We start from the raw sequence: 45,982 nt of genomic DNA on the forward strand, positions 1-45,982 counted from the left end.
CTGTCCTACTATGCCCTCTGCTGACTCCTGTCCGCCGGTCAGCGCACCTTACGGTGCGCTCAGTTCTGAATGCAGAACGCCGGACAGGCCTCCCGGGGTAAGCTCAGCCGCTTTCACCACACACCTGCCCAATCTACCACCCCGGCTCTTGATGGTTATGGCCTTTGCAATCAATGGCTTGCTCCGCCTGCCGGGTAGGCCTCGTATCGGATTTCTGTTCGTCAGGTCATGGTTTTGCTCCACGCTTCCTTCAGACCCCGCCTCACGACGACGCCCTTGCGCTTCACTAGTCCTTCGCCACCATCAGGCTGGACAGGGGGCTTTCCCCCAGGCTGTAGTGCATAACCTGCACGCATAAAAAAGGGAGCCATCAGGCTCCCTCAGTCTCCCCAGACTACGGCTTAGTTAGCGCGGATATAGTCATCCATTTCGGTTTTCAGGTTATCGGATTTGGTACCGAAAATTGCCTGAACGCCGGAACCAGCGACGACCACACCTGCAGCGCCCAGTTTCTTCAGGCCAGCCTGATCCACTTTCGCTACGTCAGCTACGCTGACACGCAGACGCGTGATGCACGCATCCAGGTTGGTGATGTTTTCTTTACCGCCAAACGCTGCAACCAGAGCCGGAGCCATCTCACTGCTTACTCCAGCCTTAGTGTCTTCGGTCACGTCTTCACGGCCCGGCGTTTTCAGGTCAAGCGCTTTAATCAGCACGCGGAATATGGTGTAGTAAACCACGGCATAGCAAGCACCAACGATCGGGAACAGCCACAGTTTGCTGCTGTTACCGCTCAGTACGATGAAGTCGATCAGACCGTGAGAGAACGACGTACCATCACGCATACCCAGCAGGATACAGATCGGGAATGCCAGACCTGCCAGAATAGCGTGGATAACGTACAGGATCGGCGCAACAAACATGAAGGAGAACTCGATCGGCTCGGTAATACCGGTCAGGAACGAGGTCAGCGCTGCGGAGATCATGATACCGCCCACTTTCGCGCGGTTTTCCGGTTTAGCAGAGTGCCAGATAGCGATAGCGGCAGCCGGCAGACCGTACATTTTGAACAGGAAGCCGCCAGACAGTTTGCCCGCAGTCGGGTCGCCTGCCATGTAACGCGGAATATCGCCGTGGAATACCTGGCCAGCGCCGTTGGTGAATTCACCAATCTGCATCTGGAAAGGTACGTTCCAGATGTGGTGCAGACCGAACGGTACCAGGCAGCGCTCAACGAAACCGTAGATACCGAATGCAACAACCGGGTTCTGGTAGGCAGCCCATTGAGAGAATGTCTGGATCGCGGAACCAATCGGTGGCCAAATGAAAGAGAGGATCACGCCGGTGAAAATCGCTGCAAGGCCAGAAATAATCGGTACAAAGCGTTTCCCCGCGAAGAAGCCCAGATACTCAGGCAGCTTAATACGGTAGAAGCGGTTAAACATGTATGCGGCAATCGCACCAGAGATGATCCCGCCGAGCACACCGGTATCCGCCAGATGTTTTGCAGCGATCTCTTCAGCAGGTAAATGCAGAACCAGAGGTGCAACCACAGCCATGGTTTTCACCATGATGCCGTAAGCAACAACCGAAGCCAGAGCAGAAACGCCATCATTATTGGTGAAGCCAAGCGCAACACCGATAGCGAAAATCAACGGCATGTTAGCAAAAACGGAACCGCCCGCTTCGGCCATAACATGAGAAACCACTGCTGGCAGCCAGCTGAAGTTTGCAGAACCGACACCCAGCAGGATACCTGCGATAGGCAGTACGGATACTGGCAGCATCAGCGATTTACCGACCTTCTGCAGGTTAGCAAATGCATTCTTAAACATAATTGAGAGTGCTCCTGAGTATTAGTGCTTTTTGTTGCGCTTTCACGCGTTGGCACGGGGGGAGAGCCGCGCCTTGGGAAGGGCATCTAAGCGCCCTTTATTTATTACACAGAGTAAAATAAATCATTTCGGCTTTGTTTGACGGCTATCACGTTTCAGCTAGCGGTCGTTTTAAAACTCACACAGATTTACAAAAGGCGATGACCGTAGTATGAAAAATGACCATCACCGCCTTTTTTATGGCGGTGAACTTTACTCTGATCGTTTATTAATTACGAGTACTAAAATAAGCTGACATTTCAGACAGCTTGCAATCTGGCGGGATCGATATGGAACAGGTGGGCAAAGTTTTGCGTGGTCTGCTGTGCGAGCTCCTCAACAGGGACCCCTTTCAGAACCGCCATATACTCTGCCACATCGCGTGTCATTGCAGGCTGGTTTTCTTTACCGCGATGCGGTACGGGCGCAAGATACGGAGAATCGGTCTCGACCAGCAACCGATCCAGCGGTACATAACGTGCCGCATTGCGTAGTTGTTCCGCATTACGAAAAGTAACAATGCCGGAGAAAGAGATATAAAATCCCATATCCAGCAGCTTACCTGCCGTTTCACGATCCTCAGTAAAGCAGTGTAGTACGCCGCCGCAATCCTGAACCTGCTCTTCCTGCAAAATTGCCAGCGTGTCGGCGCGGGCATCGCGTGTATGCACGATAACCGGTTTATTCAGTTCTCGCCCGATGCGGATATGGTTGCGGAACGAGATTTGCTGACGCGTTTTGGTTTCCGGTGTATAGAAATAGTCCAGCCCGGTCTCACCCATTGCCACCACGCCCTCTTCCGCAGCGAACTGACGCAGAGCCTCCACGTCATACTCTTCGTCCTGATTCAGCGGATGTACGCCGCAGGAGAACACCACATTACTGCGTTCGCCCACCAGCTCGCGCATGCTGCGATATCCGGGCAGCGTGGTGGCGACGGCCAGGCAAAATTTAACATCGCGCGCGGCGGCTTTTGCCAGTACGTCATCAACATCTTTATGCAAAGATATGTAATCCAGGCCATCAAGATGGCAGTGCGAGTCGACTAAGAACATAATGTCTCTCTTAAAGGTGGGATACAGGAAGCCTGGCGCCTGGTTGCAGGTACCGTTCCAGTGTTAACAAAAGATCGGTGAGCAGCAGCTCGCGGTTTACTCCCACGACATTCAGCAACTGTTCACGGCAAATAAATACGTCATGCAGCAGAGCATGCAATGTCTCACTGCGTAACTGACGGGCAAGGTTGTGTACCAGCACAGGCATATCAACGTTGGTCAGCAACGTCGCTCCCTGCTGTACTTTTAGAGCATCGAGGAACAGTGCACAGGCCCATTGCAAACGTTCCACCACCCGATCATGGTTAAGCACCGACAGCATGGCGAACCAGTCACCGCTATTCAGCGCGTTTTCAATTGCCTGACAGAGTACCTGGCGCTGCGCCCAGTGCTCTTCCTGCAACAGCGCTTCGGCCGCGCCTGGCGACCCTGCACACAGACGCAGCGCGCTAAGGATAGCATCTTGTGACACCGTCGCTTCCCGGCTAAGCCACGCGCCGGCATAACTTTCCGCTGGTGGTGCGAGGTGATGCAAGCGGCAGCGACTGCGTAATGTCGCCAGTAATCTCGCGGGTTCACGGCAGGCAAGGAAGAACCACGTCTGAGCCGGTGGCTCTTCCAGCGTTTTCAGTAATGCATTGGCGGCAGCATCGGTTAACAACGCCGCGTCCTGAATCCAGACCACTTTCGCCCCGCCAAGACGTGCATGCTCATAGAGTTTTTCACTTACTTCACGCACCGCATCAATGCCCAACGTCGTTTTGCCTTTTTCCGGTGCCAGCACGTAGTAATCCGGGTGGGTTCCCGCTTGCATCAACTGACAGCCGCGACAGTGGCCGCAGCTTTTGTGCCCTTCCGGTGTTTGACACAGCAGAAAACGGCTGAGCGCATAGATCAGCGCGTCCTCTCCCATACCCGGCAGCGCGTGTACAAGTAACGCGTGGTGCCCGCGTCCGCTTTGATAACTGGCGACCAGTTGTTCAAAGTCCGGTCGCAGCCACGGATACCATTTCATGCGCCCTGCTCCTGCACCCATGCGGTAACGGTCTGACGGATGTCGCGCACCACGTCCTCCAGCGGTTGCGTGGCATCTACCGTGCGAATAGAGGCATCCTGCGCAGCCAGTTCAAGATAACGCGCACGGGTGCGATTGAAGAAATCCAGCGACTCCTGCTCAATGCGGTCCAGCTCGCCGCGCGCGCGCGCGCGCTTCAGGCCAACTTCAGGAGTGACATCAAGATACAGGGTTAAATCCGGACGAAAATCACCCAGCACAGCATCGCGCAACGTCGCCAACATGCCTTGATCGATACCACGACCGCCTCCCTGATAGGCCTGAGTGGAAAGATCGTGCCGATCGCCAATAACCCAGCAACCGCGCGCCAACGCTGGTTTAATCACCGTTTCCACCAATTGAACACGCGCGGCATAAAACATCAGAACTTCGGCTTTATCAGAAATCACTTCGTCACCAACGGAGCGGATATCCAGCACCAGACTGCGCAGTTTCTCCGCCAGCAGCGTACCACCCGGTTCGCGCGTAAATATCATCTCGCTGACGCCAAGCTCTTTCAGCGTTTCTACGACGACATCACGTGCCGTAGTTTTACCGGCGCCTTCCAGCCCTTCAATAACGATGTATTTACTGCCCATTTTTTTCCTTAAGCACTTTCAAATAGTCCTGCACTGACCGGTTATGGTTGGCGAGGTTGGTATTAAATATGTGTCCGCCCTTCCCGTCGGCCACAAAATAGAGGTACGGTGTCTTCGCCGGATGTGCTGCCGCTTTCAACGAGGCTTCACCTGGCGTGGCAATCGGTCCTGGCGGCAGGCCGCTAATCACATAGGTGTTGTAATCCGTCGGAGTTTCCAGATCGGCGCGCGACAGTGTGCCATTATAACGCACGCCCATCCCGTAGATCACCGTCGGATCGGTTTGCAAGCGCATCCCGACGCGTAAGCGGTTAATAAAGACCGAGGCAACCTGATCGCGTTCGCTGGCCACAGCCGTCTCTTTTTCAATGATGGACGCCATGGTCACTAACTGGTTCTGATCCTTGTACGGCAGGCCATCCATGCGCCCTTCCCAGACCTGTTCAACGGCTCGCGCCATTTTCTGGTGCGCGCGCTTGAGCAGCGCAACATCCGTCGTGTTTGCGGTATACATCCATGTATCCGGCCAGAACCAGCCTTCCACCCAGTTTTCATGCTCCAGCTTCAGCGCCTGTGCGACAGTAGCATAATCATCATCTTTCAGCGTGTGCTTCAGGTATGGTGCATCACGTAGCTGTTTCAGATAATCGCTCAGACGCATCCCCTCCACCAGACGTAGCGGAAATTGCGCCTCTTTGCCGCTAGCCAGTAATTTCAGCATTTCGCGCACGGTCATCCCCGCCATAAAACGGTAGGTTCCCGCCTTGAAGTGTGACAAATCAGGCTCCATGCGTAATAACCACTGGAAAACACGCGGGCGATTGATGACTTTTTCCTGATATAGCAATTCCCCTAGCGCCACCCGGCCGGTTCCGGCTGGCAGGGTAAAAATGATTTCATCTTTGGTGAGGATCGTGGAATCCGCCAGTTGACGAACCTTCCAGACTCCGGCTCCTGCTGCAATCACTAATACCGCCAGCAGAAGGAGAACAACGCGTAACATTTTCTTCATGACTGATTTATCTGCTCACACAGTGGGGCTAAAAATTGGTACAACTCTCGCGCTGACCAGCGCAGTTCTCCCCATTGGCGAACGGGGACAACCGGCATCAACGCATTACAAATAACCACTTCCTCAGCCTGCGCCAGTTCTTGCTGGCGGGCATTCACTTCGACAACGCGAAAACCGGAAGATGCAAGTTGTCGCATACAATATTGCCTCATGATGCCATCCACTCCGGCATAGTCGAGACGCGGCGTGAAAACTTCCCGCCCTTGCCGCCAGAAAATATTAGCCGCACAGCATTCGGTGATCCAGCCGTCGCTGTCCAGCACCAACGCTTCATCAGCATCGGTCTGCTCCAGCCGAGCGCGGATTAACACTTGCTCCAGACGGTTAAGATGTTTGATCCCCGCGAGCATCGGATTACGCCCGAGGCATATATCGCTCAGCGTCAATGTAACGCCTTCCCGCTGCCAGCGCGCGTAGTGTGCGGGCCGGGCTGAAACAGAAAGAATACGTGTCGGTGAATCGCAGTTCGCCGCGCTGTAGCCACGACCTCCGCCACCGCGGCTGAGGATCACTTTAACTACGCCGTCAGCTTTTTCTTGCACCAGCGATGCCATCTCCTGCGCCAGCAGATCCCAGTCATGAAAAGGAATAAATAGCCGTTCACATGCCAGACGCAAACGCTGCACATGTGCGGACGCAAACTGGATTTTCCCGGCAATGATACGCGCAGTAGTAAAGCAGCCATCACCAAACTGTATAGCTCGGTCACTGGCCGCAAGCTGTCGTTGCTCTGTACCATTAATCAAGAACATAGAGGCTCCTTAAGCGTGTAGCCGGACAGTTTGGCAGGATGGAAAGCAGAGAACAAGGGGAGAAAGCTGAATAGAAAAGGCCCGACAAGCGGGCCTTTAAAACAGCGAAGACGGTCAGACTTTTTTGAAGATCAGCGAGCCGTTGGTGCCACCAAAGCCGAAGGAGTTACACAGGGTATACTCCATACCGCTGACCTGGCGCGCTTCGTGCGGTACGAAGTCCAGATCGCAACCTTCATCCGGGTTATCCAGGTTGATGGTCGGCGGTACCGCCTGATCGCGCAGTGCAAGGATGGAGTAGATGGACTCTACTGCACCAGCCGCACCTAACAGGTGGCCAGTCATGGATTTGGTTGAGCTCACCATGACGCTACGTGCGGCATCGCCAAACGCAGCTTTCACCGCCTGAACTTCAGCAATATCGCCTGCCGGCGTAGAGGTACCGTGTGCGTTGACGTAGCCAATCTGGCCCGGTTCAATGCCCGCATCACGCAGCGCGTTCACTATTGCTTTGGCCGCACCAGCGCCGTTTTCCGGCGGTGACGTCATATGATAAGCATCGCTGCTCATACCAAAGCCGACGATTTCAGCATAGATTTTCGCACCACGTTTTTTCGCGTGCTCATACTCTTCCAGCATGATGATGCCAGCGCCATCGCCGAGGACAAAACCGTCACGCTCTTTATCCCACGGACGGCTTGCAGCCTGCGGATTATCGTTGCGGTTAGACAGCGCACGCGCTGCACCAAAACCACCAACGCCCAGCGGGGTACTGCCTTTTTCTGCACCACCAGCCAGCATCGCATCGGCATCGCCATAAGCAATAATACGCGCAGCATGGCCGATGTTATGCACACCTGAAGTACAGGCCGTTGCAATTGAAATGCTTGGGCCTTGCAGGCCAAACATGATAGTCAGGTGACCAGCCACCATGTTAACAATCGTAGACGGTACGAAAAACGGACTGATTTTACGCGGACCGCCCTTAATGAGGGCACTGTGGTTCTCTTCAATCAGACCCAGACCGCCGATACCTGAACCGATCGCGGCACCAACACGGGAAGCATTTTCTTCCGTGATAACCAGGCCGGAGTCGTGCATGGCCTGAACGCCAGCCACAATTCCATATTGAATGAAGTCATCCATCTTGCGCTGTTCTTTGCGCGAAATAATGTCTTCACAGTTAAAATCCTTTACTAAGCCAGCAAATTTGGTTGCATAGGCGCTAGTATCGAAATGGTCGATCAGGCTGATGCCACTCTGACCGGCAAGGAGAGCTTTCCAGTTAGACTCTACGGTATTGCCGACAGGAGACAACATGCCAAGTCCGGTCACAACTACACGACGCTTAGACACGTTCATCCTCCAGGGAGGGATAAAAAAAGAGATTCGAGGGATAACACTAGATAAAACTCAGGCGGTCGAGTGACCGCCTGGAGATGTTCACTTACGCCTGGTGACCGTTGATGTAATCAATGGCAGCCTGAACGGTGGTGATTTTCTCAGCTTCTTCGTCCGGAATCTCAGTATCAAACTCTTCTTCCAGAGCCATTACCAGCTCAACGGTGTCAAGAGAATCAGCGCCCAGGTCCTCAACGAAGGAAGCATTATTGGTAACTTCTTCCTGCTTAACGCCCAGCTGTTCGCCGATAATTTTCTTAACGCGTTCTTCGATAGTGCTCATACTCTTAAATTTCCTATCAAAACTCGCTTTCGCGATGGTTTTCGTAGTGTATAAAATGTTGAAAAATTTGCAACTAAATCCCGGCAGTTCTTACCACGATTTTACGCTATTTTGAGGCCTTTCCCCCTCATAACGCAAATAATTTTAATCGTGGTTAGACCATATACATTCCGCCATTGACGTGCAGGGTTTCACCTGTGATGTAACCCGCCTCGTCAGAGGCTAAAAATGCAACCGCACTGGCTATTTCCTGAGCACCGCCAAGGCGACCCGCAGGAACTTGCGCCAGGATACCCGCACGCTGATCGTCAGAGAGCGCACGCGTCATGTCCGTTTCAATAAAGCCCGGAGCAACAACGTTCACCGTAATACCGCGGGACGCAACTTCACGCGCCAGCGATTTACTGAAACCGATAAGACCCGCTTTCGCCGCAGCGTAGTTGGCCTGACCAGCATTTCCCATGGTACCAACCACAGAACCGATAGTGATAATACGCCCATGACGCTTTTTCATCATAGCCCGCATTACCGCTTTTGACAGACGGAAAACAGATGAAAGGTTAGTGTCGAGAATATCGTTCCACTCATCATCTTTCATGCGCATCAGCAAGTTATCACGAGTGATCCCGGCATTATTAACCAGAATATCAACTTCGCCAAACTCAGCGCGAATGTTCTCCAGAACCGATTCAATAGATGCGGCATCGGTCACGTTCAGCAGCAGACCTTTACCCTTCGCACCTAAATAGTCACTGATAGCCTGCGCGCCATTTTCACTCGTTGCGGTACCAATAACTTTTGCGCCGCGAGCGGCTAACGTTTCAGCAATGGCACGACCAATTCCACGGCTTGCGCCGGTAACCAGCGCGACTTTTCCTTCAAAACTCATGGTCATCCTCTTTTTATTGCGCGAGTGCTTCGGACATTGCAGCTGGCTCATTGATAGCCGATGCCGTCAGTGTGTCAACAATACGTTTTGTCAGGCCGGTGAGAACTTTACCCGGGCCGACCTCATACAGGTGTTCAACGCCCTGCGATGCCATAAACTCAACGCTTTTCGTCCACTGCACCGGGCTGTACAACTGACGCACCAGTGCACTGCGAATAGCTTCCGGCGACGTTTCGCACTTCACATCCACGTTGTTAATAACCGGGATCTGCGGAGCACTAAATGTAATAGCATTCAGCTCAACGGCCAGTTTTTCAGCAGCCGGTTTCATCAGTGCGCAGTGAGACGGCACGCTGACAGGCAGCGGTAACGCGCGTTTAGCGCCAGCGGCTTTGCAAGCTGCACCAGCACGTTCAACGGCCTCTTTATGGCCTGCGATCACTACCTGACCCGGGGAATTATAGTTCACCGGAGAAACAATCTGACCTCCAGCCGCGGTTTCACACGCTTTTGCGATAGATTCATCATCAAGGCCGATGATAGCTGACATCGCGCCAGTACCTTCCGGTACGGCTTCCTGCATGAATTTGCCGCGCAGCTCAACCAGCCGTACAGCATCGGCAAATGCAATCACACCGGCGCATACCAGCGCAGAATACTCGCCAAGGCTATGGCCAGCCATCAGTACCGGCGTTTTGCCACCCTGCTGCTGCCACACGCGCCACAACGCGACAGATGCGCTCAGAAGCGCAGGCTGGGTCTGCCATGTTTTATTAAGCTCTTCTGCCGGGCCTTGTTGCACCAGCGCCCAGAGATCATAACCCAAAGCCGCAGAGGCTTCGGCAAACGTTTCTTCAATGACCGGGTAAGCTGTCGCCATATCCGCCAGCATGCCGACGGTCTGGGAACCTTGCCCCGGAAAAACAAAAGCAAATTGCGTCATCTTCTTATCCTTATACTTAGAAACGAATCAGCGCGGAACCCCAGGTAAACCCGCCGCCGAACGCTTCAAGCAGAATCAGCTGGCCAGGTTTGATACGCCCGTCGCGTACCGCCTCATCCAGTGCGCTGGGAACAGAAGCCGCAGAGGTGTTGCCATGACGATCAAGCGTAAGTACAACGTTATCCATCGCCATACCAAGCTTTTTCGCCGTGGCGCTGATGATACGCAGGTTTGCCTGATGCGGCACCAGCCAATCCAGTGCGCTTCGTTCAAGATTATTAGCGGCTAATGTTTCATCAACAATACGCGCCAGTTCCGTCACCGCGACTTTGAACACTTCGTTGCCCGCCATCGTTAAATAAGTCGGGCTTTCCGGGTTCACGCGGTCGAGGTTCGGCAGCGTCAGCAGCTCGCCATAGCTACCGTCAGCGTGCATGTGGGTTGAAATAATACCCGGCTCTTCTGAAGCACCCAATACCACCGCACCAGCACCATCGCCGAACAGAATAATTGTACCGCGATCGTTTGGATCTAATGTGCGTGCCAGCACGTCAGATCCAATCACCAGCGCATGTTTTACCGCGCCGGATTTAACATATTGATCGGCGATGCTCAACGCGTAGGTAAACCCTGCGCAGGCTGCGGCGATGTCGAAAGCAGGACAACCTTTGATTTCCAGCATATTCTGGATCTGGCACGCCGCGCTCGGAAAAGCGTGCGTTGCAGAAGTCGTCGCAACAATAATCAGGCCAATTTGATCGTTATCGATGCCGGCCATTTCCAGCGCGCGTTTAGCGGCTTCATAGCCCATGGTTGAGACAGTTTCGTTTGCCGAAGCAATACGGCGCTCACGGATCCCTGTACGACTGACAATCCACTCGTCAGAGGTTTCCACCATTTTTTCCAAATCGGCGTTTGTTCGAACCTGCTCAGGCAGATAACTGCCGGTACCAATAATCTTCGTATACATGTACGCTCAGTCACTCTTAGGTAATATACACACATTCCGGTTATCGTCGCCCTGGGCGGATGATGCCGAAAGCGCATACACAGATTCCAGGCGAGCGGCAATTCGCTGTGGAATCTGCCGCTGCACCGCCTGCACTGCCTGTTCAATCGCGACGGTAAAAGCTCGCTGATTCGCTGCTCCGTGACTTTTAATCACCGTGCCGCGCAATCCTAACAGACAGGCGCCATTATACTGGTCGGGGTTGAGGTGACTGAATCGCCTGCTCAGGCTTTTTTGTAACCAACGTTTTAATAAAATCAGCCACCACGACCTTTTTTGCCCTTCGCTCTGTGATTTCAGCAGCGAAAGAAACATCCTGACAACCCCCTCCATGGTTTTTAATGTGACGTTTCCAGTAAAACCGTCACAAACTAACACATCCGTTTTTCCAGTCAGAAGTTCATTCGCCTCCAGATAACCAATGTAGTTCATTGAGGGAACCGATCGTAACAGAGCCGCTGCATCACGGATATTGTCATGACCTTTGGTTTCTTCTTCACCAATGTTCAGCAGCGCCACGCGCGGGTTAGCGATACCCAGGATCTCCTCGGCCATCACCGACCCCATGATCGCAAACTGCGCCAGCATCCTACTGTCACAATCCACATTCGCGCCGAGATCCAGCACGACAGTTTTGCCCTTCTGCTGATGGGGCAACACCGTCACCAGCGCCGGGCGCTCAATCCCCTCAATCGGTTTGAGCAACATTTTCGCCAGCCCCATCAACGCGCCAGTATTGCCTGCGCTGACGCAAGCCTGAGCACGTCCTTCTTTCACTAATTCCAGCGCCATACGCATCGAGCTACCGCGACTGGCGCGGATCGCTTGTGCGGGCCGGGCATCACTAGCAATAACTGATTGTGCAGGAATGATAAGCAAACGTGAGCGTTGCTCGAAATCAGCTTTGGCAAGTAATGGCGTGATAGCGTCGGGATCGCCGACTAAAAGAAGGTTGAGCTGTGAATTAGAATTCAGTGCCTGCAAAGCTGCAGGCACTGTCACGGAAGGGCCAAAATCGCCCCCCATGACATCTAACGCCAGGGTTAGACGTGTCAAGGTATCGTCGCAGCCTGGTTCGGTCTATCCCCGCTTTCGCGGGGAAAGCCTCACTAAGCTTAATCACGCTTGCGCGTGATTACTTAGTGATAACCTTGCGACCGCGGTAGAAACCGTCGGCGGTGATGTGGTGACGCAGGTGGGTTTCACCAGAAGTTTTGTCTACAGACAGGCTGGTGACTGCGGTCAGCGCGTCATGGGAACGACGCATGCCACGTTTGGAACGGGTTGGTTTATTCTGTTGTACGGCCATGGACCTTACTCCTCAATTACTTACGCTTTAAGCTGGCTAATACGGCAAATGGGTTTGGTTTTTGCGCTTCATCAGGCAATTCTCCAAAGACCATGTCCGCCTCGGACACTTCACAGTGTTCAGAATCATGCACCGGAACTACAGGCAAGGAGAGAATGATTTCATCCTCAACCAGCGCCAGCAGATCGATTTCGCCGAATTCGTTAACCTCAATCGGCTCATACGCTTCCGGCAGTGCTTCAGCCTGTTCGTCTGAACGCACAGGACTAAAACAATACGTTGTGTAGACCTGATGGGTGAACGGTTTCCCGCAGCGCTGGCATTCGAGCGATACCGTTACCTTTGCATCGCCGGTCAGAACCGCCAGACGCTGGTTATCGATAGCGAACGACATGGAGCACTCCACATCACTGTCTACGCTGACTACAGATTCGGCGACGCGCTCAACCTGTTCGGGGGTATAGATACCCTCGTAATCGAGGCGTTTTTGAGCCGTACGAACCGGATCAAGAGTCAGGGGTAATTTTACCTTTTGCATAGGGCGCGCATATTAACTTTGTAACGTCATATAGTCAAAGAAAAAGGCAGCCTACGGTTGCCTTTCGCCAATAATTCGCACACATTGCGGCCTACAGTTTAAAATGCCTCTCATTGTTAAGCCATATTTGGTGAAAAAAATATGTCGCAAATTATTCTCGCATCAACCTCTCCATATCGCCGCGCACTTTTGGAAAAGCTTGGCTTAGCGTTTGAATGCGCCGCGCCACAGGCTGATGAAACCCCACACACAGATGAAGCACCACGTCATCTGGTGCTGCGTCTGGCGCAGGAAAAGGCACAATCGCTGGCGGACAAATATCCTCAACATCTGATTATTGGTTCCGATCAAGTGTGCGTACTGGACGGTGAAATAACCGGCAAGCCGCATACGGAAGAAAATGCCCGCCAGCAACTGATGAAAGCTCGCGGAAATATTGTCACCTTTTATACTGGCCTTGCGCTATATAACTCGGCCACCGGTCATTTGCAGACTGAATGTGAGCCTTTTGACGTCCATTTTCGTCATTTGAGCGAGCAGGAAATCGATGACTATATCCGTAAAGAGCATCCGCTAAACTGCGCCGGTAGCTTCAAAAGCGAAGGTTTAGGCATTGCGCTGTTTGAGCGTCTTGAAGGCCGCGATCCCAACACACTGGTTGGTTTGCCGCTGATCGCGCTGTGTCAAATGCTCCGCCGTGAACAGTGTAACCCCTTGTTAAGTTAATGCTTTAGCGATAGCGAACCAATAGTCTATGAGTTGCAGCAAGCACTGGCCTGTGACTATTTCAATACTGGGCGTTCTCTGGCTGGATAAGTAGCTAAAACCATAAATTGTTGCTTTCCCCCGCACACCGGGGGAAACGCTTATTTGGCGCTACGTAGCACCTGCAAACAGTGTTTCAGTTCATCATCGAGCGGTGCTTCAATACGCAACGTCTCACCGCTATTTGGATGGGTAAATTTCAGTGCCGCCGCATGCAGAAACAGACGTGACAAACCGGTCGCTGCCAGTTGCTTGTCAAACTCACGATCGCCATACCGATCGTCAAAAGCAATCGGATGACCCGCATGCTGCGTATGTACGCGGATCTGGTGCGTACGACCGGTTACCGGGCTACAACGCACCAGCGTCGCAAACTCGTAACGCTCTTCCACTTTAAACCGTGTTTCCGATGGTTTGCCTTCGCTGTTGACGCGCACAATGCGTTCACCACTTTGCAGAATATTTTTCAGCAACGGTGCCTGCACCACTTTGACATGTGACTGCCACTGTCCGCGAACCAGCGCGAGATAATCTTTCTGCATCTCTTTGCCGCGCAGTTGCTCATGAAGAGAACGCAGCGCCGAACGTTTTTTGGCCACCAACAGAACGCCGGAAGTATCACGATCAAGGCGATGAACGAGTTCGAGAAACCGGGCTTCCGGACGCAGCGCGCGCAGACCTTCAATTACGCCAAAACTCAGGCCGCTGCCGCCATGTACCGCTGTCCCGGACGGTTTGTTGAGGACGAGAATATGATCGTCTTCGTACAAAATAACGTCGCTTAATGCCGCTACTTTCTGCAAATGTGGTGAAACGGACTCTTCTTCGCGTTCAGCAACGCGCACCGGCGGGATGCGTACTTCGTCACCGGCTTCCAGTTTATATTCCGGTTTGATGCGTTTTTTATTCACCCGCACTTCGCCTTTACGCAGAATGCGGTAGATCATGCTTTTCGGCACCCCTTTTAATTGAGTGCGTAAAAAGTTGTCGATGCGTTGCCCCGCTTCGTCAGCGGAAATAGCAACAAATTTTACGGATGGTGTCTCAGTTTTCATGGGAGGCGATTCTAAATAGCCATGATGATTAGCGCCACTCATTTTTCTATGCTTATATTTACATTTGCACCTTACTACTGACGTAAGATTCTTCTGATGCGGTGGTTATTAAACCAATCTCCGTACAGAGGTGAAAAAACTGTGAGTAACCGGGTGATAAATGGTAAAAGTCAGCTTGCTATAAGAAGGCTCGCAGGGAATAATGTTGCGGTTTTCCGTGTTGAATCTTGTTGAAACAAGCAAAATAAGCGGAATGACCAGTTTTGCCTGTCCGATCATACACGCAGCAATGGCGTAAGACGTATTGAACTTTCAGGCAGTTAGCGGGCTGCGGGTTGCAGTCCTTACCGGTAGATGGAATCTTCCCTGGAGAGTTTTTCCCAGGCTGTTCCCCTGATAATTGCGCTGTGTTTTCCACAGAAAATACAGGCAACCGACACACTGCGCCTCTTAAGCGAGCGACAACCGTGAGGTTGGCGACGTGAATAGTCTCGAGGCCATCGGTTCTCCCCGGAAAGGCGTTATCTTGCCCGCAGCTTAGTCGTCAATGTAAGAATAATGAGTAAGTTACGATGAAAAGAATGTTAATCAACGCAACTCAGCAAGAAGAGTTGCGTGTCGCCCTTGTGGATGGGCAGCGCCTGTATGATCTGGATATTGAAAGTCCGGGGCACGAGCAGAAAAAAGCGAACATCTATAAAGGTAAAATCACCCGCATTGAGCCGAGTCTTGAAGCCGCCTTCGTTGATTACGGTGCTGAACGACACGGTTTTCTCCCTCTCAAAGAAATCGCGCGCGAATACTTCCCTGCCAATTACAACGCTCATGGTCGTCCGAATATCAAAGACGTGTTGCGTGAAGGCCAGGAAGTCATCGTCCAGATTGATAAAGAAGAGCGTGGCAACAAAGGTGCCGCGCTGACCACGTTTATTAGCCTTGCGGGCAGTTATCTGGTGTTAATGCCAAATAACCCGCGCGCAGGCGGCATCTCTCGTCGCATTGAAGGCGACGACCGTACTGAATTAAAGGAAGCCCTCTCCAGCCTCGAACTGCCGGATGGCATGGGGCTGATTGTACGCACAGCTGGTGTGGGTAAATCCGCTGAAGCGCTGCAATGGGATCTGAGTTTCCGTCTGAAACACTGGGAAGCTATCCAAAAAGCCGCTGAAAGCCGTCCTGCGCCGTTCCTGATCCATCAGGAAAGCAACGTTATCGTTCGCGCCTTCCGTGATTACCTGCGCCAGGACATTGGCGAAATCCTCATCGACAACCCTAAAGTACTTGAGCTGGCCCGCCAGCACATTTCCGCGCTGGGTCGTCCGGATTTCAGCAGCAAAATCAAACTGTACACCGGTGAAATCCCGCTGTTCAGCCACTATCAGATTGAGTCGCAAATTGAATCCGCTTTTCAGCGTGAAGTGCGTCTGCCGTCCGGCGGTTCTATTGTTATCGATTCCACGGAAGCACTGACGGCTATCGATATCAACTCCGCGCGCGCAACCCGCGGTGGCGATATTGAAGAAACGGCCTTCAACACCAACCTGGAAGCAGCCGATGAGATCGCCCGCCAGCTGCGCCTGCGCGATCTCGGCGGCCTGATTGTTATTGACTTCATTGATATGACGCCGGTTCGCCATCAGCGTGCTGTTGAGAACCGCCTGCGCGAAGCTGTACGTCAGGACCGTGCCCGTATTCAGATCAGCCATATTTCCCGCTTTGGCTTGCTGGAGATGTCTCGTCAGCGACTGAGTCCGTCACTGGGCGAATCCAGCCATCACGTCTGCCCACGTTGTAGCGGCACTGGTACCATTCGTGATAACGAATCGCTGGCGCTGTCGATTCTGCGCCTGATCGAAGAAGAAGCTCTGAAAGAGAACACCCAGGAAGTACACGCGATTGTGCCAGTCCAGGTTGCCTCTTATCTACTGAACGAAAAGCGTGCTGCGGTTAGCGCTATCGAAGCACGCCAGGGCGGCGTACGCTGCGTGATCGTACCGAACGACCAAATGGATACGCCTCACTACTCCGTACTGCGCGTGCGTAAAGGGGAAGAGACGCCAACCCTGAGCTATCTGCTGCCGAAGCTGCACGAAGAAGCGATGGCGCTGCCATCGGAAGAAGAGTATGCCGAGCGTAAACTGCCTGAGCAGCCTGCGCTGGCAACATTCGTCATGCCGGATGTTCCTCCTGTGCCGCAAGCACCTGCTGTTACACCTTCGGCTAAAGCTGAGCCTGCCGCCGCTGAGCGGCCTGTCACACCTGGACTGTTCAGCCGTTTCTTCTCGGCACTGAAAGGCCTGTTTGCGGGTGAAGAAGCACCGGCAACCGTCGAAGCCAAAGAAGAGGAAAAACCGGCGAAACAAGATCGCCAGCAGGATCGTCGCAAACCCCGCCAGAACAACCGCCGTGATCGTAACGACCGCCGTGATGGCCGCGCTGAAGGAAATGAGGCGCGCGAAGGTCGTGAGAATCGCGAAAACCGCGAAGGTCGTGAAGAGAACCGCCGTAATCGCCGCGAGAAATCACAGCAGAACGCGGAAACTCGCGAAGTGCGTGAACCAGTAGCGGTCGAAGAGACGGAAAAAACCAAACAGCGTGATGAACAACAACCACGCCGTGAACGCAACCGTCGCCGTAATGATGACAAACGCCAGGCACAGCAGGATGTTAAAGAACTGAACCGTGCCAATCAGCCTGAACAGGAAACTGAACAGGAAGAGAGCGTACAGGTGATGCCGCGTCGTAAACAGCGTCAACTGAGTCAAAAAGTTCGCATTGAAGGTGCGCAATCTGAGCATGCTGTCGAAGAGGCGATTGCTCAGAGTACTGAAGTGGCAAAAGTCGAGCTGCCGGCCGTTGTGGAAACCAGCCCGGATCAGGATAGCAATGCAGAAACGCGCGAAAATGCAATGCCTCGTCGTTCTCGTCGTTCTCCGCGTCATCTGCGCGTCAGCGGCCAGCGCCGTCGTCGCTACCGTGACGAGCGTTATCCGTTGCAGTCAGCCATGCCACTGACCGTCGCATGTGCTTCGCCTGAAATGGCCTCTGGTAAGGTATGGATTCGCTATCCAGTTGTGCGCTCTCAGGAAGAGCAGGCGAAAGAGATCGCAGCAGAAGAGAAGGTTGCCGTTGAGCAGGATGTTGCACCAATGGTAGCTGAAGCCGCACTGGTTAGCGCTCAACAGACCGAACTGGTTGAGCAACAACCCGCAGCAGAAGCTGTAGCGCCAGCCGCTGAAACGGAAGTGACAGAGCCAGTCGCAACAGTGGAACCGCAACAGCCTGTCGCTGAGCCTGAAACCGTTGAGGTAGGAACCACCCATCCGGAGGTTATCGCCGCGCCGGTTGATGAACAGCCACAACTGATTGCCGAAGAAGATCGTGTCGTCGCCGAAGAGGTTACGCAAGAAGCCGCACCAGCGCAGGAAGCGCCAATCGTTGAAACCGCTCCGGCTGTTCATGAACAAGCCCCGGTTCCGGTTGCAGAACCGATTGTTGAACCGGTTAAAGAGACGGTGGTACACGTCGTCGCCCGTAAAGTAGCCACTGCGCCGATGACCAAAGCGCCAGCACCGGCCTATGTGCCGGAAGCGCCGCGTCACAGTGACTGGGTACGTCCGGACTTTAATTTCGAAGGTAAAGGCTCTGCGGGCGGTCACAGCGCCACCCACACCGCCACCGCACCGGCAACGAAGCCACCATCTGTTGACTAATCGTCAGACAGCCAAAAAGCCGACCTCAGGGTCGGCTTTTTATGCCTGCCGCGCGGGCTGGCGCATACCTCCCAGACCCGGCATCACTTCACGCATCAGTTGCAAAAATTTTCGTAATCGCGCCGGATAGTACCGCGCCCACGGATACACCAGATGCACCGGCAGCGGTGCCGCCTGCCATTCCGGCAACAGGGAGACCAGTTTTCCGTTGCGTATCTCCTCTTCCACCACCCAACTGGAGATAACCGCCAGCCCAAGACCACTAATCGCCGTATTCCGCGCAGCGTACAGGCTGTCGGTAAACAATCTTGGTGAGATTGGCACCTGCTCCGCTTCACCGGTTTGCTGATGCGTCAGATGAATTTCATGCTGATAAAAAGTGTTCAGCGCTATCCACGGCAACGCTGAGAGCTGTTGCGGGGTCTCAATTGCCGGAAAACGCGCCAGCAAGGCCGGAGAAGCCACCAGGCTGCGGGGTACCTCTGCCAACAACACTGACACCGTTGCCGGATCCACTTCTGCGCCAACACGAATAGCGCAATCGATGTTCACGCTAAGAAAATCGACCGTTTTATCGTTCAGCATCCACTCGACAGAAAGCTGCGGGTGTCGCTCCAGAAATTCGGTGAGCGGCCCAAGCAACTGCTCCTGACCAAAAGCATGCGGCGCACGCACACGTAAAATACCGACCGGTTCATCATCGGACTGGCTCAGTTCATCCTCCAGAGCTACCCAGGCATCCGCCACACGTTTTGCATGTTGATAGCAGCGTTCACCATCATCGGTCAGTTTCATCGCATGGGTGGTGCGCAGCAGTAGCTTCACACCGAGCAGAGTTTCCAGCGATTGCAAACGGCGGCTGACCGTAGCCTGCGTCGTCACCAGTTGACGCGCCGCCGCCGACAGCGAACCGGCTTCCACGATGCGGATAAATGTCCGCATCAAATCCACTCTGTCTATACGTTCCTGGCGCTTCATATTTATATTGCCTATACGTTTCACGTATAACCGTTTTACCACTCAGCTAGCTACCGTGCCATAGAGTATTAGATAAGAATGCCCTCACTGCGTAGCACGTCTACGAATTCATAAAAACATATCGGGGAAACACAGTATGAACCGTCATTCTCTTTCGACAGATGCTGTTGGCTGGGTCATTTTAGCGCTGGCGCTGGGTGCGGGATTTAGCGTTGCGTCTATTTACTATTCACAACCGCTGCTGCCGCTAATGGGCAGCGATCTGCATCTGACCGTTAACGGCATGGGGTTAGTTCCCACGCTGACTCAGGCCGGTTATGCGCTGGGGATTTTGTTTTTACTGCCGCTGGGCGATCGCCATGACCGTCGCCGCCTCATCCTGATAAAAAGCGTGGCACTGGCAATTCTGCTACTGGCCTGTAGCTTGACCAACAACCTTCCCTCTCTGTTGCTCGTCAGCCTGATGCTGGGGATGGCGGCAACAATGGCACAGGATATTGTCCCGGCGGCAGCCATTCTGGCACCAGCGGGTAAGCAGGGGAAAATGGTCGGCACAGTGATGACCGGCCTACTGCTCGGCATTCTGCTCTCACGTACGGTTAGCGGCTTCGTCGGTGCAGCATTTGGCTGGCGGGTAATGTATCAACTCGCTGCCGTCAGTATTGCCCTGATTGGCGTGCTGATGTGGTCCGTGCTGCCGCGATTTGCCACCCACTCGACGCTGAGCTACCCGGCATTGATGAAATCGATGGCACACCTGTGGCAACGTTATCCGGCACTGCGTCGTGCAGCGTTCGCCCAGGGTTTCTTGTCCATCGCTTTTAGCGCTTTCTGGTCTACGCTTGCGGTGATGCTGCTGGAAAAATATCAGTTGGGCAGCGCCGTTGCCGGTGCATTCGGTATTGCGGGGGCTGCCGGTGCGCTGGCCGCGCCGCTGGCTGGTGGTCTGGCAGACAAAGTCGGCGCTGAAAAAGTAACGCAGCTTGGTGCCGGGCTGGTGACACTCTCCTTTACCCTGATGTTTTTACTGCCGGTGCTGCCGTCACACGCTCAGCTTGTCCTGATTGCGATCTCTGCGGTCGGTTTCGATCTCGGTCTGCAATCCAGCCTCGTGGCGCACCAGAATTTGGTGTACGGTCTGGAGCCGCAAGCGCGTGGCCGCCTGAATGCGTTACTGTTTACAGGCGTGTTTATCGGTATGGCGGTGGGGTCTGCACTGGGCAGTAAACTCTATTCCATCGCCTCATGGCAGGGAGTGGTAGTGCTGGCAACGCTCTCTGGCTTTATCGCGTTGGTCATTCGCCTGGTCGATGCCCGTCGCATACAGCAAGCGACACAGAAGGCATAAGGCAAAAAAAGGCCCGCTCCGGTAACAGAGCGGGCATACGGAACATGTCCCAGTTTCAAGACATGCTCAAAATGAAACTATTACTTGTTAACCTGGAACAACGACATTCCCTGCATATCGGAGAATGCTTTGTAAGAAGCCTGCAATGCGGCTTGTTGCATGGTGTAAGACGAAATCACCGAGTTCCAGTCCACATCCACCAGATCGCTTTTCTGCTGTGTCAGCCCCAGCGAACGGTCATTACCCAACGAATCAAGACTGTCCAGCTCATTCAACTGCGTACCCAACTGCGCGCGTACCGTCAGCACGTTATTCAAAGAGTTCGTCAAACCACGGCTGGTTTTGTCAACCGCAGCCTGCGCGGTAGCTTTGGCCGTATCATTGCCAGAAACTGGCGTATTCAGGGCGGCGATGGCCGTATCCAGCATTTTAAACAGATTAGTTTCCGAGGTACCTGGCGCACCCGTTGCCGGATCCGTCGGTTCAGGCGTAGCGTTACTGGTGATGTGGTTAAAAATCTCATCCCCGGTATGGGCAATTACCATGCTACGGGAAGCATCAACCTGTTGGGTGATGTTTTGCGCGCCGCCGCTGTAAGTACCGGTAGAATCATACGGTGCCGTTTCGGTTTTATAGCCGCCGAAAATATAGCGCCCGTTACCATCAGTGCTGTTCGCGAGGTTCAACAACTGATCACGATAGCCTTGCAGTTTGCTGGCAAGTGACGCGCGGTCATCGTCGCTGAGCGAACCGCTACCAGCCTCAACAATGGTAGACTGCGCGCCCTGAACTGCGGTTGTTACCTGCTGCAACACGCTCTCTTCCAGTGACACTTTTTGCTCGGCAAAAGTACGCGCCGTCGCGTACTGGGTGTTCTGCGCCTGCGCCTGAGAGATCACCACGGCCTGCGAAGCAGCGATCGGATCGTCAGAAGGACGGTTCACACGCTGCCCGGTAGACATTTGCTCACCATAAGACAGCCATTTACTCTGCGCATTGGTGACGCCGCGCATGTTTTGTTCATACATCATTTGCGTGCTGATACGCATCATTCACCCCTTACTTAGCGAATTCCCAGCAGCGCATTAAACAGCGTGCTTGCGGTCTGCAGAACCTGGGCGTTAGCCAGATAATATTGCTGATAACGTTGCAGGTTACCGTACTCTTCATCGAGGTTAACCCCGGAGATAGACTGCTGCTGGTTGCTGAGCTGTGTCACCACGTTGCTCTGCGTAGTACTGCTGGTTTTCAGCGTAGACGTTTTGTTACCTACATCGCTGACCAGCGTGGCATACGCATCGTTGAACGTTTTGTTGCCGCCGACTTTCGTCGCCTTTTGCAGATCCAGCATCGCCTGACCGTTACGGTTATCGCTCGCACCGTCATTGGCGTTTTGCGCCATGGCGATCTTCGACTCGTCCGTCACTGCCACGCTCATATTAACGACAGCATTGCTCACCGGTTTAACGGTAAAACTGTCATTGGTGGCCGGCCCGGTCGCGCCGCCGACGGTAATTTTCAGACCATCAAAGTTCAGCGTACCGTCAGTCGCGTCCGGCGTAACCGTAAACGAGGTATTGTTGGACAAGCGGGTGACATTCCAGTTTGTGCCATCGTAAACCACTTTGTAATCGGTCGCCTGTACCGCAGAGCTGTCGCTCACGGCTGCCGTCAACGTAGCTCCACCGGTATTTTTCGAGTTGTTCAGCGTTGTTGGGGAACCAATGGTAAAGAAATCAGTACCCTGTGCACCGTTCGCGTCATAACCCTGCGTGTGCTGCTGGTTAAATGAATCGGCAAATGACAGCGCCAGTTGACCCAGTGTGTTACGCGTCTGATCCAGATCCTGCGAACGGAATGCCAACAGGCCACCCAGCGAGCCAGTAGTGATCAGTTTTTCCGGAATTTCGATATTGCCAGCGGTGTTATCAACATACGCCACGGTGGTACGCGACGGATCAGCGCTCGAAGAGACCGCCGCCAGCTGGCGAGAGGTACTACCCTGCACCAGCGTATAGCCGTTCGCCATGGTCAGGTTGTAGGTATTACCATCCTGCACGTTAACGTCCACACCCACGATCTTATTCAGTTCGCTAACCAGTTGGTCGCGCTGATCGAGCAAGTCATTCGGCGACGCGCCAGCGCCAACGCCGGTAAGGCGGGAAATCTGGTCGTTCAGCGAGGCAATCTGCTTAGTGTAGTTGTTGATCTGATCAACGCTTGATGAGATAGACAGGTTAATCTGTTTGTCCTGGTCACGCAGATACTGGTCAGCCACCTTGAACTGGTTAACCATGCTGTCGGCTTTGCCCAACAGCGCCTGACGTGACGCCGGATCTTCAGCGTTGCTGACCAGCGTTTGCAGGCTGGAGAAGAAATCCTGCATGCTGGTCGCCAGTGAATTGGTGGTGCTTGACAACACATCGTCGATTTTCGACATCTGCTCATAACGCGTCGTCAGCCCGCTACTCTGGTTTTGCGCCGCGCGCAACTGATTGGTGATAAAGGCATCATACTCACGCTGAACGCCAGTAACGTTAACGCCATTACCAATATAGCCGCCTGCACCCAGCGTACTTTTCGCCGCTGAAAGCACCGTCGTCTGGCGAGTGTAGCCCGCCACGTTATAACTGGAAATGTTATTACTGGCAGTATTAAGCGCCGCCTGGGCTGCGCTGAGCCCACTCATGGCGCTATTAATCAAACTGGACATGGAGGTTCCTTATATACATTCAGTCATGAGTCCTGTTGACGATTATCGGCAACCCAGGGCGAAACTTGAGACTTTTCAGAACAGATTTTGGGTGTCCGTGCTATACGCTTTGCTGACTTTTTCACCCATCGATTTCAACTGCTGAATCATGGATGTCAGTTTGCGAGCATAGTTAGGATCGGTGGCATAACCAGCATTTTGCAGCGCCTGCGCGCCCTGTTCTGGCGTTGCGGCAGTGGTGACCGCCGCGTAGCGTTTGTTGCGCGTCAGCATACCGACATAGTCGGAGAGCGCCTCAAGGTATGAGCTGTAAACGCGGAATTTGGCTTTCACTTTCACCGCTTCACCGTTTTCATATTCGGTGGTGGTGACTTCCGTGGTCGGCCCCTTCCAGCCTGGCGTGGCTTTAACGCCAAAAATATTAAAGCTCGGCTGGCCGTTTTCACGCGGGATCTGCCGCTGGCCCCAGCCAGATTCCAGCGCCGCCTGCGCCAGGATCAGGTGATGCGGAATCCCACTCTGCTCACTCGCCAGACGGGCAGGAAGCGATAATTGCGCCAGGAAGTCTTTGCTGTCGCCGGAAAGCGGTTCATCACTGCTTTCCGGCGCTTTTGGCATCGCTTTACGTACCAGTTGCGTCAGCGCCTGGTTCTGATAGGTAGTGACCGTTTCCAGCGGGAACTTCATCGGTACTTGCTGTGATGCTTGTTCAGCAGGCTCAGCGGCTCCCTGCTGAGCAGCCATCTGTTTGACCATCATATCCGCCAGCCCCAGACCTTTACCGGCCGTCATCTGCTGGGCAATTTGTTGGTCATACATGCTGGTGTACAGCCGGGTTGAGTCACTGCTGAAAATGCCGTCTTTCGGCAACGTTTCACGCATGCTTTTCAGCATCATCTGCACGAACATACCCTCAACCTGACGGGCAACGGGGCGCAAATTGGCCTTTGGATCCTGTCTGGTCTCGGTTTTCAGTTCGTTCAGTGATTGCGCGTCCCAGGCCGCGCTCGACAACAACCGGCTGTCCGTCAGCATTAGATGATCTCCAGTTTCGCGCGCAAGCAACCTGCACTTTGCATGGCCTGCAGGATAGACATCAGTTCCATCGGCGAAGCACCCAGCGCGTTAAGTGCGCGCACGACACTATTGAGGTTGGCGCTGGAGCGAACGCTTTGCAGCGAGCCACCGCTCTGGCGCAAATCGATCTGCGTCTGCGGCGTCACCACTGTCTGACCACCGCCAAACGGTGTATTCGGCTGGCTGACATTCGCCTGCTGGTTGACCGTCACAGAGAGGTTCCCCTGCGCGACGGCACAGTTATCCAGAGATACTTCACGATTCATCACCACTGAGCCGGTGCGAGAGTTGATGATCACTTTCGCATCCTGCTGGGTAGCGCCAACTTCAAGGTTCTGAATATCGGCCAGCAGACGTACCTGCGAACTGCCGCCAGTGGAAACGCGGATTTGTACGGTACGGGCATCAAGCGCTGTTGCGCTACCATAACCACGGCTGCGGTTAATGGTGTCGGCAATCTGCTGCGCCATAGAGAAATCTTCCTGGTTCAGTTGCAGGTTGATGGTATTCCCCGCACCGAACTGCGTCGGCAACTCACGCTCGATCACCGCGCCGTTGGTAATACGTCCGCCATTAAGCTGGTTCACCTGAACACTACTGCCACCTGCTGACGCACCTGCGCCACCAACCAAAATATTCCCCTGCGCCAGCGCATACACCTGGCTGTCGACCCCTTTCAGCGGTGTCATCAGCAGCGTACCGCCGCGCAGACTTTTAGCGTTACCCATTGAGGAGACCACCACATCGATGGTTTGCCCCTGGCGGGCGAACGCCGGGAACTGTGCCGTGACCATAACGGCCGCGACGTTTTTCAGTTGCATATTGGTGCCGGTCGGCACCGTAATCCCCATTTGCGACAACATGTTATTCAGTGTCTGCGTGGTAAAGGGGGTCTGCGTGGTCTGGTCGCCTGTGCCATCAAGGCCAACGACCAGGCCATAGCCAATCAAGGAGTTTTCTCGTACGCCCTGTACGCTGGTGAGGTCCCGGATGCGATCGGCCTGGGCAACAGATGCCACCAGTACCAACGCCATTGCCAGATATTTAAACATAATTCACCCCGGTTACATCGGCGATAAGTTGAGGAAGAAACGTTGCAGCCAGCCCATATTCTGCGCTTCGTTGATGTAGCCATTGCCCACATACTCGATACGCGCGTCCGCCACCTGAGTGGACGGAACCGTGTTGCTGCCGCTGATGGTGCGCGGGTTTACGACACCGGAAAAGCGGATGAACTCTGTGCCCTGGTTAATGGCGATCTGTTTTTCACCCACTACATGTAAATTGCCGTTGATCAGCACTTGATCGACCGTGACGGTCAGCGTGCCGCTAAATGTGTTACTGGCATTTGCGCCGCCTTTGCCGTTAAAGGTATTGCTACCGGAAGAACTCAGATCGGCGCGAGAGTTACCGAACAGCCCTTCGAGATAGCGCGGCGTGGTATCCATGCCAAAGCTGGATTTGCCATCGCGGCTGGCATTCGCTGACGAGCTTTTGCTGGCGCTCACGTTCTCTTGCAGCACGATAGTCAGCGTGTCACCAACGTTGCGCGGACGACGATCTTCAAACAGCGGCTGATAGCCATAGTTAATTGGTTGCGCAGTCTGATAAATCGAGCCATTCACCATCGGCACCGGACCCGGAATGGGCTGGGCAGTGGTCGCCCCCTGCACTAACGGTGTAGACGGAACCCAGGCACATCCTGTCAGGGTTAATGCTACTAAAGCCATAATCGGGTAGCTGCGCGCGGCGTATTTTTGCATTGCATTCATCTTCAAAATCAGGGTTCCGGCGCGGCGCTTACCGCGCCGGAAAACGCCTTAGAGTTGCGTCAGTTTCTGCAGCATCTGATCGGTGGTCGATACTGCCTTACTATTAATTTCGTAAGCGCGCTGAACCTGGATCATATTCACCAGTTCTTCTGCCACGTTTACGTTTGAGGTTTCCACATACCCCTGATACAGCAAACCAGCACCGTTCAACCCAGGTGTAGTGGCGTTTGGTGCGCCGGAGGCCTGCGTTTCGGTGTAGAGGTTTTCACCGATGCTTTCCAGACCGGTGTCATTCATAAAGGTGGTCAGGTTTAACTGGCCAACCTGAACTGGCGCAGCCGTCCCCTGCTGGGTCACACTCACCACACCATCGCTGGCGATTGTGATGCTCAGTGCGTTTGCCGGGATGGTGATAGCAGGTTGAACCTGATAACCGCCAGCCGTTACCAACTGACCATTCTGGTCGACCTGGAAGGAACCGTCGCGCGTATAGGCGGAAGTTCCATCCGGCAGTGCCACCTCAAAGAAGCCCTGCCCTTTAATCGCCACATCTTTACTGTTGTTGGTCTGAGACAAGTTGCCCTGGCTGTGCAAACGTTCAGTGGCAACCGGACGCACGCCGGTACCAATCTGCAAGCCAGAGGGCAGTGTAGTTTGCGCGGAAGACTGCGCACCAGGCTGACGAATCGTCTGGTACAGTAAATCTTCAAATACCGCACGCTGACGCTTAAAACCATTGGTACTGACGTTCGCCAGGTTGTTGGCGATGACATCCATATTGGTTTGCTGGGCGTCAAGGCCGGTTTTTGCGATCCATAATGAACTGATCATATGTAGTCCTGTTTATTAGCCCATTGACAGCAACTGGTTGGCACGTTGCGCGTTATCATCGACGCTGGAGATAACCTTCATTTGCATCTCGAAACGACGCGCGCTGGCGATCATATCGGTCATAGCTGCCACCGGTTTAACGTTACTGCCTTCCAGCACCCCGGACATGACTCGTACGCTCGGATCGTCCTGCAACGTCGCGCCACGCGTCGCTTGTGCGGCCTGGGTCAGACGGAAAATACCGTCATCACCACGCTGCACTTCTTGCGGGTTGGCCTTCACCAGTTTCAGTTTGCCAACCGGAGCAACGGTATTGGCCGGATCGCCCGGGTTCAGCGAGGAGATCGTACCATCAGCCGCAATCGTTATTTGCGAGCCTTCAGGAACGGTTAACGGCCCGGCATCACCCATCACTGGATTACCCTGGATCGTCAACTGGCCAGTCGAACTCACCTGGATGTTACCGTTGCGGGTATATCCTTCAGAACCGTTCGCCGTCTGTACTGCCAGCCAGCCGTCCTGCTGCAACGCCACGTCCAGCGGACGCGAAGTGTAATCCAGTTGGCCTGGCGTCATATCGGCGCCAGGTGTTGACGCGATCACCAACGTACGGGTAGGTAGCGAAAGCCCTTCTACCGGCACTGCACGCAGCGCATTAAGCTGTGCACGGAAACCCGGAGTAGACGCATTCGCGAGGTTGCTGGCCGTGACAGCCTGCTGATTCAGCGTCTGGCTGGCAGCGCCCATCGCGGTATATATTGCGTGATCCATTAAGCCATCCCGTCAGACGATTAACGCAGGTTAACCAGCGTGTTAAGGATCTGGTCCTGGGTTTTGATAGTCTGCGCGTTCGACTGATAGTTACGCTGCGCGACGATCATATTCACCAGTTCTTTACTCAGATCTACGTTTGAAGCTTCCAGCGCTCCGCTGGTCAGGCTACCAAAGTTACCTGTGTTTGCCGTACCGAGCAGCGCCACACCGGAAGAAGCCGTGGCAGACCAGACGTTATTGCCTTCGGACTTAAGACCTTCGTTGTTGGCGAAGTTTGCCAGCACAATCTGACCCAGCAACTGAGTCTGTTCGTTGGAGTAGTTACCTACAACGGTACCATCATCGTTAATCTGATAGCTCACCAGATCACCCGGTTTGTAGCCATTCTGGGTGGTCGCAACGATATTGTTAGAACCGGTGTTTTGCTGCATGGAGTTCAGGAAGCTCAGGGAGAATGTCGCCGGGGTTGCGCCGTTAACGGTACCGGTGGTGATGTTCGCCGTGGTGCCACTGGTCAGAGCGCCATTGGCGTCAAACACCATTGTGCTTGCCAACGTCGCAGCGCTGCCACTTACGCTACTGTCCTGCGTGTAAACACTCCAGGTGTTCGCCGTAGCACTTTTCACGAAGTAGACGTTCATGTCATGCGCGTTACCCTGGCTGTCGTAAACGGTAACAGAGCCTTTTTTGTTGTAGGTATCGGCGTTAGTCGGATCAAAGGGGGTAACTGTCGGAGTAGCATCCGTAGAGTTCAGGTTGATCTGCATCGTTGCCGTGGTGGTGGTTTTCGCCGCCATCAGGGTGTTCGGAATAGTAATGGCCGTTGGGTTCGCACCGGTCTGTACCGTTGGCGGTGTACCCGTTGCCGGATAACCGGTGACTTGCATGCCTTGCAGGTTAACCAGATTGCGGTTTTGGTCCAGGCTAAGCTGGCCATTACGGCTGTAATAAACAGAACCGTTACTGTCGACCATACGGAAGAAACCGTTGCCGCTCAGTGCGACATCAAGACCGCGACCGGTGCTGGTAGTTGTACCGTCGTTAAAGTCCTGGGTAATCCCGGCCACCTTAACACCCAGACCGACTTTAGAACCGGCAAACATATCGGCAAAAGACGCAGTCCCGGATTTAAAGCCATATGTGGCGGAGTTGGCGATGTTGTTACCAATGACATCGAGGTTGGTGGCCGCAGCATTCAGGCCGCTGACCGCTTGTGAAAAGGCCATGACTTACTCCTGATAAGTGTTAAGGCTTAGATAATCTGCCGTACTTCGTCGAGTGTGGTTGTACCGTAGGTACCCAAATCTAAAGCGTTGCCGCTGGAGTTGAGCGTGACGCCCTGTACCATGGCAAATTGCAGCGGTTGTGCGACCAACTGCGTTGAGCCGGTGCTGGCGGAGATGGAGACTTTGTAAGATCCATCCGGCGCTGTCGTCCCATCTGTCAGCTTGCCATCCCAGCTAAAGGTATGAACGCCAGCAGACAGCGCACCAACGTCAATCGTGCGCACCACGGTGCCGTCTTTACTCGTGACGGTTGCGGTGACTTTGTCGGCGGCCTGCGTCAGTTCAACACCAAACGGTGTAGAGGTTCCGCTGCCTACCAGCACCGTCTGACCAGGGATCATTACGCCGTGACCAATCAGGTTAGATGCCTGCAATGACTGGCTATTATCAATCTGCCCGGAAATCGAACCCAGCGTGGTGTTTAGTTTTTCAATCCCGCTGAGGGTACTGATTTGCGCCAGTTGCGACGTCAGCTCATTGTTTTGCAGCGGGTTGGTCGGGTCCTGGTTTTTCAGTTGCGCGACCAGCAGCGTCAGGAAACTACTCTGTAGGTCAGAAGCGCTATTAGTGCCTGTTGTGGTCGTACCTGTAGTCGTACCTTTAGTCGATGAGACACTACTGTTAGCAGTGGTGTCATTCACGTTCACGGCGATAGACATGCGTGTCTCCTTTACTGGCCAAGGGTGAGTGTTTTGAGCATCATGCTCTTAACGGTGTTAAGCACTTCGACGTTTGCCTGGTAGCTGCGTGAAGCGGACATGGTATTCACCATCTCACCGACCACATCAACGTTCGGCATTTTGACGTAGCCATTGGCATCAGCCAGCGGATTGCCTGGTTCATAGACCAGTTTGTCCGGTGCCTGACTTTCGACTACATCTGAAACTTTCACGCCGCCGGTCGCCTGACCTGGTGCAGCGTCAACCTGGAAGACAACCTGTTTAGCGCGGTATGGTTGTCCGTCTGGCCCGGTTACGCTATCGGCATTCGCCAGGTTACTGGCGGCGACGTTCAGGCGTTTTGATTGCGCGGTGAGCGCAGAACCGGCGACATCAAAGATATTCAGTAATGCCATTTACTTAGTTCCCCTGTTGCAGAACGCTCATCATATTTTTGATCTGTCCGCCCAGCACGGTCAGGCCGGTCTGGTATTTCACGCTGTTGTCAGCGAATTGCGTACGTTCGCGATCCATATCCACGGTGTTACCGTCGAGTGAAGGCTGATCAGGAATGCGGTACAGCAGATCGGCGGACGGCGCGGAGAGGGTTTGCGCCGGAATATGGCGGGAAGATGTCAGCGTCAACGCAACACCGCTGTTTTCAGCACGCCCGCGCTCCATGACTTTTTTTAATTCGCTGGAGAAATCAATATCACGCGCCTGAAACCCTGGGGTATCGGCATTGGCAATGTTTGCCGCCAGAATCTCCTGGCGCTGGGCGCTCAGGTTCAGCGCTTCTTGTTGAAAACGCAGAGCGGCATCAAGTTTATCGAGCATAGCTCCCCCACTGATGACAATTATTTAGCCAACAGCTTAAATCCCCTCAGGCAAACTTATCGCCGGAATAAGGGCAAAATGCGTCGCTATTTATTGCGTTGATAGATTTGCCAGGCAGTTAAAATCTCTGCATCCCATCAACAGGCAGGAGTCTGCGATGAACACGTTTAAAAGCGGTTTAGCCGCGACCTTACTGTTTTTGAGTCCGCTGACACAGGCGGGTGAGCTGCAAGCTCAGCTCACGTCATTTTTTGCTCAGCGCCTTGCTGGCTTTAGTGATGAGGTAGTGGTAAATATACGTACCCCGCAGAACATGTTGCCCGCCTGCGATCAGCCTGCACTGAGCGTAGTCGGTGGCGCCAGGCTGTGGGGAAACGTAAACGTTGTCGCAAACTGCGCGGGGGCTAAGCGCTTTTTGCAGGTTACCGTGCAGGCGACAGGTAATTATGTGGTGGCGGCACAATCTGTTGCGCGTGGTAGTACACTGCAACCCGGCAGCGTGACATTAAAACGCGGCCGCCTCGATCAATTGCCGCCGCGCACGATGCTGGATATTAATCAGGCGCAGGATGCGATCAGCCTGCGCGATCTCGTTCCCGGGCAGCCGATTCAGCTCTCGATGCTGCGTCAGGCATGGCGGATAAAAGCCGGGCAGCGGGTACAGGTTGTGGCATCGGGAGATGGCTTTAGTGTGAACGGCGAAGGACAAGCGCTGGACAATGCCGCCGTGGCGCAAAATGCCCGCGTGCGTATGTCTTCAGGCCAGGTTGTCAGCGGTACGGTGAACACTGATGGGAATATTCTGATTAACCTATAATCTTTTTAAAGAATTTATGTTGCCTGCCGATAATTAAGCAACGACTAAAGATATCAGGCCCGAAACGCCGGGACACCTCGATGAGGACAACACTATGAGCATTGATCGTACATCGCCTCTGAAGCCGGTTAGCACTGTTCAACAGCGTGAAACCAACGACGCCCAGGCGCAGAAAGCACGGCTGGAAAAAGCCGCGACGGCGAACAGCACCAGCGTCACTATCAGCGGCGCGCAGGCGAAACTGATGCAGGCCAGCGCGAATGACATCAATATGGAACGCGTTGAGCAACTGAAAACCGCGATTCGTAATGGCGAACTGAAAATGGATACCGGCAAGATTGCCGATGCCCTGATTAACGAAGCGCAGAGTTACTTACAGAGTAAATAACAGAATGAATCGACTGTCAGATATCCTTGATCAAATGACAGTTATCCTGAACGATCTGAAAGACGTGATGGATGCTGAGCAAAAGCAACTTTCCGTAGGCCATGTGAATGGCAGTACGTTACAGCGTATTACGGAAGAAAAAAGTTCCTTGCTCGCAACGCTGGATTACCTGGAGCAACAGCGTCGTTCGGCGCAGAAAGCACAGCACAGCGCTAACGACGATGTTGCCGATCGCTGGCAAATTATTACGCAAAAGACACAGCATTTGCGCAACCTTAACCAGCACAATGGATGGCTGCTGGAAGGGCAAATTGAGCGTAATCAGCAGGCGCTGGATGTACTGAAACCTCATCAGGAACCGACGTTGTACGGTGCCAACGGACAAACCGCTTCCGCTCACCGTGGTGGCAAAAAAATCTCGATTTAATCGACAAACATTTTTTTTGCCAGGGTTTCCCCCTGGCAAAATTGTTTATGCCGTCCGGCGAGCAAACTCTTTCAGCTTAAAACCCAGCAGCGCCAGCGTGGCGAAGTAAGCTGCCGCGCCTACCCCTACGACCGCCATCAAACGCAGCAAGCGATATGGCATCGTACCCTGCGACCATTCCGGCATGACATAGAGTACTCCTGCCAACGCAGCCGCCATCACCAACACAGCAATCACCAGACGCAGCAGAAAGCTTTTCCAGCCTGGCTGCGGCGTGAAAATACCTTGTTTACGTAACTGCCAGTAAAGCAGACCGGCATTAAGGCAGGCCGCCAGACCGATCGACAGTGACAGCCCGGCGTGTTTCAGCGGACCAATAAAAGCAAGGTTCATCAACTGCGTCATCAGCAGCGTGATAATAGCAATCTTCACTGGCGTTTTAATGTTCTGCCGCGAATAAAAGCCCGGCGCCAGCACCTTCACAACAATCAGGCCCATTAAGCCAACGGAATAAGCAATTAATGCCCGCTGTGTCATCAGCGCGTCAAAGGCGGTGAATTTACCATACTGAAACAGTGAGACTGTCAACGGTTTCGCCAGAATACCCAACGCCACTGCGCTCGGTAGCGCCAGCAGGAAGCACAGACGCAGCCCCCAGTCCATCAAGCGGCAGTACTCGTCGTGATTGCCGCTGGCAAAACTTTTCGACAGTGAAGGCAGCAAAATCGTTCCCAGCGCCACACCCAGCACACCAGACGGAAACTCCATCAATCGGTCAGCATAATACATCCACGATACCGAACCAGAGACCAGGAACGAGGCGAAAATCGTATTGATAATTAAAGAAATCTGGCTGACCGAGACACCCAGAATGGCTGGTCCCATCTGTTTCACGACGCGAATGGCTCCGGCATCGTGAAAACTTACGCGCGGTAATACCAGCATGCCGATCTTCTTCAGATGTGGCAGTTGATAAACCAGTTGCAGCACGCCTCCCACCGTCACCGCCCATGCCAGCGCCAGCACTGGCGGATGGAAGTACGGCGCGGCAAATAGCGCAAAGCCAATCATGCTGATATTGAGAAATGTCGGCGCAAATGCCGGCACCGAGAAACGATTCCAGGTATTGAGGATCGCCCCCGCCAGTGATGCCAGCGAGATCAGCAGAATATAAGGAAAGGTAATGCGCAGTAGCTGTGAGGTGAGATTGAATTTATCCGCTGTATCGGCAAAACCCGGAGCAGTGACCAGAATCACCCACGGTGCCGCCAGCATCCCGGCAACAGTCACCAGCGCCAGCGCCAGTGTCAGCAAACCAGAGACGTACGCCACAAACACCTGCGTCGCATCCTCGCCCTGCTTACTTTTGTACTCAGCAAGAATGGGAACAAATGCCTGAGAAAATGCCCCTTCAGCAAAGATACGCCGCAACAAATTTGGCAGTTTAAACGCTACAAAGAAGGCGTCGGTTGCCATACCCGCACCAAAAACCCTTGCCACAATAGCGTCGCGCGCAAAACCCAGCACGCGAGAAAACATCGTCATAGAGCTGACTGCTGCCAGCGATTTTAATAGATTCATTCCGGATTCCATAAGGCACAACGCCTGCAATGCAGGCGTTGGTATGCAGCGAAGCGCTTAGTCTACAGGGAAAAAGGCGAATTACTATCACCAGATGTTACTGGCGGTTATTCACTCATCGCCTCACTCCAGAGCTTTTCCACTACGCGTTGAGCCAGTATGGCCTGTTCACCCGCCGTTTCCGGAACCGTCTGATTTTGCACGCATTCAATAAAATGGCGCGCACAACCGGCAAAACCACGCTGTTCCAGCACGCTCTGCCAGCCAGCAACCGGACGCACCACTATGCCCTGCCCGCGCTCTTCACGCCATTCACGCATATCGGTGATATCCACCAGCGCGCCATCAGTAACGGCCTGAATCCACTCGCGCTGGCTTCCCGCCCGCCGGTGCATACTGGTGGTGATTTGCAGGTGACCCAGAGAGAAGTGGTGTTCGGCATAAACCATTGCACCGTCATCATCCGTAAGCAACGTACCGCTTTGTAACGCCGCCGCGCTTCCTGCCAGCCATAATGCGGTGTCCACCACGTGCAGATAATCATCAAGCAGCGTGAAGCGTAAATCCTGCGGCCCCACGCTGTCGGTGCGGTGTTTATCCATCCTCAGTGACGCCGCCAGCGGCATCTGCTGTTTCAGTTCGCGGTACAGCGGCGAGAAACGGCGGTTAAAACCGACCATCAGCGTCAGCTTTTTCCGCGCGGCCAGTTCGATAAGCCGCTCGGCATCCTGGAGGTTTTCTGCCAACGGTTTATCGACACAAACATGCACGCCAAGGTTCAGTAACTCACCGACCACGCTGTAATGCGAAGCCGTCGACGTGTGGACGAAAACCGCATCACACTGGGCGGCTAATGCCGCCAGCGAATCAGCATACGGAATGCGCCAGCTTTCGCATACCCGCAGGGCTTTTTCCCGCGTCGGCGACCAGGCCGCGGTTAGCGTCCAGTCGGTCGCAGCGCCTACAGCGGGTAGCCAGGCTTTTTGCGCAATGCCGCCAAGGCCAACCACTCCAACACGTAGTTTCGTCACGACTAATCTCCTAAATGTGCGAGCAGCGAATCCAGACGCTGCTTCAGTTCTGCTACTTCCTCTTCCAGAGCCTCAACACGCGCCGCCAGTGATTCTTCCGGCGGGCTGACCGCCTCAATAACATTATCCAGAGTCTGTACATCGCCACTGAACAGGTGCATATAGCGGCTTTCGCGCTTGCCGGGTTCTCTGGGCAACCGCACAACATACGGGCCATCTTCCCGCGTCGCCAGCAATTCCAGCGCCGTTTCCACCTCCGCCATATCATTAAAGTGATGCATGCGTTCCGCACGGCCACGCAGTTCCCCCGGCGTTTGCGGCCCGCGCAGCAGCAGCGTGGTGATTAGCGCCACTTCTGCCTGATTGAGTTTCAGATCGCCAAATTCAGAGTTGCAAAAACGCTGCTCGTATTTCGTTACTCGATTGCCAAAACCGCTGACGGTGCGCAGATAGTGCCGCTTCACCAGTTCATCCAGCACATCCTGTACCTCATGTTCGTTGAGGTTCATGACGGGTTCACGGTTGGTCTTCTGATTACTGGCGGTAACCACACCGTTGATTGACAGCGGATATTGCTCCGGCGTGGTGATCTGCTTTTCCAGCAGGCAACCGATAACTCGCGCTTCAACCGCTGAGAGTTGATACTTCATCGTTGCTCCTTAGCGACCTGGGGTCCATTCTTGCGCAGTGAGCGCGGTAAGTACGTGGTCGCGCCACTGCCCGTCGATCAGCAAATACAATTTGGCGTAGCCCTCTTTCTCGAAGCCCAGCCTCGCCAGCAAATCGCCACTACGTTTATTATGCGGCATGTAATTTGCCATGATACGGTGCATATGTTGCGTGCGCTGCATGTAGCGGATCGCCGCTGTCAGCGCTTCAAACATCAGCCCTTGTCCCTGCCATTTTTGCCCGATGGAGTAGCCAAGGTAACAGGCATGAAACGAACCGCGTACCACATTGGAAAAATTCGCCACGCCGACGATCTCTTTTTCCTCAGGATCGAGCAGCGCGAAATAGAATGCCGACCCCTGCTTATGAAATTCATTGATCATGCCAAGACGAGCCTGCCACCCGGAAGGATAGCAATGACTTTCATCACGCACGGGCTCCCAGGGCTTTAGAAATTGCCGATTTTCGGCGTAATAATCCGCCAGGCGCCAGGCATCGCGCTCATGCACTAAACGAACCACTAATCTGTCTGTGACTAAGCGTACTTTCGGCACGTTACTGCGGTAGCCAAACATGCATTACCACTCCTTCCATTTCACCACTCTTTTAACCCCTTACCTTTACTATACATTTGCGCAGCCACTCTGTGAAAACAGCAACATGGCATTTTCCACTTTGCGAACCATTTTCGATGAAAACTCTGAATCAAAGCCGGTTTTTGATAAAAAAATATTGTCACCACGAATCTGGGAAAAGATCGGGTGAACCCGCAGAATAAGAATGTCTTATCTTCCTTAATTTCCCGGAGGGGAAATGGCGCGCATATCGCAGGCAAGGAGCCTGGGTAAATATTTCCTGCTTGTCGATAATATGCTAGTGGTTCTCGGCTTTTTCGTTGTCTTCCCGCTCATTTCTATTCGTTTTGTTGATCAGCTCGGCTGGGCGGCATTGATGGTCGGTATTGCACTCGGCCTGCGACAATTTATTCAGCAGGGTTTAGGCATTTTCGGCGGCGCAATTGCCGACCGTTTTGGTGCCAAACCGCTGATCGTCACCGGCATGTTGATGCGTGCGGGCGGTTTCGTCGCTATGGGCGTGGCGCACGAACCCTGGCTACTGTGGCTCTCCTGCATTCTTTCCGGGTTGGGCGGTACGCTGTTCGATCCGCCTCGCTCCGCGCTGGTAGTCAAACTGGTGCGACCTAACCAGCGCAGCCGCTTTTTCTCTATCTTGATGATGCAGGACAGCGCAGGAGCGGTTGTTGGCGCATTGCTTGGTAGTTGGCTGTTGCAATATGACTTTCGTCTGGTGTGCGCTACCGGGGCGCTAATGTTTGTGCTCTGCGCCGCGTTCAACGCCTGGCTGTTACCGGCATGGAAACTCTCTACGGTAAAAGCCCCGGTGCGTGAAGGGCTGGCACGTGTGCTGCACGACAAACGGTTTGTCACCTATGTACTGACGTTGACTGGCTACTATATGCTGGCGGTACAGGTAATGCTGATGCTACCGATCATGGTCAACGATATTGCCGGTTCACCGGCGGCAGTGAAGTGGATGTACGCCATCGAAGCCTGTTTGTCGCTGACGTTGCTCTACCCTATCGCCCGCTGGAGCGAAAAACGTTTCCGTCTTGAACATCGTCTGATGGCTGGCCTGCTGGTGATGTCATTCAGCCTGCTGCCGGTCGGAATGGTAGGGACGTTGCAGCAACTGTTTACGCTTATCTGCACATTCTATATCGGCTCAATTATTGCCGAGCCTGCGCGGGAAACTTTAAGCGCGCAGCTAGCAGATGCCCGCGCGCGCGGCAGTTATATGGGTTTCAGTCGCCTGGGGCTGGCATTTGGCGGCGCACTTGGTTACGCCGGCGGCGGGTGGTTGTTCGATGTCGGCAAAGCCTTCAACCAGCCGGAATTGCCGTGGATGATGCTCGGCTTGATCGGCCTGATGACCTCAATGGCGCTGTTGTGGCAATTTGGCCAAAAGCGTATTCGTCCACAGATGCTCGAACCTGGCGCCTGATTTGTCTCGAAGAAAGTGGCGGCGATCCGCATTTTCAACGAACATCTCGCCCACTCTACCGGGCTGGTGAAAAACATTAGCGACGATCCTTGGGCGCTGGACAAACTCATTGTCAAACCCAATGCGGTCAACGGCGAACGATCCGGGGACGATATTCATCTTTTCCTGCTGTTGCGTAACGTGGTTGTCGCCAGCCATTCAGTTTTTTCCGCTAGCCTTTGTACCGTGCCTGACGCATCCTACGCACTGGTTTTGACGCTTTCGGAATCACGTTGAGGAATTATGAAGAAGATTTTTTTTGCCGCTGCCTTACTGCTGAGCGGTGTGCTGGTGGGTTGTAACCAACTGACCCAATATTCTATCAGCGAACAGGAAATTAACCAGTCACTGCAAAAACGCAATGATTTTGCGAAAGACATTGGTTTGCCTGGTGTGGCTGACGCACACATTGTGCTGAACAACCTGGCGTCGGAAATTGGTCGAGAAGAGCCGAATAAAGTGACCCTGACCGGTGATGCCAACCTCGATATGACGTCCCTATTCGGTAACCAGAAAGCAATCATCAAGCTGAAACTAAAGGCGTTGCCGGTGTTTGATAAAGAGAAAGGCGCCATTTACTTGCAGGAGATGGAAGTGGTGAAAGCCGACGTGCAGCCAGAAAAAATGCAAACGGTGCTGCAAACGTTGATGCCCTATCTGAACCAGTCGCTGCGCAGCTACTTTAATCAGCGTCCGGCTTATGTGCTAAAAGAGGACAGCAGTAAAGGCGAGGCGCTGGCGAAGAAATATGCCAAAGGTATTGAGGTGAAACCGGGCGAAATTATTATCCCCCTCACCGACTGAGTTACAGGGCGCTGCGAGCGCCCTTTTTTTCAGGAAAAAGATGCAAACGAAAACGTTTCCGCTTATCCTTAGTGCCCGGCAAAAAACACCTGATTCTCACCAGCCGGAGCACTCCAATGACACAATCCCAGGTTTTGAAAATCCGCCGTCCTGACGACTGGCACGTCCACCTGCGTGATGGCGATATGTTAAAAACCGTGGTGCCGTGGACCAGTGAAACCTACGCCCGCGCCATTGTCATGCCCAATCTCGCTCCCCCTGTAACAACTGTTGATGCTGCGCGCGCATATCGCCAGCGCATTCTTGACGCTGTGCCTGCCGGACATGATTTCACTCCGCTAATGACTTGCTATCTGACCGACAGTTTGAGTGCGGACGAAGTGGAACGTGGGTTTAACGAAAACGTCTTTACGGCAGCAAAACTTTATCCCGCCAATGCCACCACCAACTCCAGCCACGGCGTCACCAGCATTGATGCCATTATGCAGGTTCTGGAGCGCATGGAAAAATTGGGTATGCCGTTGCTGGTGCATGGTGAAGTGACCCACGCCGATATCGATATCTTCGATCGCGAAGCGCGTTTTATTGAAACGGTGATGGAGCCGCTGCGTCAGCGCCTTCCGGGGTTGAAAGTGGTATTTGAGCATATCACTACCAAAGACGCGGCTGATTATGTACGCGAGGGCAACGAGCGCCTGGCGGCCACCATTACACCACAGCATTTGATGTTTAACCGTAACCATATGCTGGTTGGCGGCGTGCGTCCGCATCTTTACTGCTTGCCCATCCTAAAACGCAACACCCACCAGCAGGCGCTGCGCGAGTTAGTCGCCAGCGGCTTTGAGCGCGCTTTTCTCGGCACAGATTCCGCACCGCATGCGCGGCACCGAAAAGAAGCAAGCTGTGGTTGCGCCGGTTGCTTCAATGCGCCAACCGCGCTCAGCAGCTACGCTACCGTATTTGAAGAGATGAACGCCTTGCAGCATTTTGAAGCGTTTTGCTCACTGAATGGACCGCGCTTTTACGGGCTCCCACTCAATGAGGGCTTCATTGAGCTGGAACGCATCGAAAGCCTCGTGCCAGAGAATATTGCCCTGATGGACGATACACTGGTACCGTTCCTCGCGGGTGAAACCATTCGCTGGCGCGTTAAGCAGTAAAAATTTTACTTCCCCCTGTTGTAAAGACACCTTATCAACTGTATATATATACAGTAAACACACAGGGGGCTATTATGCGCATTGAAGTGACTATCGCCAAAACCACACCTTTACCGCCGGGTGCTATCGATGCGCTGGCGGGCGAATTATCCCGTCGGCTCAATAATTACTATCCCGATTACGATAACAAAATCACCGTTCGTTATGCTGCGGCTAATAACTTGTCGGTGCTTGGTGGCGCAAAAGAAGATAAAGATCGCATAAGTGAAATTTTGCAGGAAACCTGGGAAAGCGCCGACGACTGGTTTATCAACGACTAATTTCTCTTTAAGTTTGTTCTTATTGCCGGGTCGCCCCGGCTTTTTTGTCTGTTTTTTACGCGACTCATCAATTCTATACCCTAAATAATTCGAGTTGCAGGAAGACGGCGACGTAGTGACAAATTCGTCGGGAACGAATTTACCCAACCGAAGGTTGGCCTCCGGTGAGAGACAGGATGTCTCTCAGTAATCCCCGGGAGTTTGCATAAGTCCGTGACCGGGGTGAGCGACAAATCTGCCGGGAGCAGATTTGAACGCTGTAAGCAGCGGCCCCAAAGGGGTAAGGCTCAGGGATGAGCCGAATAAAAAAGCCAACGCACATGCAACTTGAAGTATGACGGGTATATACTTCTTTAGTAAAAATATGTGCTTAAGGTTTCGTTTTCTTATTCAAAAAAATCAAACAGCCTAAAAAACATGTTGCAGAGTGTTTATTTATTCGATCACCACCCCCAGATGTTGATATACTAAAGAGGCTTCAAATTAAAACACGCATTGAACCTCGAAAGTCGTTGTCTAAATAAACACGCTAATATGGGGGTTATGATGGTAAAGAATAATGAAGTCATCCAGACCCATCCACTGGTCGGATGGGACATCAGTACCGTGGACAGTTACGATGCCCTGATGCTCCGGTTACACTACCAGACCCCAAACAGAGCCGCTCAGGAAGAGACTGAAGTCGGCCAGACGTTATGGTTAACGACAGATGTCGCCCGCCAGTTTATATCGATTCTCGAGGCGGGTATTGCCAAGATTGAATCAGGCGATTACCAGCAAGATGAGTACCGCAGGCATTAGTTTTAATGCTGACCTTCATCCCAACAGGCACCCTCCAGGGTGCCTTAATTATTTCCGCCCTTGTATAACGCCGCCAGGTTAATTACCCTCCTGAACACGCTTTTTCCTGGAGAACACCATGAAATATGACCTGATTATTATCGGCAGCGGATCTGTCGGCGCAGCTACCGGCTATTACGCTACCCGGGCGGGGCTAAATGTGCTGATGACCGATGCCCATCTCCCGCCACACCAGCAAGGCAGCCATCATGGCGATACGCGTCTAATTCGCCATGCGTATGGCGAAGGTGAAAAATATGTTCCGCTGGTGCTGCGCGCCCAACAGTTGTGGGAAGAGTTAGCCAACGAAAGCGGTGAGGCGGTGTTCGAACGGACCGGCGTGATCAACCTCGGACCGGCTGATTCAGGGTTTCTCGCCAATGTCACCCACAGTGCTAAGCAGTGGGATCTGGCGGTAGAAAAACTGGATGCGCCTTCGCTAATGGCCCGCTGGCCCGAAATTACCGTACCGGAAGACTATATCGGTCTGTTCGAAGCCAATTCCGGCGTGCTGAGGAGCGAACTGGCGATAAAAACCTGGATCCGTTTCGCCCAGCAAGCTGGTTGCGCGCAACTGTTTAACTGCCCGGTTACCGCGCTGCGTCATGGCCCTGAAGGCGTGACCATCGAAACAGCGGAAGGCGAGTTCGTCGGTAAGAAAGTGTTAATTAGCGCCGGCACCTGGGTACGTCAGTTGATTCCAACGCTTCCGGTACAAACCGTACGCAAGGTTTTCGCCTGGTTCCAGGCAGACGGTCGCTACAGCAGCAAAAATCACTTTCCAGCCTTCACCGGTGAAATGCCGAATGGCGATCAGTATTACGGCTTCCCCGCCGAAGACAACGCGCTGAAGATAGGGCGTCATAACGGAGGCCAACTCATTGACGAGGCGCGACAACGTACGCCTTTTGGCAATGAAGCGGGAGACGGTTCGGAGTGCTTCGGTTTTCTGCGCCAGTTCCTGCCGGGCATCGGTGGTTGCCTTTATGGTGCTTCATGTACATACGATAACTCGCCGGATGAAGATTTTATTATTGATACTTTACCGGAACATCCGGACACGCTGATTATCACCGGACTGAGCGGCCATGGATTTAAATTCGCGCCAGTGCTCGGCGAAATCGCCAGTGCATTTGCGCAGGGTAAATGCAGCGATTTTGATTTGACGCCTTTTTCCCTGTCACGCTTTACACAATAATCCGTCGGCGGCCCTATTTGTGGCCGCCTTTATTTTTCTGTGGAGAGATCATGCATCGTTTATTCAACTACCTTATTAATAACGTGCGTGAGCATTTGATATTATATATTATGCTGTGCTACTTGTTGCGCTGATCGACCTTATTTATATTGTATGGTTCTAACCATAAATAGTGGTAAAACCTAAATTTTATTCATAATAAGATAGGGTTAAACCAATTTTTCTGCACAACAGAAATTTCACACATCCTGCTGTTAACAGTCAAACTGACTTGTCCCTCCCTAATCATCCGAACATTAAAAGTAATAATCATTCGAAAAATATGAGTGATGAAGCCGGTAGTGCTGGTGGCAAAACTCACCGGTAAGGGCCAGGATCCATGGGGCGGCGTACATGCAGAGTTTGATGCTTCCGGCAAAATTGCGCTGAAAGAGTTCAATATTATGACCGAACCTGAGCCGGCATCGCAGAATGTGGCATTGATTATTTCCGCCGAAGGTGTACAGCAGAAGTAAATGAGCAGGAGAGAGTTTTCCCTCTCCTGTTTGCGTTATTCCGGATCCGGAATACCCAGTTTAGTGTTCAGGCGTCCACGTGATTTGTTGAAGATTTTATTGCCATTCTCACGTCCGGCGCGGCGTTTGCGCTGCTCCTCTTCCGGCAACTTGCTCTCTTCCTGACATAATTCACTACAACAGCCTTCATATTTCTCTGCACAAGCCGGGCACTGAATAAACAACAAATGGCAACCGTCATTGCGACAATTAGTATGCGAGTCGCACGGCGCACCGCACTGGTGGCAATGGGCAATCACGTCGTCGGAAATGCGTTCCCCCATTCGCTCATCGAAAACAAAATTCTTCCCGACAAAGCGAACAGGCAACCCCTGTTCACGGGCGCGACGCGCATACTCAATGATACCGCCTTCGATATGCCACACTTTATTAAAACCGTTGTGCTTCATCCAGGCGCTCGCCTTTTCACAACGAATACCACCGGTGCAGTACATCACAATTTTCTTGTCTTTATGCGCCTGCATCATCTCAACGGCTTTAGGTAACTGCTCGCGGAAGGTATCGGCCGGGATCTCCAGTGCGCCATCAAAATGCCCCACTTCATATTCATAGTGGTTGCGCATATCGATAAAAATCGCCTCCGGATCGTCGAGCATAGCGTTCACTTCCGCCGCTTTCAGGTAATCACCAACATCGCTGGCGTCAAAACTCTCATCTTCAATACCGTCCGCAACAATGCGATCGCGCACTTTCATGCGCAGCACCCAGAATGATTTGCCGTCATCGTCAATGGCGATGTTCATACGCAGGCCATCCAGCGCCGGATCGAGGGCATAAAGAGCATCGCGAAAAGCCGGGAACTGGCTTTGCGGTACGCTGACCTGGGCATTAATCCCTTCATGGGCAAGATAAATCCGACCAAATACCTTCAGTGCGGTAAACGTCTGGTAAAGAGCATCGCGCGTTGCCTGCGGATTCATAATAGAAAAATATTTATAAAACGAGACCGTAATACGCGGCTCGGTTTCCGCAAGCATGCGCGCTTTTAATTCATCGTTAGCGATGCGGTTGTGTAACACTGGCATGGTGTACGTATCCTGCAAAGTAGAGAGTGAAAAAACGGCGGCATCATAAAGCAAATACTGATAATTTACATCCACACATTTTACGCTACATTTAATCTCAATCTGCTCATTGCGGTATAACAATCATCGGAGAAACAGCCATTCCGTGCGCCAGGATTTTGGTAAACGCCGAAAAAGTGCGAGAATACAGGGAATTGTTGCTTAATACAGGACAGTCATGACGCTTTTACCTAAATTTTCAGCCTCACTTTTACATCCTCGTTTTTGGCCCACCTGGTTTGGAATGGGTTTGCTGTGGCTGGTCGTTCAGCTCCCCTACCCGGTCATTTATCGACTGGGATATGGTATTGGCCATCTGGCTAAACGTGTAATGAAACGCCGTGTAAAAATCGCCGAGCGCAATCTTGAACTCTGTTTCCCACAGATGCGTGCCGAAGAACGCCAGCATATGGTTGCCAAAAATTTTGAGTCAGTCGGCATGGGCGTACTGGAAACGGGCATGGCCTGGTTCTGGTCAGATCGCCGAATGGCCCGCTGGATGGATGTATCCGGTTTTGAATATGTTCGCGATGTACAGGCACAAGGGCGCGGTATTTTACTGATTGGCGTGCATTTTCTCACTCTGGAAATGGGCGCACGTATGTTCGGTATGAATGAGCCGGGGATTGGTGTCTACAGACCGAATGATAATCCGGTTATCGATCTGGTGCAGACATGGGGCCGCATGCGCTCCAACAAAAGTATGCTCGACAGAAAAGACCTTAAAGGTATGATCCGCGCACTGAAAGCGGGCGAGGTTGTCTGGTACGCCCCGGATCACGATTACGGTCCACGGGCCAGTGTTTTTGCTCCCTTCTTTGCCGTTGAACAGGCGGCGTCTACTTCCGGCACCTGGATGCTGGCGCGCATGTCTCAGGCAGCTATTGTACCCTTTGTTCCGCGCCGTAAGCCGGATGCGAAAGGCTATGAGTTGATCATGCTGGAGCCGGAGTACTCCCCACCGCTTGACGATGCAGAAACGACAGCCGCCTGGATGAATAAAGTCGTGGAGCGTTGCATCATGCTGGCTCCCGAACAGTATATGTGGCTGCATCGCCGCTTTAAGACCCGCCCGGAAGGCGTTCCTTCTCGCTACTAGCATCTGTAAAGCCCGCATTTACGTATTTGCGGGCTTTTTTCATCATACAAAAATCGTCCTACACATTGCAGCAACTATTACCTGAACTCATAATTAGCATACTTACCAATTACCCTAATGCGCGCGTTGCAACAACGCTGTACGGATAGTTATGTCATCTACTGATGCCCAATAAACTGGCAGCGTAATCTTACCCTTGCCTGGTTTGGTTGTTTTCTTACTGGCACAGCCTTAAGCCTGGTCATGCCCTTCCTGCTCCGTCGCTTTTTCATAATGATCAATTTCTGTTAAATATCTGATTACCTCAGCCATCATTTGACGCTGGCGAAACCAGCGACTATAGATTTTTGCAGGTACTTTTTCTGCTACTTGAGGAGTTTTTACATGGCTGAATCCGAACTGGAGTATTACTCAACACTGTCTGAAGCAATTGATGCCGCACGGGAAATTTTTCTTGCCAATAATCCCGATATTGATGAAGACGAGATCAGTGTGCAGCAATTTAATGTGCAAAAGTATGTTCTTCAGGATGGTGACATTGCCTGGCAGGCTGAGTTCTTTGCCGATGATGAGGAACCAGGAGAGTGTCTGCCGATGCTTAGTGGCGAAGCCGCGCAAAGCGTATTTGACGGTGATTTCGACGAGATCGAAATAAGCCAGGAGTGGCAGGAAGAGAACACGCTGCACGAATGGGACGAGGGCGAATTTCAACTTGAACCGCCGCTCGATACCGAAGAGGGTCAGGCCGCCGCAGACGAGTGGGATGAGCGCTGATCACTCGTAGGGGCCGTGGTGTACATCCAGTGGCAACAGTAACGTGTCAAACACCAGTGAGAAAGGCAGATCGAGCACAGTAATATAGCGCCACGCCGAATCACGAACATCCCATTGCACGCCGGGATAGTACTGATTTCCGTGGCCCTGTCCCGGGATAGTCCGACTGATAATGCTGCCGCAGCCGCTCAATAAACAGGCCATTACGACACTCAGAATTACTCTCACACCTGACCTCATCTTGCTATTTGCAGAGTAAAAAACCACCTGCATAGCAGGTGGCATTGATTGCGCCCCAGAGGGGCGTACTTAGCTCTGACTCTGAGAGCCTTCGCTTCACATCTCTTTTAGCTGAAGCTGGCTCTCTTCTTGTTCGTGTTTTTCCTGATATTTCACATACCTTCTTATCATCTCTTCATTGATACCTACGGTATCCACACGATACCCTCGCGCCCAGAAATGATTTCCCCACAATTTGCTCTTCCTCAGGTACGGAAATTTGCTGAACAATCTCAGCGCTGTCTTTCCTTTCAAATGACCTATTACGTGTGATATCGATAATTTCGGGGGGATTTTTACTAGCAGATG

General features: G+C 53.1%; 48 protein-coding genes and 3 pseudogenes. 17 read left to right on the plus strand and 34 right to left on the minus strand.

Annotated elements, in window-relative coordinates:
• Positions 1 to 401: 401 nt before the first annotated feature.
• The 14 genes from ptsG to yceD all read right to left on the minus strand — a co-directional run bounded on the left by ptsG (position 402) and on the right by yceD (position 12,778).
• Positions 402 to 1,835, minus strand: coding sequence for a PTS glucose transporter subunit IIBC (gene ptsG, locus GA0061070_RS17155; protein ID WP_090137244.1), 1,434 nt, complete (start codon positions 1,833 to 1,835; stop codon positions 402 to 404).
• 299 nt (positions 1,836 to 2,134) lie between these two features.
• Positions 2,135 to 2,929 (minus strand): metal-dependent hydrolase, encoded by a 795-nt coding sequence (locus GA0061070_RS17160; protein ID WP_090137245.1) that lies wholly within the window; start codon positions 2,927 to 2,929, stop codon positions 2,135 to 2,137.
• 10 nt (positions 2,930 to 2,939) lie between these two features.
• The gene (gene holB / locus GA0061070_RS17165; protein WP_090137246.1) at positions 2,940 to 3,944 is read right to left on the minus strand and encodes a DNA polymerase III subunit delta'; all 1,005 of its coding nucleotides are present in this window, start codon (positions 3,942 to 3,944) and stop codon (positions 2,940 to 2,942) included.
• Entirely contained in the window at positions 3,941 to 4,582 is a 642-nt protein-coding gene (gene tmk / locus GA0061070_RS17170) for a dTMP kinase (protein ID WP_090137247.1), read from the minus strand. Before tmk ends, holB begins: the two co-directional genes overlap by 4 nt.
• Positions 4,572 to 5,594: a cell division protein YceG gene (gene yceG, locus GA0061070_RS17175; protein ID WP_090137248.1), complete on the minus strand. Its 1,023-nt coding sequence runs from the start codon at positions 5,592 to 5,594 to the stop codon at positions 4,572 to 4,574. The genes tmk and yceG overlap by 11 nt, the downstream gene beginning before the upstream one ends.
• Positions 5,591 to 6,406 carry an aminodeoxychorismate lyase gene (gene pabC, locus GA0061070_RS17180; protein WP_090137249.1) on the minus strand — a complete coding sequence of 272 codons (816 nt, stop codon included), beginning with the start codon at positions 6,404 to 6,406 and terminating at the stop codon, positions 5,591 to 5,593. The genes yceG and pabC overlap by 4 nt, the downstream gene beginning before the upstream one ends.
• Positions 6,407 to 6,520: 114 nt before the next feature.
• Positions 6,521 to 7,762 carry a beta-ketoacyl-ACP synthase II gene (gene fabF / locus GA0061070_RS17185; protein WP_090137284.1) on the minus strand — a complete coding sequence of 414 codons (1,242 nt, stop codon included), beginning with the start codon at positions 7,760 to 7,762 and terminating at the stop codon, positions 6,521 to 6,523.
• Positions 7,763 to 7,853: 91 nt separating this feature from the next.
• Positions 7,854 to 8,090: an acyl carrier protein gene (gene acpP / locus GA0061070_RS17190; protein WP_000103754.1), complete on the minus strand. Its 237-nt coding sequence runs from the start codon at positions 8,088 to 8,090 to the stop codon at positions 7,854 to 7,856.
• A gap of 154 nt (positions 8,091 to 8,244) precedes the next feature.
• Positions 8,245 to 8,979, minus strand: coding sequence for a 3-oxoacyl-ACP reductase FabG (gene fabG, locus GA0061070_RS17195; protein ID WP_090137250.1), 735 nt, complete (start codon positions 8,977 to 8,979; stop codon positions 8,245 to 8,247).
• 13 nt (positions 8,980 to 8,992) lie between these two features.
• Positions 8,993 to 9,922, minus strand: a complete 930-nt coding sequence (gene fabD, locus GA0061070_RS17200) for an ACP S-malonyltransferase (protein WP_090137251.1) — start codon at positions 9,920 to 9,922, stop codon at positions 8,993 to 8,995.
• 16 nt (positions 9,923 to 9,938) lie between these two features.
• The gene (locus GA0061070_RS17205) at positions 9,939 to 10,892 is read right to left on the minus strand and encodes a beta-ketoacyl-ACP synthase III (protein ID WP_090137252.1); all 954 of its coding nucleotides are present in this window, start codon (positions 10,890 to 10,892) and stop codon (positions 9,939 to 9,941) included.
• 6 nt (positions 10,893 to 10,898) lie between these two features.
• Entirely contained in the window at positions 10,899 to 11,987 is a 1,089-nt protein-coding gene (gene plsX, locus GA0061070_RS17210; protein ID WP_090137253.1) for a phosphate acyltransferase PlsX, read from the minus strand.
• Positions 11,988 to 12,066: 79 nt separating this feature from the next.
• Positions 12,067 to 12,240: a 50S ribosomal protein L32 gene (gene rpmF, locus GA0061070_RS17215; protein WP_007374494.1), complete on the minus strand. Its 174-nt coding sequence runs from the start codon at positions 12,238 to 12,240 to the stop codon at positions 12,067 to 12,069.
• Positions 12,241 to 12,256: 16 nt separating this feature from the next.
• Entirely contained in the window at positions 12,257 to 12,778 is a 522-nt protein-coding gene (gene yceD, locus GA0061070_RS17220) for a 23S rRNA accumulation protein YceD (protein WP_043953882.1), read from the minus strand.
• Between the two features lie 141 nt (positions 12,779 to 12,919).
• Between yceD and GA0061070_RS17225 the strand changes: the two genes are divergently transcribed.
• Positions 12,920 to 13,504 (plus strand): Maf family protein, encoded by a 585-nt coding sequence (locus tag GA0061070_RS17225; protein WP_090137254.1) that lies wholly within the window; start codon positions 12,920 to 12,922, stop codon positions 13,502 to 13,504.
• A 140-nt stretch (positions 13,505 to 13,644) separates the two neighbouring features.
• Here the strand turns inward: GA0061070_RS17225 and rluC are convergent, their stop codons facing one another.
• The gene (gene rluC, locus GA0061070_RS17230; protein ID WP_090137255.1) at positions 13,645 to 14,598 is read right to left on the minus strand and encodes a 23S rRNA pseudouridine(955/2504/2580) synthase RluC; all 954 of its coding nucleotides are present in this window, start codon (positions 14,596 to 14,598) and stop codon (positions 13,645 to 13,647) included.
• Between the two features lie 572 nt (positions 14,599 to 15,170).
• Between rluC and rne the strand changes: the two genes are divergently transcribed.
• Positions 15,171 to 18,311 carry a ribonuclease E gene (rne, locus tag GA0061070_RS17240; protein WP_090137257.1) on the plus strand — a complete coding sequence of 1,047 codons (3,141 nt, stop codon included), beginning with the start codon at positions 15,171 to 15,173 and terminating at the stop codon, positions 18,309 to 18,311.
• A 39-nt stretch (positions 18,312 to 18,350) separates the two neighbouring features.
• Here rne and GA0061070_RS17245 read toward each other — a convergent pair whose 3' ends face one another.
• Positions 18,351 to 19,289, minus strand: a complete 939-nt coding sequence (locus GA0061070_RS17245) for a LysR family transcriptional regulator (RefSeq protein ID WP_167353589.1) — start codon at positions 19,287 to 19,289, stop codon at positions 18,351 to 18,353.
• 136 nt (positions 19,290 to 19,425) lie between these two features.
• Here GA0061070_RS17245 and GA0061070_RS17250 point away from each other — a divergent pair, with 136 nt between their 5' ends.
• Positions 19,426 to 20,637, plus strand: a complete 1,212-nt coding sequence (locus GA0061070_RS17250; RefSeq protein WP_090137259.1) for an MFS transporter — start codon at positions 19,426 to 19,428, stop codon at positions 20,635 to 20,637.
• 80 nt (positions 20,638 to 20,717) lie between these two features.
• On the opposite strand, the gene flgL is transcribed toward GA0061070_RS17250, so the two are convergent.
• From flgL to flgB, 11 genes are all read right to left on the minus strand, one after another.
• Entirely contained in the window at positions 20,718 to 21,686 is a 969-nt protein-coding gene (flgL, locus tag GA0061070_RS17255) for a flagellar hook-associated protein FlgL (RefSeq protein WP_090137260.1), read from the minus strand.
• 14 nt (positions 21,687 to 21,700) lie between these two features.
• Positions 21,701 to 23,350 carry a flagellar hook-associated protein FlgK gene (gene flgK / locus GA0061070_RS17260; RefSeq protein ID WP_090137261.1) on the minus strand — a complete coding sequence of 550 codons (1,650 nt, stop codon included), beginning with the start codon at positions 23,348 to 23,350 and terminating at the stop codon, positions 21,701 to 21,703.
• A 75-nt stretch (positions 23,351 to 23,425) separates the two neighbouring features.
• A complete protein-coding gene (flgJ, locus tag GA0061070_RS17265) occupies positions 23,426 to 24,385 on the minus strand; it encodes a flagellar assembly peptidoglycan hydrolase FlgJ (protein ID WP_090137262.1) in 960 nt (319 codons plus the stop codon).
• Positions 24,385 to 25,479, minus strand: a complete 1,095-nt coding sequence (locus GA0061070_RS17270) for a flagellar basal body P-ring protein FlgI (RefSeq protein WP_090137263.1) — start codon at positions 25,477 to 25,479, stop codon at positions 24,385 to 24,387. The genes flgJ and GA0061070_RS17270 overlap by 1 nt, the downstream gene beginning before the upstream one ends.
• 12 nt (positions 25,480 to 25,491) lie before the next feature.
• Positions 25,492 to 26,190 carry a flagellar basal body L-ring protein FlgH gene (flgH, locus tag GA0061070_RS17275; protein WP_090137285.1) on the minus strand — a complete coding sequence of 233 codons (699 nt, stop codon included), beginning with the start codon at positions 26,188 to 26,190 and terminating at the stop codon, positions 25,492 to 25,494.
• A 57-nt stretch (positions 26,191 to 26,247) separates the two neighbouring features.
• A complete protein-coding gene (flgG, locus tag GA0061070_RS17280; RefSeq protein WP_043953894.1) occupies positions 26,248 to 27,030 on the minus strand; it encodes a flagellar basal-body rod protein FlgG in 783 nt (260 codons plus the stop codon).
• 15 nt (positions 27,031 to 27,045) lie between these two features.
• Positions 27,046 to 27,801: a flagellar basal body rod protein FlgF gene (locus GA0061070_RS17285; RefSeq protein WP_090137264.1), complete on the minus strand. Its 756-nt coding sequence runs from the start codon at positions 27,799 to 27,801 to the stop codon at positions 27,046 to 27,048.
• A gap of 20 nt (positions 27,802 to 27,821) precedes the next feature.
• Positions 27,822 to 29,030, minus strand: coding sequence for a flagellar hook protein FlgE (flgE, locus tag GA0061070_RS17290; RefSeq protein ID WP_090137265.1), 1,209 nt, complete (start codon positions 29,028 to 29,030; stop codon positions 27,822 to 27,824).
• Positions 29,031 to 29,056: 26 nt separating this feature from the next.
• On the minus strand, positions 29,057 to 29,749 hold the full coding sequence (gene flgD, locus GA0061070_RS17295; protein WP_090137266.1) for a flagellar hook assembly protein FlgD: 693 nt from the start codon (positions 29,747 to 29,749) through the stop codon (positions 29,057 to 29,059).
• Between the two features lie 11 nt (positions 29,750 to 29,760).
• Complete coding sequence (gene flgC, locus GA0061070_RS17300) at positions 29,761 to 30,165, minus strand: flagellar basal body rod protein FlgC (protein WP_090119613.1); 405 nt, start codon at positions 30,163 to 30,165, stop codon at positions 29,761 to 29,763.
• A 4-nt stretch (positions 30,166 to 30,169) separates the two neighbouring features.
• Entirely contained in the window at positions 30,170 to 30,586 is a 417-nt protein-coding gene (flgB, locus tag GA0061070_RS17305; RefSeq protein WP_090137267.1) for a flagellar basal body rod protein FlgB, read from the minus strand.
• Between the two features lie 157 nt (positions 30,587 to 30,743).
• Here flgB and flgA point away from each other — a divergent pair, with 157 nt between their 5' ends.
• From flgA to flgN, 3 genes are all read left to right on the plus strand, one after another.
• Entirely contained in the window at positions 30,744 to 31,403 is a 660-nt protein-coding gene (flgA, locus tag GA0061070_RS17310; RefSeq protein WP_090137268.1) for a flagellar basal body P-ring formation chaperone FlgA, read from the plus strand.
• A gap of 94 nt (positions 31,404 to 31,497) precedes the next feature.
• On the plus strand, positions 31,498 to 31,791 hold the full coding sequence (gene flgM / locus GA0061070_RS17315; protein WP_090137269.1) for a flagellar biosynthesis anti-sigma factor FlgM: 294 nt from the start codon (positions 31,498 to 31,500) through the stop codon (positions 31,789 to 31,791).
• Positions 31,792 to 31,795: 4 nt separating this feature from the next.
• A complete protein-coding gene (gene flgN / locus GA0061070_RS17320) occupies positions 31,796 to 32,218 on the plus strand; it encodes a flagella biosynthesis chaperone FlgN (RefSeq protein ID WP_090137270.1) in 423 nt (140 codons plus the stop codon).
• A 45-nt stretch (positions 32,219 to 32,263) separates the two neighbouring features.
• Here flgN and murJ read toward each other — a convergent pair whose 3' ends face one another.
• The 4 genes from murJ to rimJ all read right to left on the minus strand — a co-directional run bounded on the left by murJ (position 32,264) and on the right by rimJ (position 36,074).
• Complete coding sequence (murJ, locus tag GA0061070_RS17325) at positions 32,264 to 33,799, minus strand: murein biosynthesis integral membrane protein MurJ (protein ID WP_090137271.1); 1,536 nt, start codon at positions 33,797 to 33,799, stop codon at positions 32,264 to 32,266.
• 107 nt (positions 33,800 to 33,906) lie between these two features.
• Complete coding sequence (locus tag GA0061070_RS17330; RefSeq protein WP_090137272.1) at positions 33,907 to 34,830, minus strand: Gfo/Idh/MocA family protein; 924 nt, start codon at positions 34,828 to 34,830, stop codon at positions 33,907 to 33,909.
• Positions 34,831 to 34,832: 2 nt separating this feature from the next.
• Positions 34,833 to 35,480: a YceH family protein gene (locus GA0061070_RS17335; protein ID WP_090137273.1), complete on the minus strand. Its 648-nt coding sequence runs from the start codon at positions 35,478 to 35,480 to the stop codon at positions 34,833 to 34,835.
• 9 nt (positions 35,481 to 35,489) lie between these two features.
• The gene (rimJ, locus tag GA0061070_RS17340; protein WP_090137274.1) at positions 35,490 to 36,074 is read right to left on the minus strand and encodes a ribosomal protein S5-alanine N-acetyltransferase; all 585 of its coding nucleotides are present in this window, start codon (positions 36,072 to 36,074) and stop codon (positions 35,490 to 35,492) included.
• Positions 36,075 to 36,312: 238 nt separating this feature from the next.
• Between rimJ and mdtH the strand changes: the two genes are divergently transcribed.
• The 9 genes and pseudogenes from mdtH to GA0061070_RS17385 form a co-directional block, all read left to right on the plus strand.
• Positions 36,313 to 37,521: a multidrug efflux MFS transporter MdtH gene (gene mdtH / locus GA0061070_RS17345; RefSeq protein ID WP_090137275.1), complete on the plus strand. Its 1,209-nt coding sequence runs from the start codon at positions 36,313 to 36,315 to the stop codon at positions 37,519 to 37,521.
• Positions 37,522 to 37,716 (plus strand): annotated as a pseudogene (locus GA0061070_RS17350) (glutaredoxin); the annotation flags it as partial.
• Between the two features lie 87 nt (positions 37,717 to 37,803).
• Entirely contained in the window at positions 37,804 to 38,364 is a 561-nt protein-coding gene (locus GA0061070_RS17355; protein WP_090137277.1) for a lipoprotein, read from the plus strand.
• Between the two features lie 116 nt (positions 38,365 to 38,480).
• Positions 38,481 to 39,524 carry a dihydroorotase gene (pyrC, locus tag GA0061070_RS17360; protein WP_090137278.1) on the plus strand — a complete coding sequence of 348 codons (1,044 nt, stop codon included), beginning with the start codon at positions 38,481 to 38,483 and terminating at the stop codon, positions 39,522 to 39,524.
• Between the two features lie 74 nt (positions 39,525 to 39,598).
• Positions 39,599 to 39,844 carry a DNA damage-inducible protein I gene (gene dinI / locus GA0061070_RS17365; protein WP_090137279.1) on the plus strand — a complete coding sequence of 82 codons (246 nt, stop codon included), beginning with the start codon at positions 39,599 to 39,601 and terminating at the stop codon, positions 39,842 to 39,844.
• Positions 39,845 to 40,390: 546 nt separating this feature from the next.
• Positions 40,391 to 40,645, plus strand: coding sequence for a biofilm formation regulator BssS (gene bssS, locus GA0061070_RS17375; protein WP_007374460.1), 255 nt, complete (start codon positions 40,391 to 40,393; stop codon positions 40,643 to 40,645).
• A 118-nt stretch (positions 40,646 to 40,763) separates the two neighbouring features.
• Positions 40,764 to 41,882 (plus strand): N-methyl-L-tryptophan oxidase, encoded by a 1,119-nt coding sequence (solA, locus tag GA0061070_RS17380; RefSeq protein ID WP_090137281.1) that lies wholly within the window; start codon positions 40,764 to 40,766, stop codon positions 41,880 to 41,882.
• 50 nt (positions 41,883 to 41,932) lie between these two features.
• Positions 41,933 to 42,045 (plus strand): annotated as a pseudogene (locus GA0061070_RS24835) (DUF2770 family protein).
• Between the two features lie 163 nt (positions 42,046 to 42,208).
• Positions 42,209 to 42,397 (plus strand): annotated as a pseudogene (locus GA0061070_RS17385) (YceI family protein); the annotation flags it as partial.
• Between the two features lie 35 nt (positions 42,398 to 42,432).
• Here GA0061070_RS17385 and trhO read toward each other — a convergent pair.
• Positions 42,433 to 43,482 carry an oxygen-dependent tRNA uridine(34) hydroxylase TrhO gene (gene trhO / locus GA0061070_RS17390; protein ID WP_090137282.1) on the minus strand — a complete coding sequence of 350 codons (1,050 nt, stop codon included), beginning with the start codon at positions 43,480 to 43,482 and terminating at the stop codon, positions 42,433 to 42,435.
• A gap of 217 nt (positions 43,483 to 43,699) precedes the next feature.
• Between trhO and GA0061070_RS17395 the strand changes: the two genes are divergently transcribed.
• The gene (locus GA0061070_RS17395) at positions 43,700 to 44,620 is read left to right on the plus strand and encodes a Kdo(2)-lipid IV(A) acyltransferase (protein WP_090137283.1); all 921 of its coding nucleotides are present in this window, start codon (positions 43,700 to 43,702) and stop codon (positions 44,618 to 44,620) included.
• Positions 44,621 to 45,019: 399 nt separating this feature from the next.
• A complete protein-coding gene (locus GA0061070_RS17400) occupies positions 45,020 to 45,394 on the plus strand; it encodes a MysB family protein (RefSeq protein WP_090137286.1) in 375 nt (124 codons plus the stop codon).
• On the opposite strand, the gene GA0061070_RS17405 is transcribed toward GA0061070_RS17400, so the two are convergent.
• Positions 45,395 to 45,622 (minus strand): YceK/YidQ family lipoprotein, encoded by a 228-nt coding sequence (locus GA0061070_RS17405; protein WP_090137287.1) that lies wholly within the window; start codon positions 45,620 to 45,622, stop codon positions 45,395 to 45,397. It lies immediately after the preceding gene.
• Positions 45,623 to 45,730: 108 nt separating this feature from the next.
• Positions 45,731 to 45,982, minus strand: a 252-nt coding sequence (tnpA, locus tag GA0061070_RS17410) for an IS200/IS605 family transposase (RefSeq protein WP_139109782.1), incomplete at its 5' end; no start/stop codon positions are given.

This window comes from Kosakonia oryziphila (assembly GCF_900094795.1).
GTDB classification, from domain to species: Bacteria; Pseudomonadota; Gammaproteobacteria; order Enterobacterales; family Enterobacteriaceae; genus Kosakonia; species Kosakonia oryziphila.

Excerpts from the sequence above, each read along its gene's own strand:
- ptsG (WP_090137244.1), bottom strand. The coding sequence starts at position 1,835 with ATGTTTAAGAATGCATTTGCTAACCTGCAGAAGGTCGGTAAATCGCTG.
- flgM (WP_090137269.1), top strand. The coding sequence starts at position 31,498 with ATGAGCATTGATCGTACATCGCCTCTGAAGCCGGTTAGCACTGTTCAA.
- tmk (WP_090137247.1), bottom strand. The coding sequence starts at position 4,582 with ATGGGCAGTAAATACATCGTTATTGAAGGGCTGGAAGGCGCCGGTAAA.
- mdtH (WP_090137275.1), top strand. The coding sequence starts at position 36,313 with ATGGCGCGCATATCGCAGGCAAGGAGCCTGGGTAAATATTTCCTGCTT.
- acpP (WP_000103754.1), bottom strand. The coding sequence starts at position 8,090 with ATGAGCACTATCGAAGAACGCGTTAAGAAAATTATCGGCGAACAGCTG.
- GA0061070_RS17335 (WP_090137273.1), bottom strand. The coding sequence starts at position 35,480 with ATGAAGTATCAACTCTCAGCGGTTGAAGCGCGAGTTATCGGTTGCCTG.
- bssS (WP_007374460.1), top strand. The coding sequence starts at position 40,391 with ATGGTAAAGAATAATGAAGTCATCCAGACCCATCCACTGGTCGGATGG.
- pabC (WP_090137249.1), bottom strand. The coding sequence starts at position 6,406 with ATGTTCTTGATTAATGGTACAGAGCAACGACAGCTTGCGGCCAGTGAC.
- holB (WP_090137246.1), bottom strand. The coding sequence starts at position 3,944 with ATGAAATGGTATCCGTGGCTGCGACCGGACTTTGAACAACTGGTCGCC.
- dinI (WP_090137279.1), top strand. The coding sequence starts at position 39,599 with ATGCGCATTGAAGTGACTATCGCCAAAACCACACCTTTACCGCCGGGT.
- rimJ (WP_090137274.1), bottom strand. The coding sequence starts at position 36,074 with ATGTTTGGCTACCGCAGTAACGTGCCGAAAGTACGCTTAGTCACAGAC.
- GA0061070_RS17225 (WP_090137254.1), top strand. The coding sequence starts at position 12,920 with ATGTCGCAAATTATTCTCGCATCAACCTCTCCATATCGCCGCGCACTT.
- flgL (WP_090137260.1), bottom strand. The coding sequence starts at position 21,686 with ATGCGTATCAGCACGCAAATGATGTATGAACAAAACATGCGCGGCGTC.
- flgH (WP_090137285.1), bottom strand. The coding sequence starts at position 26,190 with ATGCAAAAATACGCCGCGCGCAGCTACCCGATTATGGCTTTAGTAGCA.
- rluC (WP_090137255.1), bottom strand. The coding sequence starts at position 14,598 with ATGAAAACTGAGACACCATCCGTAAAATTTGTTGCTATTTCCGCTGAC.
- GA0061070_RS17160 (WP_090137245.1), bottom strand. The coding sequence starts at position 2,929 with ATGTTCTTAGTCGACTCGCACTGCCATCTTGATGGCCTGGATTACATA.
- GA0061070_RS17205 (WP_090137252.1), bottom strand. The coding sequence starts at position 10,892 with ATGTATACGAAGATTATTGGTACCGGCAGTTATCTGCCTGAGCAGGTT.
- flgA (WP_090137268.1), top strand. The coding sequence starts at position 30,744 with ATGAACACGTTTAAAAGCGGTTTAGCCGCGACCTTACTGTTTTTGAGT.
- flgD (WP_090137266.1), bottom strand. The coding sequence starts at position 29,749 with ATGTCTATCGCCGTGAACGTGAATGACACCACTGCTAACAGTAGTGTC.
- GA0061070_RS17270 (WP_090137263.1), bottom strand. The coding sequence starts at position 25,479 with ATGTTTAAATATCTGGCAATGGCGTTGGTACTGGTGGCATCTGTTGCC.
- GA0061070_RS17285 (WP_090137264.1), bottom strand. The coding sequence starts at position 27,801 with ATGGATCACGCAATATATACCGCGATGGGCGCTGCCAGCCAGACGCTG.
- flgN (WP_090137270.1), top strand. The coding sequence starts at position 31,796 with ATGAATCGACTGTCAGATATCCTTGATCAAATGACAGTTATCCTGAAC.
- pyrC (WP_090137278.1), top strand. The coding sequence starts at position 38,481 with ATGACACAATCCCAGGTTTTGAAAATCCGCCGTCCTGACGACTGGCAC.
- flgB (WP_090137267.1), bottom strand. The coding sequence starts at position 30,586 with ATGCTCGATAAACTTGATGCCGCTCTGCGTTTTCAACAAGAAGCGCTG.
- rpmF (WP_007374494.1), bottom strand. The coding sequence starts at position 12,240 with ATGGCCGTACAACAGAATAAACCAACCCGTTCCAAACGTGGCATGCGT.
- fabG (WP_090137250.1), bottom strand. The coding sequence starts at position 8,979 with ATGAGTTTTGAAGGAAAAGTCGCGCTGGTTACCGGCGCAAGCCGTGGA.
- solA (WP_090137281.1), top strand. The coding sequence starts at position 40,764 with ATGAAATATGACCTGATTATTATCGGCAGCGGATCTGTCGGCGCAGCT.
- yceD (WP_043953882.1), bottom strand. The coding sequence starts at position 12,778 with ATGCAAAAGGTAAAATTACCCCTGACTCTTGATCCGGTTCGTACGGCT.
- flgG (WP_043953894.1), bottom strand. The coding sequence starts at position 27,030 with ATGATCAGTTCATTATGGATCGCAAAAACCGGCCTTGACGCCCAGCAA.
- rne (WP_090137257.1), top strand. The coding sequence starts at position 15,171 with ATGAAAAGAATGTTAATCAACGCAACTCAGCAAGAAGAGTTGCGTGTC.
- flgK (WP_090137261.1), bottom strand. The coding sequence starts at position 23,350 with ATGTCCAGTTTGATTAATAGCGCCATGAGTGGGCTCAGCGCAGCCCAG.
- flgJ (WP_090137262.1), bottom strand. The coding sequence starts at position 24,385 with ATGCTGACGGACAGCCGGTTGTTGTCGAGCGCGGCCTGGGACGCGCAA.
- yceG (WP_090137248.1), bottom strand. The coding sequence starts at position 5,594 with ATGAAGAAAATGTTACGCGTTGTTCTCCTTCTGCTGGCGGTATTAGTG.
- flgE (WP_090137265.1), bottom strand. The coding sequence starts at position 29,030 with ATGGCCTTTTCACAAGCGGTCAGCGGCCTGAATGCTGCGGCCACCAAC.
- GA0061070_RS17355 (WP_090137277.1), top strand. The coding sequence starts at position 37,804 with ATGAAGAAGATTTTTTTTGCCGCTGCCTTACTGCTGAGCGGTGTGCTG.
- GA0061070_RS17250 (WP_090137259.1), top strand. The coding sequence starts at position 19,426 with ATGAACCGTCATTCTCTTTCGACAGATGCTGTTGGCTGGGTCATTTTA.
- flgC (WP_090119613.1), bottom strand. The coding sequence starts at position 30,165 with ATGGCATTACTGAATATCTTTGATGTCGCCGGTTCTGCGCTCACCGCG.
- murJ (WP_090137271.1), bottom strand. The coding sequence starts at position 33,799 with ATGAATCTATTAAAATCGCTGGCAGCAGTCAGCTCTATGACGATGTTT.
- GA0061070_RS17245 (WP_167353589.1), bottom strand. The coding sequence starts at position 19,289 with ATGAAGCGCCAGGAACGTATAGACAGAGTGGATTTGATGCGGACATTT.
- fabD (WP_090137251.1), bottom strand. The coding sequence starts at position 9,922 with ATGACGCAATTTGCTTTTGTTTTTCCGGGGCAAGGTTCCCAGACCGTC.
- trhO (WP_090137282.1), bottom strand. The coding sequence starts at position 43,482 with ATGCCAGTGTTACACAACCGCATCGCTAACGATGAATTAAAAGCGCGC.
- GA0061070_RS17395 (WP_090137283.1), top strand. The coding sequence starts at position 43,700 with ATGACGCTTTTACCTAAATTTTCAGCCTCACTTTTACATCCTCGTTTT.